Annotated in this window: 49 protein-coding genes, 1 other RNA gene and 1 riboswitch (1 of these 51 running past the window's edge); of the genes, 8 read left to right on the top strand and 42 right to left on the bottom strand. The window is 71.2% G+C overall.

Annotated elements, in window-relative coordinates; translation table 11 throughout:
* From ftsA to ACQYVW_RS16600, 13 genes are all read right to left on the bottom strand, one after another.
* Positions 1–1,230, bottom strand: partial view of a cell division protein FtsA gene (gene ftsA, locus ACQYVW_RS16660; protein ID WP_434947761.1) — the 5' portion only. 6 nt of this gene lie to the left of the window's left edge; the window shows 1,230 of its 1,236 coding nt (coding positions 1–1,230); its start codon is at positions 1,228–1,230; its stop codon lies off the left edge, out of view.
* Complete coding sequence (locus tag ACQYVW_RS16655; protein WP_434947760.1) at positions 1,227–1,979, bottom strand: cell division protein FtsQ/DivIB; 753 nt, start codon at positions 1,977–1,979, stop codon at positions 1,227–1,229. The genes ftsA and ACQYVW_RS16655 overlap by 4 nt, the downstream gene beginning before the upstream one ends.
* A 157-nt stretch (positions 1,980–2,136) precedes the next feature.
* Positions 2,137–3,084, bottom strand: a complete 948-nt coding sequence (locus ACQYVW_RS16650; protein ID WP_434947759.1) for a D-alanine--D-alanine ligase — start codon at positions 3,082–3,084, stop codon at positions 2,137–2,139.
* Positions 3,081–4,529: a UDP-N-acetylmuramate--L-alanine ligase gene (gene murC / locus ACQYVW_RS16645; protein WP_434947758.1), complete on the bottom strand. Its 1,449-nt coding sequence runs from the start codon at positions 4,527–4,529 to the stop codon at positions 3,081–3,083. The genes ACQYVW_RS16650 and murC overlap by 4 nt, the downstream gene beginning before the upstream one ends.
* Positions 4,526–5,863 carry a putative lipid II flippase FtsW gene (gene ftsW, locus ACQYVW_RS16640; protein WP_434947757.1) on the bottom strand — a complete coding sequence of 446 codons (1,338 nt, stop codon included), beginning with the start codon at positions 5,861–5,863 and terminating at the stop codon, positions 4,526–4,528. Before ftsW ends, murC begins: the two co-directional genes overlap by 4 nt.
* Positions 5,863–6,948 carry a phospho-N-acetylmuramoyl-pentapeptide-transferase gene (gene mraY / locus ACQYVW_RS16635; protein ID WP_434932927.1) on the bottom strand — a complete coding sequence of 362 codons (1,086 nt, stop codon included), beginning with the start codon at positions 6,946–6,948 and terminating at the stop codon, positions 5,863–5,865. Before mraY ends, ftsW begins: the two co-directional genes overlap by 1 nt.
* Positions 6,938–8,317: a UDP-N-acetylmuramoyl-tripeptide--D-alanyl-D-alanine ligase gene (locus tag ACQYVW_RS16630; RefSeq protein WP_434947756.1), complete on the bottom strand. Its 1,380-nt coding sequence runs from the start codon at positions 8,315–8,317 to the stop codon at positions 6,938–6,940. The genes mraY and ACQYVW_RS16630 overlap by 11 nt, the downstream gene beginning before the upstream one ends.
* Entirely contained in the window at positions 8,314–9,786 is a 1,473-nt protein-coding gene (locus ACQYVW_RS16625) for a UDP-N-acetylmuramoyl-L-alanyl-D-glutamate--2,6-diaminopimelate ligase (protein WP_434947755.1), read from the bottom strand. The genes ACQYVW_RS16630 and ACQYVW_RS16625 overlap by 4 nt, the downstream gene beginning before the upstream one ends.
* On the bottom strand, positions 9,783–11,606 hold the full coding sequence (locus tag ACQYVW_RS16620) for a peptidoglycan D,D-transpeptidase FtsI family protein (RefSeq protein ID WP_434947754.1): 1,824 nt from the start codon (positions 11,604–11,606) through the stop codon (positions 9,783–9,785). Before ACQYVW_RS16620 ends, ACQYVW_RS16625 begins: the two co-directional genes overlap by 4 nt.
* Positions 11,603–11,866, bottom strand: coding sequence for a cell division protein FtsL (ftsL, locus tag ACQYVW_RS16615; protein WP_434935563.1), 264 nt, complete (start codon positions 11,864–11,866; stop codon positions 11,603–11,605). Before ftsL ends, ACQYVW_RS16620 begins: the two co-directional genes overlap by 4 nt.
* Positions 11,863–12,819 carry a 16S rRNA (cytosine(1402)-N(4))-methyltransferase RsmH gene (rsmH, locus tag ACQYVW_RS16610; protein WP_434947753.1) on the bottom strand — a complete coding sequence of 319 codons (957 nt, stop codon included), beginning with the start codon at positions 12,817–12,819 and terminating at the stop codon, positions 11,863–11,865. Before rsmH ends, ftsL begins: the two co-directional genes overlap by 4 nt.
* Positions 12,816–13,262, bottom strand: a complete 447-nt coding sequence (gene mraZ / locus ACQYVW_RS16605; RefSeq protein WP_434935565.1) for a division/cell wall cluster transcriptional repressor MraZ — start codon at positions 13,260–13,262, stop codon at positions 12,816–12,818. The genes rsmH and mraZ overlap by 4 nt, the downstream gene beginning before the upstream one ends.
* A gap of 960 nt (positions 13,263–14,222) precedes the next feature.
* Positions 14,223–17,114: a TonB-dependent receptor domain-containing protein gene (locus ACQYVW_RS16600; protein ID WP_434947752.1), complete on the bottom strand. Its 2,892-nt coding sequence runs from the start codon at positions 17,112–17,114 to the stop codon at positions 14,223–14,225.
* 383 nt (positions 17,115–17,497) lie between these two features.
* Between ACQYVW_RS16600 and ACQYVW_RS16595 the strand changes: the two genes are divergently transcribed.
* Both ACQYVW_RS16595 and ACQYVW_RS16590 read left to right on the top strand, forming a co-directional pair.
* A complete protein-coding gene (locus ACQYVW_RS16595) occupies positions 17,498–18,361 on the top strand; it encodes a helix-turn-helix transcriptional regulator (RefSeq protein WP_434947751.1) in 864 nt (287 codons plus the stop codon).
* A 128-nt stretch (positions 18,362–18,489) separates the two neighbouring features.
* Positions 18,490–20,802: a winged helix-turn-helix domain-containing protein gene (locus ACQYVW_RS16590; protein ID WP_434947750.1), complete on the top strand. Its 2,313-nt coding sequence runs from the start codon at positions 18,490–18,492 to the stop codon at positions 20,800–20,802.
* A gap of 169 nt (positions 20,803–20,971) precedes the next feature.
* Here the strand turns inward: ACQYVW_RS16590 and rnpB are convergent.
* An RNA gene (gene rnpB, locus ACQYVW_RS16585) (RNase P RNA component class A) lies at positions 20,972–21,412 on the bottom strand.
* Between the two features lie 44 nt (positions 21,413–21,456).
* Positions 21,457–22,299: a 16S rRNA (cytidine(1402)-2'-O)-methyltransferase gene (rsmI, locus tag ACQYVW_RS16580; protein ID WP_434947749.1), complete on the bottom strand. Its 843-nt coding sequence runs from the start codon at positions 22,297–22,299 to the stop codon at positions 21,457–21,459.
* 68 nt (positions 22,300–22,367) lie between these two features.
* Between rsmI and ACQYVW_RS16575 the strand changes: the two genes are divergently transcribed.
* Genes ACQYVW_RS16575 through ACQYVW_RS16565 form a run of 3 tightly spaced genes read left to right on the top strand, consistent with a single transcriptional unit; the run spans position 22,368 to position 25,111 of the window.
* The gene (locus ACQYVW_RS16575) at positions 22,368–23,534 is read left to right on the top strand and encodes a penicillin-binding protein activator (protein ID WP_434947748.1); all 1,167 of its coding nucleotides are present in this window, start codon (positions 22,368–22,370) and stop codon (positions 23,532–23,534) included.
* Between the two features lie 13 nt (positions 23,535–23,547).
* Positions 23,548–23,943, top strand: coding sequence for a YraN family protein (locus tag ACQYVW_RS16570; RefSeq protein ID WP_434936741.1), 396 nt, complete (start codon positions 23,548–23,550; stop codon positions 23,941–23,943).
* Positions 23,936–25,111 (top strand): MalY/PatB family protein, encoded by a 1,176-nt coding sequence (locus tag ACQYVW_RS16565; protein ID WP_434936743.1) that lies wholly within the window; start codon positions 23,936–23,938, stop codon positions 25,109–25,111. Before ACQYVW_RS16570 ends, ACQYVW_RS16565 begins: the two co-directional genes overlap by 8 nt.
* A 12-nt stretch (positions 25,112–25,123) precedes the next feature.
* On the opposite strand, the gene thiL is transcribed toward ACQYVW_RS16565, so the two are convergent.
* The 12 genes from thiL to ACQYVW_RS16505 all read right to left on the bottom strand — a co-directional run bounded on the left by thiL (position 25,124) and on the right by ACQYVW_RS16505 (position 35,441).
* Complete coding sequence (gene thiL / locus ACQYVW_RS16560; RefSeq protein WP_434947747.1) at positions 25,124–26,065, bottom strand: thiamine-phosphate kinase; 942 nt, start codon at positions 26,063–26,065, stop codon at positions 25,124–25,126.
* 136 nt (positions 26,066–26,201) lie between these two features.
* The gene (gene nusB / locus ACQYVW_RS16555; RefSeq protein WP_434935419.1) at positions 26,202–26,666 is read right to left on the bottom strand and encodes a transcription antitermination factor NusB; all 465 of its coding nucleotides are present in this window, start codon (positions 26,664–26,666) and stop codon (positions 26,202–26,204) included.
* A complete protein-coding gene (gene ribH / locus ACQYVW_RS16550) occupies positions 26,663–27,130 on the bottom strand; it encodes a 6,7-dimethyl-8-ribityllumazine synthase (RefSeq protein ID WP_434935418.1) in 468 nt (155 codons plus the stop codon). Before ribH ends, nusB begins: the two co-directional genes overlap by 4 nt.
* A gap of 59 nt (positions 27,131–27,189) precedes the next feature.
* Positions 27,190–28,293 carry a 3,4-dihydroxy-2-butanone-4-phosphate synthase gene (ribB, locus tag ACQYVW_RS16545; protein WP_434935417.1) on the bottom strand — a complete coding sequence of 368 codons (1,104 nt, stop codon included), beginning with the start codon at positions 28,291–28,293 and terminating at the stop codon, positions 27,190–27,192.
* Positions 28,290–28,901 carry a riboflavin synthase gene (locus ACQYVW_RS16540; protein WP_434947746.1) on the bottom strand — a complete coding sequence of 204 codons (612 nt, stop codon included), beginning with the start codon at positions 28,899–28,901 and terminating at the stop codon, positions 28,290–28,292. The genes ribB and ACQYVW_RS16540 overlap by 4 nt, the downstream gene beginning before the upstream one ends.
* 63 nt (positions 28,902–28,964) lie before the next feature.
* A riboswitch (FMN riboswitch) is annotated at positions 28,965–29,132 on the bottom strand.
* 39 nt (positions 29,133–29,171) lie between these two features.
* Entirely contained in the window at positions 29,172–30,170 is a 999-nt protein-coding gene (locus tag ACQYVW_RS16535) for a Gfo/Idh/MocA family protein (protein ID WP_434947745.1), read from the bottom strand.
* Positions 30,167–30,919: a class I SAM-dependent methyltransferase gene (locus ACQYVW_RS16530; RefSeq protein ID WP_434947744.1), complete on the bottom strand. Its 753-nt coding sequence runs from the start codon at positions 30,917–30,919 to the stop codon at positions 30,167–30,169. Before ACQYVW_RS16530 ends, ACQYVW_RS16535 begins: the two co-directional genes overlap by 4 nt.
* Before the next feature lie 66 nt (positions 30,920–30,985).
* Entirely contained in the window at positions 30,986–32,050 is a 1,065-nt protein-coding gene (gene ribD / locus ACQYVW_RS16525) for a bifunctional diaminohydroxyphosphoribosylaminopyrimidine deaminase/5-amino-6-(5-phosphoribosylamino)uracil reductase RibD (protein WP_434947807.1), read from the bottom strand.
* Between the two features lie 23 nt (positions 32,051–32,073).
* Positions 32,074–32,274: a hypothetical protein gene (locus ACQYVW_RS16520; RefSeq protein ID WP_434947743.1), complete on the bottom strand. Its 201-nt coding sequence runs from the start codon at positions 32,272–32,274 to the stop codon at positions 32,074–32,076.
* A gap of 319 nt (positions 32,275–32,593) precedes the next feature.
* Positions 32,594–33,127, bottom strand: a complete 534-nt coding sequence (gene nrdR, locus ACQYVW_RS16515) for a transcriptional regulator NrdR (protein ID WP_434935408.1) — start codon at positions 33,125–33,127, stop codon at positions 32,594–32,596.
* 123 nt (positions 33,128–33,250) lie between these two features.
* On the bottom strand, positions 33,251–34,519 hold the full coding sequence (gene glyA, locus ACQYVW_RS16510) for a serine hydroxymethyltransferase (protein ID WP_434947742.1): 1,269 nt from the start codon (positions 34,517–34,519) through the stop codon (positions 33,251–33,253).
* A 403-nt stretch (positions 34,520–34,922) separates the two neighbouring features.
* The gene (locus tag ACQYVW_RS16505) at positions 34,923–35,441 is read right to left on the bottom strand and encodes an RcnB family protein (RefSeq protein WP_434947741.1); all 519 of its coding nucleotides are present in this window, start codon (positions 35,439–35,441) and stop codon (positions 34,923–34,925) included.
* A gap of 237 nt (positions 35,442–35,678) precedes the next feature.
* On the opposite strand from ACQYVW_RS16505, the gene ettA reads away from it, so the two are divergent.
* The 3 genes from ettA to pyrF all read left to right on the top strand — a co-directional run bounded on the left by ettA (position 35,679) and on the right by pyrF (position 39,055).
* Complete coding sequence (ettA, locus tag ACQYVW_RS16500) at positions 35,679–37,343, top strand: energy-dependent translational throttle protein EttA (protein ID WP_434935402.1); 1,665 nt, start codon at positions 35,679–35,681, stop codon at positions 37,341–37,343.
* A 145-nt stretch (positions 37,344–37,488) separates the two neighbouring features.
* Positions 37,489–38,226 (top strand): type I methionyl aminopeptidase, encoded by a 738-nt coding sequence (gene map, locus ACQYVW_RS16495; RefSeq protein WP_434947740.1) that lies wholly within the window; start codon positions 37,489–37,491, stop codon positions 38,224–38,226.
* A gap of 13 nt (positions 38,227–38,239) precedes the next feature.
* Positions 38,240–39,055, top strand: coding sequence for an orotidine-5'-phosphate decarboxylase (gene pyrF, locus ACQYVW_RS16490; protein ID WP_434947739.1), 816 nt, complete (start codon positions 38,240–38,242; stop codon positions 39,053–39,055).
* Between the two features lie 33 nt (positions 39,056–39,088).
* On the opposite strand, the gene ACQYVW_RS16485 is transcribed toward pyrF, so the two are convergent.
* The 15 genes from ACQYVW_RS16485 to ACQYVW_RS16415 form a co-directional block, all read right to left on the bottom strand.
* Positions 39,089–39,931, bottom strand: a complete 843-nt coding sequence (locus tag ACQYVW_RS16485; protein ID WP_434947738.1) for a glycosyltransferase family 2 protein — start codon at positions 39,929–39,931, stop codon at positions 39,089–39,091.
* On the bottom strand, positions 39,931–40,824 hold the full coding sequence (locus ACQYVW_RS16480; RefSeq protein WP_434947737.1) for a glycosyltransferase family 2 protein: 894 nt from the start codon (positions 40,822–40,824) through the stop codon (positions 39,931–39,933). The genes ACQYVW_RS16485 and ACQYVW_RS16480 overlap by 1 nt, the downstream gene beginning before the upstream one ends.
* Positions 40,825–40,852: 28 nt before the next feature.
* Positions 40,853–43,081 (bottom strand): type II secretion system secretin GspD, encoded by a 2,229-nt coding sequence (gene gspD, locus ACQYVW_RS16475; protein ID WP_434947736.1) that lies wholly within the window; start codon positions 43,079–43,081, stop codon positions 40,853–40,855.
* A gap of 9 nt (positions 43,082–43,090) precedes the next feature.
* Positions 43,091–43,903: a type II secretion system protein, XpsN-like gene (locus tag ACQYVW_RS16470; RefSeq protein WP_434947735.1), complete on the bottom strand. Its 813-nt coding sequence runs from the start codon at positions 43,901–43,903 to the stop codon at positions 43,091–43,093.
* Positions 43,893–44,507, bottom strand: a complete 615-nt coding sequence (gene gspM, locus ACQYVW_RS16465) for a type II secretion system protein GspM (RefSeq protein WP_434947734.1) — start codon at positions 44,505–44,507, stop codon at positions 43,893–43,895. The genes ACQYVW_RS16470 and gspM overlap by 11 nt, the downstream gene beginning before the upstream one ends.
* Positions 44,488–45,669 carry a PilN domain-containing protein gene (locus ACQYVW_RS16460; RefSeq protein ID WP_434947733.1) on the bottom strand — a complete coding sequence of 394 codons (1,182 nt, stop codon included), beginning with the start codon at positions 45,667–45,669 and terminating at the stop codon, positions 44,488–44,490. The genes gspM and ACQYVW_RS16460 overlap by 20 nt, the downstream gene beginning before the upstream one ends.
* 5 nt (positions 45,670–45,674) lie before the next feature.
* Positions 45,675–46,541, bottom strand: coding sequence for a type II secretion system minor pseudopilin (locus ACQYVW_RS16455; RefSeq protein WP_434947732.1), 867 nt, complete (start codon positions 46,539–46,541; stop codon positions 45,675–45,677).
* Positions 46,538–47,176, bottom strand: coding sequence for a prepilin-type N-terminal cleavage/methylation domain-containing protein (locus ACQYVW_RS16450; protein WP_434947731.1), 639 nt, complete (start codon positions 47,174–47,176; stop codon positions 46,538–46,540). The genes ACQYVW_RS16455 and ACQYVW_RS16450 overlap by 4 nt, the downstream gene beginning before the upstream one ends.
* An 89-nt stretch (positions 47,177–47,265) precedes the next feature.
* Positions 47,266–47,709: a type II secretion system protein XpsI gene (gene xpsI, locus ACQYVW_RS16445; RefSeq protein ID WP_434947730.1), complete on the bottom strand. Its 444-nt coding sequence runs from the start codon at positions 47,707–47,709 to the stop codon at positions 47,266–47,268.
* Between the two features lie 53 nt (positions 47,710–47,762).
* The gene (gene xpsH / locus ACQYVW_RS16440; RefSeq protein WP_434947729.1) at positions 47,763–48,197 is read right to left on the bottom strand and encodes a type II secretion system protein XpsH; all 435 of its coding nucleotides are present in this window, start codon (positions 48,195–48,197) and stop codon (positions 47,763–47,765) included.
* Between the two features lie 59 nt (positions 48,198–48,256).
* Positions 48,257–48,676, bottom strand: a complete 420-nt coding sequence (gene gspG, locus ACQYVW_RS16435) for a type II secretion system major pseudopilin GspG (RefSeq protein ID WP_434947806.1) — start codon at positions 48,674–48,676, stop codon at positions 48,257–48,259.
* A gap of 230 nt (positions 48,677–48,906) precedes the next feature.
* Positions 48,907–50,121: a type II secretion system protein XpsF gene (xpsF, locus tag ACQYVW_RS16430; protein ID WP_434947728.1), complete on the bottom strand. Its 1,215-nt coding sequence runs from the start codon at positions 50,119–50,121 to the stop codon at positions 48,907–48,909.
* 229 nt (positions 50,122–50,350) lie between these two features.
* Positions 50,351–52,096, bottom strand: coding sequence for a type II secretion system ATPase GspE (gene gspE / locus ACQYVW_RS16425; protein WP_434947727.1), 1,746 nt, complete (start codon positions 52,094–52,096; stop codon positions 50,351–50,353).
* Between the two features lie 173 nt (positions 52,097–52,269).
* The gene (locus ACQYVW_RS16420) at positions 52,270–54,198 is read right to left on the bottom strand and encodes a S8 family serine peptidase (protein ID WP_434947726.1); all 1,929 of its coding nucleotides are present in this window, start codon (positions 54,196–54,198) and stop codon (positions 52,270–52,272) included.
* 181 nt (positions 54,199–54,379) lie between these two features.
* The coding region (locus ACQYVW_RS16415) for a YadA family autotransporter adhesin (protein ID WP_434947725.1) at positions 54,380–56,678 on the bottom strand (2,299 nt) is incomplete at its 5' end.

Below are 56,678 nucleotides of genomic sequence, written 5' to 3'. Positions count from 1 at the left end.
CTCCCCCCGGAACCAGGTGCTGACCTTCTTCAGCAGGCTGCCGGCCTTGCCGGTCGGCAGCGAAGGACGCCTCGGGTTCTCGATCTGGCTGCCCATCAGCAGCAGGCCCACGCCGGTGGCGTGCACCGGGTTGTTCACCACTTCGCCGAGTCCGGTGACGTGCTGCGGGATGCCCACACGTACCGGCATCTGCAGCATTTCCTCGGCCAGCTCGACCACGCCTTCCATCTTCGCGGCGCCGCCGGTGAGCACCATGCCGGCGCGCACGTGCTGCTCGAATCCCGAGCGACGCAGCTCGGCCTGCACCATCTCGAAGATCTCCTCGTAGCGGGCCTGCACCGCCTGCGCCAGCGACTGGCGCGGCAGGCGCCGCGGCGGGCGGTCGCCCACGCTCGGCACCTGGATCGATTCCTCGCTGGTGGCCAGCTGCGCCAGCGCGCAGGCGTAACGCACCTTGATCTGCTCGGCCTCGGGCGTGGGCGTGCGCAGCATGTGCGCGATGTCCTCGGTGACCTTGTCGCCGGCGATCGGCAGCGAGGCGGTGTGGCAGATCGCGCCCTGCACGAACACGGCGAGGTCCGTCGTGCCCGCGCCCATGTCGACCAGCACCACCCCGAGTTCGCGCTCGTCGCCGGTGAGCACCGCGGTGCTCGAGGCCAGCGAGGACAGCACCAGGTCGTCGATCGACAGGCCGCAGCGCTGCACGCACTTGCTGATGTTGGCCGCGGCCGACTGCGCGCACACCACCAGGTGCGCATGCACCTCCAGGCGCACGCCGGTCATGCCGACCGGGTTGCGGATGCCTTCCTGCGAATCGTCGAGCACGTACTCGCGCGGGATCGCGTGCAGGATCTTCTGGTCGGCGGGGATCGCCACGGCCTTGGCGGCGTCGAGGACGCGGTCGAGATCCGCCCAGGTCACCTCGCCGTCGCGGATCGGCACGATGCCGTTGGAATTGCGGCACTGCACGTGGTTGCCGCTGATCGAGGCATAGACGCTGCGGATCTCGCAGCCGGCCATCAGCTCGGCTTCCTCCACCGCGCGCTGGATCGACTGCACGGTCGATTCGATGTCGACCACCACGCCGCGCTTGAGCCCGCGCGACTCGTGGGAGCCGATGCCGATCACCTCGATCGGGTTGCCCGGCGAATATTCGCCGACCAGGGCCACCACCTTGGAGGTGCCGATGTCGAGGCCGACGATCAGGGCCTTGTCGCCTTTGCGGTTCATGTCGAGGAGCCGGAATTCGTGGGGGATACGGAGGGTTCGACGGCTTCGCCCCAGGTCAGGGCGAAACCGTTGGTGTAGCGCAGGTCCGCGCGCTCGAGCGCCTGCGGACTGCGGGCGAGCAGCTGCGGCAGCACCCGGGCGAAGCGCTTCAGGCGAAGCCGCGCCTCCTGGCTGCCGACCACCACTTCGACGCCGTTGTCGAGGGTCAGGGACCAACTGTCGCGGCTGTCCAGGGCGAGGCGCGCGACGGCATGGCCGCCGGGCGCGAACATCTCGCGCGATTCGTTGTAGAGCGCGACCACGTCGGGCACCCGCGCGTCGGCGGCCGAGAGTTGCGGCAGTCCTTCCGGCACGTCGATGCCGGCGACCGGGAACAACCTGCCCTGTTCCGACAGCAGCCTGTCCTCGCCCCATCGCGCAAACGGACGGTGCTCGACGATCCGGACCTCCAGCACGTCGGGCCAGCGCTTCCGCACTTCGGCATGCTCCACCCACGGCAGCTGCGCGATGGCCGCGCGCGCATGGTCGAGCTTGACCGCGAAGAAGCCGGAGGTCGCATACGGCAGCAGCGTCTCGCGCAGGCGTGCGGCGTCCACGCGCTCCAGGCCGTCGTTCACCCGCAGCGTGCGCAGCGGCCAGCGCTCCGCGCCGATCCAGCCGTTGAGCACTGCGACCACGGGGAGCGCCACCAGGGCGATGGCGATCGCCCAGGTGCCGACCTGCAGGCCGCGGCGCAGTGCGGCGTTCATGGTTCGCCTCCTGCGGAGGCGACGGGATTGGGGATGACCAGACGTGCGTCTGTTGGAAGCCGGGATTCGGGATTCGGGAAAGCGTGGACACGAGCGCCCGCGCGCGCAGGCACGTTCGCGCTTCCGAATCCCGACTCCCGAATCCCGAATTCCGGCCTCACAGCGTCTGCTCCAGCACGCGCCAGCACAGTTCGGCGTAGTCGATGCCGAGCTGCGCGGCGGCCTTGGGCACCAGCGAATGACTGGTCATGCCCGGGGCGGTATTGATCTCCAGCAGCAGCAGGCGTCCGCTCGCGCGCTCTCGCATCAGGTCGACGCGGCCCCAGCCGCTGCAGCCGGCGGCATCGAACGCGGCGCGCGAGAGTTCGCCGATGGCGCGCTCGCCCGCCTCGTCCAGGCCCGGGCACAGGTACTGGGTGTCGTCGGCGAGGTACTTGGCGTTGTAGTCGTACCACTCGCCCGCCGGCACGATCCGGATCGAGGGCAGCGCCATGTCGCCGAGGATGGCGACGGTCAGTTCGTCGCCCACCACCATCTCCTCGACCAGCATCTCGCCGCCGTACGCACGTGCGACCTCGATCGCGCGGGCGATGTCGGATTCGGCCACCACGCGCGCGGCGCCCACGCTCGAGCCCTCGCACGAGGGCTTCACGAACGCGGGCAGGCCCACCTTCGCGATCGCGGCCGCCAGGTCGCCGCCAGCCGGCACGCGGGCGAAGCGCGGGGTCGGCAGGCCTTCGGCGATCCACACCTGCTTGGTGCGGATCTTGTCCATGGTCAGCGCGCTGCCGAGCACGCCCGGACCGGTGCAAGGCACGCCCAGGGCCTGCAGCAGGCCCTGGACCACGCCATCCTCGCCGCCGCCGCGGTTGCCGTGCAGGATATTGAACACGCGATCCACGCTGCCGGCGCGGATGGCCTCGACCAGGGCCGGAATGCCGTCCACGGCCGCGGCGTCCACGCCGCGCGAGCGCAGCGCCGCGAGCACGCCGTTGCCCGAATCCAGCGACACCTCGCGCTCGGCGCTGGTGCCGCCCATCAACACGGCCACGCGACCGAACGCGGCCGGATCGGTGATGCGCAGCGCGGGCACGGCCGGACTCATCGCGACACCTCCGGGAAACCTTCGCGCGCCAGCAGCTGCGCTGCGTGGCCGATGTCGCCGGCGCCCATCATCAGCAGCAGGTCGCCGTCCTGCAGGACGTCGGGCAGCACGCTGGCGAGCTCCTGCGCACCGTTGACCACGACCGGATCGATGCGGCCGCGTGCGCGGATTGCGCGCGCCAGCGCCTTGGCGTCGGCCCCGGCGATCGCCGCTTCGCCGGCCGGATACACTTCGGTCAGCACCAGCGCATCCACGTCCGACAGCACCGAGGCGAAATCGTCGAACTGGTCGCGGGTGCGGGTGTAGCGATGGGGCTGGAACGCGACCACGAGGCGGCGGTCCGGCCAGCCGCCCCGCGCTGCCTCGAACACGGCGGCCAGTTCCCTGGGGTGGTGGCCGTAGTCGTCCACCAGCTGCACCCGCGCGCCCTGCGCGGTGCGCAGTTCAGCCAGCAGGTTGAAGCGGCGGCCGATGCCCTGGAACTTCTCCAGCGCCGCGGCGATCGCGGCAGGCTCCACGCCCAGCTGCCAGCCGATCGACGAGGCCGCCAGCGCGTTGAGCACGTTGTGGCGGCCGGGCAGCGCCAGGGTCACCGGGGTGCGCGAACCGTCCGGCAGGCACAGGGTGAAGCGCATCGCGGTGCCGTGCTGCTCGACTTCCTCCGCGCGCACGTCCGCGCCTTGGGAGAATCCGTAGGTCATCGCGTGGCGCGGCATGTCCTGGGCCAACCTGGCGACCTCCGGATCGTCCACGCACAGCACCGCCAGCCCGTAGAACGGCAGCCTGTGGAGGAACTCGGAGAACGCCGCCTGCACGCGTGCGAAATCGCCGCCGTAGTTCTCCAGATGGTCGGCGTCGATGTTGGTGACCACCGCGATCAGCGGATTCAGGCGCAGGAAGCTCCCGTCGCTTTCATCGGCCTCGGCCACCAGCCACTGGCCGCCGCCCAGGCGCGCATTCGCGCCCGCCGCGAGCAGCTGGCCGCCGATCACGAACGTCGGATCGAGGCCGCCCTCGCCCAGCACGCTGGCCGTGAGCGAGGTGGTGGTGGTCTTGCCATGGGTACCGGCGACGGCGATGCCGCGTCGGAAGCGCATCAGCTCGGCCAGCATCTCGGCGCGCGGCACGATCGGAATACGCTGCGAACGCGCCTCCATCAGCTCCGGATTGTCGGGACGGATCGCGCTCGACACCACCACGCAGTCGGTGCCCAGCACGTTGGCGGCCGAATGCCCGCGATGCACGGTCGCGCCCATGTGCGTGAGTCGCTGCGTGGTTGCGTTGTCGGCCGTGTCCGAACCCGAAACCTGGTAGCCGAGCGTGCACAGCACTTCCGCGATGCCGCTCATGCCGGCCCCGCCGATGCCGACGAAGTGCACGCGCGAGAACGCACGGGCGATGCTTTCCTTGGTGAGCTCGCTGGCGGCGAGCAGGCGGCGGATCATGCGTTGCTCCCGAGGCCGCCGAGGGTCGGCTCGATGCGTGGACGCAGGCGACTGGTGCCGCGTGCGGCGGCCACCGCGGACGGCGGCGGCTGGGTGGTGGGCGGCGGTGGCGACGCGGGTTCCCCGCCCGGGGGCGCGCCCGCGCCGCGCAGCCGCGCGACCTGTCGCTGGGCGCGATCGAGTTCGAAGGAGACGCGCAGCAGCAGCCCGATCGCCACACAGGTCATCATCACGCTGGAGCCGCCGGAAGAGATCAGCGGCAGGGTCAGGCCCTTGGTCGGCAGCAGGCCGAGGTTCACCCCCATCGACACCAGGGCCTGCAGGCCGATCATCAACGCCACGCCGAAGGCGATGTAGCCGGCGAAGTGGCGACGCATCTCCACGCAGCGGTAGCCGATCCACAGCGCGCGCCCGACCAGGGCGGCGAACAGCCCGATCACCAGCAGCAGGCCCATGAAGCCCAGCTCCTCGCCGATCACGCTGAAGATGAAGTCGGTATGCGCCTCGGGCAGGTAGGACAGTTTCTGGATCGAGCCGCCCAGCCCCACCCCGGCCAGCTCGCCGCGCCCGATCGCCATCAGCGCGTTGCTGAGCTGGTAGCCGGCGCCTAGCTGGTCTTCCCAGGGATTCCAGAACGAGGTGATGCGGCGCAGGCGGTAGGGCTCGATCACCGCGATCGCGACCAGCGCGGGCAGCAGGGCCGCGACCGGCAGCATCATGCGCTTGAGGTGACCACCGCCGAGCACGAGCATGCCGGCGGTGACCGCCAGCAGCATCGTGGCCGACCCGAAGTCCGGCTGCAGCAGCAGCAGCGCCACCAGCGCGATCGCCACGCCGATGGGCTTGAGCATCGCGCCCCAGCCGGCGTTGACCTCGTCGCGGAAGCGCACCAGATAGCTGGCCAGCCAGATCAGGTAGAGGATCTTCACCGCTTCGACCACCTGGAAGTTCGATACGCCCAGGTTGATCCAGCGGCGCGCGCCATTGACCGTATGGCCCAGGCCCGGCATGAACACCATCGCCAGCAGCAGCGCGGACAGCCCGAGCAGGGCGCGCGAGTACTTGTCCGCCAGCTTCAGGTCGGTGCGCATCACCAGCCCGCACAGGCCGATGCCCACGACGAGGAAGACGATGTGGCGGACCAGGTAGTAGAACGGGCCTTCGCCATGGTTCACGGCCACGGCGATCGAACTGGAGGCGACCATGACCACCCCGAACGCGGCGATGGCCGCGGCGATGGCCATCAGCCAGCCGTCGTAGCGGCCGTCGATGGCGTCCAGCCTGGTGGCCTGGCGGGCGTTGTCGAAGGCGCGGGAGTCGGCGGTCACGGCCATCAGCGCACCTTCAGCGTGGCGAGGCCGACCAGGACCAGGATCACCGAGATGATCCAGAAGCGCACGATCACGCGCGGCTCGGGCCAGCCCTTGAGCTCGAAGTGGTGGTGGATCGGCGCCATCCGGAACACGCGTTTTCCGGTGAGCTTGAAGCTGGCCACCTGGATCATCACCGACAGCGTCTCGATGACGAAGATGCCGCCCATGATCACCAGCACCAGTTCCTGGCGCACGATCACGGCCATGGTGCCCAGCACCGCGCCCAGCGCCAGCGCGCCGATGTCGCCCATGAACACCATCGCCGGATAGGTGTTGAACCACAAGAAGCCCAGGCCCGCCCCGGCGATGGCCGCGCAGATGATGATCAGCTCGCCCGCGCCCGGCACCGGCGGGATCTGCAGATAGCGCGAGAACTCGGCATGGCCCGAGGCATAGGCGAACACCGCGATGCCGCCGGCCACCAGCACGGTGGGCATGATCGCCAGCCCGTCCAGGCCGTCGGTGAGGTTGACCGCGTTGGAGAAGCCGACGATCCAGAAGTAGGCGATCGCCACGAAGCTGATCCCGGCCAGCGGCAGCGCCACCGACTTGAACAGCGGCACGTAGAAGGTGGTCGCCGCCGGCACGTCGGCGTACAGGTACAGGTACAGGCCGGCGGCGAGGCCGAAGATCGACTGCAGCAGGTACTTCCAGCGCGACTTCAGGCCGTTGGGATCGCGCTTGACGATCTTGATCCAGTCGTCGTACCAGCCGATCGCGCCGAAGCACAGCATCACCAGCAGCACCACCCACACATACTTGTTGCGCAGGTCGCCCCACAGCAGCACCGAGGCGGTGATGGTGAACAGGATCAGCGCGCCGCCCATGGTCGGCGTGCCGGCCTTGGAGAAGTGCGTCTGCGGGCCGTCCTGCCGGATCGGCTGGCCGCCCTTGTACTGGGCCAGGCGGCGGATCACAGCCGGGCCCCACCACAGCGACAGCAGCAGCGCGGTGAGCGCGGCGAGGATGCCGCGGAAGGTCAGGTAGCCGAACAGGCCGAACAGCCCCTCGACCTGCTGCAGCCAGCGGGTGAGTTCAAGCAGCATCGTGTTCCCCGGTTGCACGCGCCAGCAGCGCATCGACGATGCGGTCCATGGCACTGCCGCGCGAGCCCTTGACCAGCACCCGGACGCCCGGATGCAGGTCCGCCGCCAGTGCGGCGGCCAGCGCGTCGTGATTGTCGAAATGGCGGCCGCCCTCGCCGAAGGCCCCGGCGGCGGCGGCACTCAGCGCGCCCAGCGCGTACACGCGCGCGATGCCGGCGCGGCGCGCGCGTCGGCCGGCCTCGGCATGCAGATCGAGCGCGTCGTCGCCCAGTTCGCGCATGTCGCCAAGCACCAGCCAGCCCTCGCCACCGCCGGCGGCCAGCGTGTCGATCGCGGCGTTGAGCGAGCCGGGGTTGGCGTTGTAGCTGTCGTCGATCAGGGTCGCGCCGCCGCCCAGGTGGTGCTGCACCTGCCGCCCTCGCACCGGCTGCGCGGCGCCGAGCGCCGCACCGATCTCCTCGAGCCCGATGCCGAGCGCCAACGCGACCGAGGCGGCGGCCAGGGCGTTGGAGACGTTGTGCCGGCCGGGCAGCGGCAGGACCACGTCGACCTCGCCGGTGGGCGCGACGAGCACGAAGCGCGACCCGTCCGCATCGCTGGATACGGCGCGCGCGGTCACGTCGGCGCTGGCCTCGAGGCCGAAGCGGAGCAGCCGCCGGCCGTGCGCGCGCTCGGCGAAGTACGGTGCGAAGGCGTCGTCGGCATTGATCACCGCCACGCCATCGTGGGTCAGCGCATCGTAGATCGCGGCCTTGGTGTCGGCGATCCCGAGCAGGCTGCGCATCCGCTCCAGGTGGGCGGGCGCGATATTGTTGACCAACGCCACGTCCGGTCGCGCGATCGCGGTCAGGTAGGCGATGTCGCCGGGCTTGCCGGCGCCCATCTCGTAGATCGCCACCTCGGCGTCGTCGGGCGCGTCGATCACCGCCAGCGGCAGCCCGATCTCGTTGTTGCGGTTGCCGGGGTTGGCGTAGGCGCGCAGCGCGCGCGACGCGATGCCATGGACCAGCTGCTTGACGCTGGTCTTGCCGTTGCTGCCGGTGATGCCGACCACCTTGCCCGCGCGGGTGCGCTGCAGCGCCGTGGCCAGCGCCGCCAGCGCGCGCTCGGTGTCGGCCACCACCACCTGCGGCAGCGACGCGCCCACCGCGCGCGAGACCAGCGCCGCACGCGCACCGGACGCGGCGGCCGTGGCGACGTGGTCGTGCCCGTCGAAGGTGGCGCCCTTGAGCGCGACGAACAGGGTGGCGGCCCCGTCGCGGATGTCGAGCGTGCGGGTATCGGTGGCGACCGCGTCGACCGTCAGGTCATCGCCCTGGAGGCGGCCCTGGGTCCACTGTGCGATGCGTGCCAGCGGGATCGGGTTCATGCGCCGCCTCCCAGGGCTTCGCGCGCGACCACGCTGTCGTCGAACGGATGCTTGACGCCGGCCACTTCCTGGTAGGACTCGTGACCCTTGCCCGCGACCAGGACGATGTCGCCGGCGCGCGCGCGGGCGATTGCGCCCGCGATCGCGGCGCGACGGTCGCGCTGCACGATCACGCGCGCGGGCTCGGCAAAGCCGGCGAGGATACCGGCGACGATGGCGTCGCCGTCCTCGCCGCGCGGATTGTCGTCGGTGACCACGACCTCGTCCGCCAGGCGTTCGGCGATCGCCGCCATCTGCGGGCGCTTGCCGGTGTCGCGCTCGCCGCCGCAGCCGAACACGCAGACCAGGCGCCCGCGCAGGTGGCCACGCAACGACTCGAGCGCCTGTTCCAGCGGATCGGGCTTGTGCGAATAGTCGACCACCACCAGCGGCCTGTCGCCGCCGCCCAGACGATTCATGCGCCCCGGGATCGGCTGCAGCCGACCCAGCACGCCAGCAATGGCGTCGGTGTCGTGGCCCAGCGCGTGCAGCACGCCGGCCACGGCCAGCAGGTTGTCGATGTTGAAGCGGCCCAGCAGCGGCGACTGCACGCGTGCGCTGCGCCCACCCAGGTGCAGGTCGAACGCGATGCCGTCCGCATCCAGTGCGATGGCGGTGGCGCGCACGTCGGCGTCGTCCGCGCCGCGCGCGCTGGTGCCGATGGCCTGCAGGGAGTCGGGCAGGTCCAGGGCCAGGCGACGACCGTAGGCATCGTCGAGGTTCACGACGGCCGCCCGCAGGCCCGGCGTCCGGAACAGGCGGGCCTTGGCCGCGCCATAGGTCTCCATGTCGCCGTGGTAGTCGAGATGGTCGCGGCTGAGGTTGGTGAACACGCCCACGGCGAAGTGCACCGCATCCACGCGCCCCTGGTCGAGCGCGTGCGAGCTGACCTCCATCGCCACCGCTTGCGCGCCCTCGTCGTGCAGCTGCGCAAGCAGCGCGTGGGTCTGCAGCACCAGCGGGGTGGTGAAACCGGTCGCGCGCGCCTGGCCATAGAGGCCGGCGCCCAGCGTGCCGATGGTGCCGGCGCGGGTTCCGCACAGCTCCAGCGCCTGCGCCAGCAGTTGCACGGTGGACGTCTTGCCGCTGGTGCCGGTGACGCCGATCGTGGCCATGCGCGCGGACGGCTGGCCGTGGAAGGTGTCGGCCATCGCGCCCATGCGCGTGCGCAGGCCCGGCACGGCGATGGCGCCTGCCGGCGGCGCGGGGACGTCCGCTGGCGCCGGCGGCTCGAACAGGATCGCGGCCGCACCGGCCTCGGCGGCCTGTGCGGTGAAGTGCAGCCCGTGCGTGCCGAATCCGCCGATCGCGACGAAGGCGTCGCCGGGCCGCACGTCGCGGCTGTCGAGCACCAGGCCCGAGACCTCGAGCGTGGCGGGAACGCCAGCCACGTCGGGCAACAGTTGCGCCAACGGCAGGACGCGGCTCATGGCGCCGCACCCCGCTGCGCGGCGGGTGCTGTCCGCGCGGCCGCGGCCAGCGCGCGCGCACGCTTGGCCTCTTCCGCCGACTGCGCGGCCAGCCAGGTGTCGATGTCGTCCGGCGGCACGTCCATCAGCCGCAGCGCGCCCTCCATCACCCGCGCGAACAGCGGCGCGGAGATCCAGCCGCCGCCGTAGGTCGAGCCGCCGCCGGAGGTATCCGGATCGTTCACCACCACGGTCACCGAGAAGCGCGGACGGTCGACCGGCACCAGGCCGGCGAAGTAGGCGATGTAGCGCCGCGCGTAGCCGCCACCGGAGGACTTGCGCGCCGTGCCGGTCTTGCCGGCCACGTGGTAGCCCAGGATCGCCGCGCGCGTGGCGGTTCCGCCAGGCTCGGTCACGGTCTGCATCATCTGCATCACCTGCGCGGCTACCGCAGGGTCCAGCGCCTGCTGGGTCTCGCCGCTGTGTCCGCCCTTGACGAAGGTCGGCGTGACCAGACGCCCGCCGTTGCCGAGCGCAGCGTAGGCACGCGCGATCTGCAACGGCGTCACCGACAGCCCGTAGCCGTAGGACAGCGTCTGCTTGGTGGTGCCGCTCCAGCGTTCGGGCGTCGGGAAGGTGCCCGGCGCCTCGCCGGGGAAGCCGCTGCCGGTGCTGCTGCCGAACCCGAAGCGGCGCAGGAAGGCGTCGAAACTGCTGTCGGGGAGCAGCTTGACGATCTTCGACACGCCCACGTTGGAGCTCTTGGTGATCACGCCCGTGGTGTCGAGCACACCGTAGTTGCGGAAGTCGCTGGTGCGATAGCGGCCGTTTGCGATCCAGCCGGGGCTGGTATCGAACCGGGTGGCCGGCGTGATCACGCCGGCCTCGAGTCCGGCCGCCACGGTCAGCGGCTTCATGGTCGAGCCCGGCTCGAGCAGGTCGGTGACCGCGCGGTTGCGGTAGGCGTCGCGGTTCTCGCCGCTCACCCGGTTGTTGTTGTAGGACGGCAGGTTGGCCATCGCCAGCACTTCGCCGGTGGCCACGTCCAGGATCACCACCGAACCGCTGGCCGCGCCGGTCTCGAGCAGGGTGCGCTTGAGTTCGCGATACGCCAGGAACTGGATGCGGCGGTCGATGCTCAGCACCAGGTCCTTGCCCGGTTCGGCGGGACGGATCAGGTCGACGTGCTCGACGATACGGCCATGGCGATCGCGGATCACCTTCTGCGCGCCCGGCGTGCCGCGCAGCCACTCGTCGAACGCCAGCTCCACGCCCTCCTGGCCCTGGTCGTCGATGTTGGTGAAACCCAGCACGTGCGCGACCGCTTCGCCCTGCGGGTAGAAGCGGCGGAACTCGCGCTGCGAGAACACGCCGGGGATCTTCAGCGCCAGGATCTTCTGCGCGATCGCCGGGTTGATCCGGCGATGCCGCGGCACGTACATGAACTCCTTGTCCTTGCGCTGCGAAACATAGCGCGTCAGGTAGTCCAGTGGCAGGTCGGTGGCTTCGGCCAGGCGCGCGATCGCGGCCGGGTTGTTGGCCAGCTCCTGCGGATTGGCGTACAGCGACTCCACCGGCGAGGACACCGCCAGCGGCTCGCCGTTGCGGTCGGTGATCATGCCGCGCGAGGTCGGGATCGGCACCTCGCGCAGGAAGCGCGCGTCGGCCTTCTGCTGGTAGAAGGCGTTGTCCACCAGCTGCAGGTCCACCGCGCGCACCACCAGCGCGACCGCGCACAACGCCATCGCCCCACCCACGAGCATGAGCCGGCCGCGCAGGTTGAACTGCGCGCGCGGGCGCGGCTTCTTGCCCGAACCGCCGGTCGTGCGGACGAACCTCATGGCTGCACCACCACGATCTCGCCGGTGGCCGGGAACTTCATGCCCAGTCGCGTGCGCGCCACCTGGTCGATGCGGTTGCTTTCGGCCCAGGTGGCCTGCTCGAGCTGCAGCCGGCCGAACTCGATGTTGAGTTCGTCGCGCTCGCGCTCCAGCCGGGTCAGCTGCACGTACAGCTCGCGATGCTGGTGGCGCGCATAGACCACGCCGATCGACGAGATCACGCATCCGATCACCAGCAGGGCCACGGCCAGGCGGGTCATGCGCGCGCCTCCGCGGGGGCCAGCTTCTCGGCCACGCGCAGCACCGCGCTGCGCGCGCGGGGATTGGCGGCCAGCTCGGCCGGGCGCGCCTTGCCGGCGGCGCCGACCGCCAGCAGGCTGGGCACGAAGCCGCTGGCCTCGGGCAGGCGGCGGTTGCCGGGCGGCGCCTTGGCGCGCGCGGCGATGAAGCGTTTGACGATGCGGTCCTCGAGCGAATGGAAACTGATCACCGCGAGCCGCCCGCCGGGGCGGAGCGCATCGTGCGCGGCCGCCAGGCCACGCTCGAGATCCTCGAGTTCGCGGTTGACGTGGATGCGGATGGCCTGGAACGAGCGCGTCGCCGGATGGATGTCATGGCGCCCGCGCGGCATCACCGAGGCGATCAGCTCGGCCAGCTGCGTAGTCCGCGTGAGCGGCTGTTCCGCGCGGCGGGCGATGATGGCGCGCGCGATGCGCCGGCTCATCCGTTCCTCGCCGTAGGTCCACAGCACGTCGGCGATCTCGCGCTCGTCGGCGCGCGCCAGCCACTGCGCCGCGCTCTCGCCGCTGTCGGGATCCATGCGCATGTCCAGCGGACCATCCTTGCCGAAGCTGAAGCCGCGCCCGGCCACGTCGAGCTGCGGCGAGGACACGCCCAGGTCGAGCAACACGCCGTCCAGACCGGCGCCGGCAGCGTCCCAGCGACCGAGGTCGGCGAAGCTGCCGCGGCGGATCGCGACGCGCGCGTCGGCGCCGAACTCGCGTTCGGCCACCGCAATCGCTTCGGGATCCTTGTCCATCAGCAGCAGCCTGCCTCCGCCTGCCAACCGTTCCAGCACGCCGCGCGCATGCCCACCGCGCCCGAACGTGCCGTCGAGGTACGTCCCGTCCTCGGCCACGCGCAGCCCTTCCATGACCTGCTCGAACATCACCGGAAGGTGCGCGGCGCGGGCGTCCGCAGCACCCCCGCTCACAACTGCAGTCCGACCAGTTCGTCGCCGAAGTCGTCGTCGCCTAGCGGCGTCTCGATCTGCGCGCGGTGGGCCTGCTCGCTCCAGAGCTCGAACTTGTCGCCCATGCCCAGCAGCACGGCCTTCTTCTCGATGCCGATGGCCGCGCGCTGGCTGGCGGGGATGGAGATGCGGCCGCTGCCGTCGGGTTCGACGATGGCCGCCGCGCCCACCAGCTTCAGCTGCAGGCGGCGGTTGGCTTCCTTGACCCTCGGCAGGGCATTGACCCCGTCGCGCACCTTTTCCCAGGTGGCGTAGGGGTAGATGTAGAGCGAGCCCTTCTCGAACGGGTTGTAGGTGACCACCAGGCGGTTGCCGCACTCGGACGCCACAAGGTCCCGGTAGCTGGTCGGAATCGCCAGCCGGCCCTTGTCGTCGATCGTGATGGCGGTCTCGCCCTGGAACACCACTTCCTGCCCGGAGGTGCCCGTCTGCGGCGGGCTTCAGCATCGGAAAACCACGAAATTCCCGGTTTCCCCACGAAGCGCCACCTTATGGACGGGTCAAAGCGATGTCAACAGCTTTGATGTGGAAATTTCATTAATCCGGTCAATGACTTGCGCGATAGTTCACAGACTTGTTCAAGCCTTATCCACAAGCTGCTGATTAGTCTCAAATTTTGAGAATGGCCCGTTTTTTGGACTGGCCCCCGTCCAGCGAAGGGCTTCAGACCCCGACCGGCCCGCGCCGACCGGTCAGGCGCGCCAGAGCGCCAGCCATGGGCAGCGCGGACTGCCATTTCCTGCTGACGGACGCTGCGCCCTGTCGCACGGGGTCGTGGATAACGAGCGATCACCGGACCAGGACGGCCTCGATCCGCCAGCCTGGATCGGACCCCATTCAGAAGTACCCCGACCCAAGAGGGACAGATCAAGAAAGGTTCTTCTCCTATCTGAGGGGAACCTGTCGACCGGGATGGGTTGGATCGGGGCTTGCGGACCGAGGCCGCCCCGCTCCGGGGGCTGCTCCCCGGCCTGGGCGGCCATCCATGGCCGCACTCGCCGCCGCAGCACATCCATGTGCTGCTGTCCGCACCCCCGGAGCGGGACGGCCCTGGGCCTGTCTCTGTCGCGGCTTCGATCAGCAGGACACTTCCAGCTGCCGGAGCACCGAACGAACAGCAGCGGTGAGCCGCGCCCTGCCGGCCGGGGATCGCGGCAAGCAAAACAGGGATGTTCTGCGCGCGAGTCGGGGCAGGATGCCCCGTCCGAGCGGAGAGCGATCCCCGGCCGGCAGGGCGCGGCGTCCGTCGGGAGCCCCGATCGGAACGCTCCGACGACGCCCAACATCCCCACACTTGGGAGAAGAACCAGAAAAAAGCCGCGGCCCCCCCGAAGGGACCGCGGCCGGAACAGCAGGCGCCGGGATCAGAAGCGCTGCTGGTACTTCATGAACACGAAACGACCGATGTCGTAGCCGCCGTAGTAGGCGAAGCTCGAGTTGGCCTGGTCGTACGACGGCGCCGCGTAGTGGTTGAACACGTTGTTCGCACCCACCGCCACGGTCGCGTTCCACGGGGTCTTCACCGAGAACTGGACGTCGTGGAAGGTGTTCGACCCGGTGCGGTTCATCGGGACGTTCTGGCCCTGGGTATCAGGCGCCGCGTAGTCCGGGATGTTGCAGATCGAGTCGAAGTAGCACTCTTCCTTGGCCGCCGAGTAGTAGCGCATGCCCCAGTTCACCGCGTACGGACCGTTCTCCCAGTTCAGGTTCAGGTTCGAACGCAGGCGGAAGTTTCCGCCGAAACTGACGTACACCGACTCGGGCGTGGTCTCCTCGTTGGTCGTCTTCAGGTTGTTCTTGGAGACGTAGGTGTTCTGCAACGTCGCCGCGAAGTTGCCGTAGTCGGTACCGAAGCGGTAGGACACGTCGAAGTCGAAGCCCTCGGTCTCCTGGTAGCCGGCATTGCGCAGGCCGTAGGTGAGATCGTTGACGATGCCGGTCACCGGATCACGGCTGAAGCCGGCACAGCGCGACTCGACGAGCGCGACATAGCAGTCGCTCAGCATCTGGTTCGGGCTGTCGGACACCAGCGTGTTGTCGATGGTGATGTTCCACCAGTCCAGCGCCATGCTCAGGCCGTCGACGTAGGACGGGCTGTACACCAGGCCCACGGTCTTGGACTTGGAGGTCTCCGGCTCGAGCAGCGGGTTGGAGCCGCTGGTGAACGGCAGCGGGGTCTGCGCGCCCGGACCGTCGGTCGGGATGAAGCCCTGCTGCAGCTGGCGGTAGCTGGCCGAGACGTCCTGCAGGCAGCGCGCGGTGCCGGCGGCGGTGCCGTACACGCTGTCGCAGGGGTCGCGGAAGCCCTGGGTGAAAGTCTGCGAACCACCGCCGTACAGGTCGGAAATGGTCGGGGCACGGAAGCCCTCGGCCCAGGTCGCGCGCACCAGCAGGTCGTCGGTCGGACGCCACTTGAGGCCGGCCTTGCTGTTGGTGGTGTCGCCGAAGGTGTCGAAGTCCGAATAGCGGCTGGCGACGTTGAAGCTCAGTTCCCGCGCGAACGGCATGTCGGCCAGCACCGGGATGTTGAGCTCGGCGTAGAACTCGTCGACCGAGTATTCGCCATAGGTCGGGCCTGCGGCGAGGTTGGTCGACTCGCCCGACTGCGCGATCGCGTCCGGGGTGTAGCCGCCCTTCTCCTCGCGGTATTCGTAGCCGACCGCGAAGCCGAGGTCGCCGGCGGGCAGGGTCATGATCGAACCGGCCAGGTTGGCGAAGTAGCTGGTGGTCTCGGTCTCGCCCAGCGCGTGCTCCTGCCTGAACAGGTAGGCGCGCACGGCTTCGTCATCCAGCGAGTTGGCGACCGCGCCGGTGCCGAAGCCGGCAAAGGGATTCCACGGCGTGCAGCCGGCGATCACGTTGCCCGGCGTGCCGCAGACGATCTGGCCGGTGGTCGTGTCCAGGAACGAGGCGCCCAGCGCGTTGCGCAGGTTGGGCTTGTACAGGTCGCCCGTGCCGATCTTGCTCAGCTCGTTCTTGTTGTACAGGTAGCCCGCGTCCCAGTCGAAATAGCGCTCGCCGACCTGGAACATGCCTTCCAGGGCCGCGGTGAAGCGCCAGGTGGTCAGTTCCGAGCGGGTGACGCGCGGGTTTTCCCAGGCGCGGCGACGCCATTCCAGGTCGCGCCCGTCCTTCAGCGGATTGAAGTAGCTGTCGGCCGACAGCAGCACGTCGGTCGTCGCCGTCTGCGCCGGATAGCCGGCGAGCTGGGCCGTGGAGACGCGGTTGTTGTAGCCGAGGTCGGTCGAGAAGCGGACGTTCTCGCTGATGTCGTATTGGCCGTTCACATACAGCGAGCGGCGTTCGACCGGCGTCAGCACGTGCATCTGGTCGGCGCTGTTGCTGGTGTCGTCGTCGTTCTGCGGATGGAAGGCGCCGCCCAGGGCGTTGCCGCCGCGGTCCGGGGCATACCAGGCCGGATCGAGCGGCGTGGGGTTGCCGTCCTCGTCCAGCACGGGCGCGCCGCTGGCATCGCGTTCGATCAGCCCGGTATTGGCGTTGTAGTTGCCCCACTGGCCGACCGGCGACCGGCTGTACTCGGGGAAGCCCGGGTAGCTGTCGCGGCTGAACCAGCGGTCGCGCGCCCAGACGCCGTCTTCGTTGTGGTACTCGCCGGCGATGGTGATCGAACCGCGATCGCCCGCGAAGCCCATGATGAAGTCGTAGTTTTCCTTGGCGCCGTCGCCCTCGCCGTACTGGCCGTAGTACGCGTTGGTCTCGAGGCCTTCGAAGTTCTTGCGGGTGATGATGTTGACCACGCCGGCCATCGCGTCAGAACCATAGATCGACGAGGCGCCGTCCTTCAGGATCTCGATGCGCTCGACCATGACCGAGGGGATCGAGGCCACGTCCTGCAGGCCGTCGGTGGTGATGCCCAGGCGCTTGCCGTTGACCAGCACCAGGGTGCGGTTGGGGCCGAGGTTGCGCAGGTCGATGTACTGGCCGCCCACCGCCTCGCCCGAGGCCAGCGCGTCGGAACGGCTGATGGCCGGCGAGCCGGCGGCCGTCATGTTCTGCAGGATGTCGGAGACCGTGCTGAAGCCCTGCCCTTCGATGTCCTGCCGGCTGATGGTCAGGACCGGCTGGGCGGTTTCCATGTCCACCTGGCGGATGCGCGAGCCGGTGACCTCGATGCGGTCGAGGTTGGTGGCGGCGCCTTCGGCGGCGTCCTGCGCGAGCGCGGGCAGCGATACCGCCATGGCGGCGCCCGTGACCAGCGCCGTGCGGATGGCGTCCCGCAGCAAACTTGTCTTCATGAATACTCCAAGATCGTTGGTGGATGCGGACGGTTAACGCGTCGTTAAAAGTCCGGTCGGCGGACATTAGGGACGCCGACTCCACATCGGGTGCTCGCGGTATCGCTTCGGCGTGCCCGAAATCGCCATCCGGACACGTCGGCGCATCTGGCTGCCGACTGTCAGCCCCGCTTCTGTGGCCACAGGCGTCACCGCTCGATCGGGATTCGCCGGCGAGGCGCGCATCGGCAAACACGCCGAGAACCGCGGTGCCATGCGGTTCTTCATGGAAACCTCGTCGAAACCTCCTCGCCTCGGCGCGGAAACGTGCACGCGGTTTCGCGACTTCGGGCACGCCCCCTCCCCACCCTTCCCTCCCGTATTGGACGAGAGGAGACGAGGTCGTGGTGGACGTGGAATTCCGGCGCATCGGACAGGGCAGCGGCATCGACCTGTCGGAACTGGCGGGCGTGCACTGCATCCGGGGCGCGGGGCGCGGCAGCTATGCGGTAGTTCCCGCCGGAATGCCGTCCCTATGGTGCGTCCTGCGCGGCAGCCTGGAGGTCGCCGGGGCCGACGGCCCGTTCAGGGTCGGCCCGCGCCAGTTCCTGGCCCTGCCCGCGGGTGCCGTGGTGCGCGCCGTCGGCCGCGACGGCGCCGACTGGATGGCGCTGGCCTTGCCGGTGCCCGCAGTGGTCGCGATCCTGCGCAGCGTCAGCGTCCGGCGCGGCCGGGGGCCGCTGCTGTTCTCCACCGTGCTGCCGGTCGATCGCGACCTGCTGCGCGCCGTGACCGCCGTCGCGCGGCAAGCCGGGACCGGCACGCCCGTGATGGACATCCTGCTGGGCAACGTCCTGCTGGCCGCCCGGCACGCCCAGGCGCCGACCCTCGACTGGGTGGCGCGCGCCAGCGGCCGCACCGAAGGTCACCGGCGCCTGACCGTGCAGCGTCTGCTCAGCGCGCGCAACCGCATCCTGAACGCGCCGTTCGATGCCAATGACCTCACCACCCTCGCCGCGGCGGCTCGCTATTCGAAGTCCCACTTCCTGCGCAGCTTCCGCGACGTATTCGGGAGCACCCCCCACGAACTGCTCATCCAGGCGCGGATGGATCTTGCCAAGCACCTGATCGCGCACAGCGACCTGGCCATCTCCGAGGTCGCGGCCAGCGTCGGCTACGAGAGCCGGTTCGCATTCGCGCGGTCGTTCAAGAAGCGTGTCGGCCTCACCGCCACGCGATTCCGGCAGGAGCTGCCCGACGCCGCCTGAACGGGCCTACGGCTGGGCCGGCGGCGCAGCGGTAGAATGGCCACCCCAGGAAGTTCTGCCGCGATCCGGGCGGTCCGCTGGCGTTCTCGCCCCGCGGATGCGCACCGCGGTCCGGCCACAGGTGACCCTTGCCCCGAGCTACAGACGAACGCGGCCGCGACGGCAGCCACCGTCAGCAGCTGCGCGTCGGTGCGTTCCGCATCGACGCCGGCGCGCTGCAGGTGGAGGCCGACGGGCAGACCACGCGCCTGACGCCCAAGGCGATGGGCGTGCTTCTGGCCCTGGCGCGCGCACCTGGCGTGACCCTCTCGCGCGACGAACTTCTGGACGAAGTGTGGGGCAGCGCCCATGTCACGCCCGGGGTGGTCGGCCACGCCGTCACCGCACTGCGCCGCGCCTTCGGCGACGATCCCGGGCGGCCTGCGTATATCGAGACCATCCCCCGCATCGGATACCGGCTGGTGGCGCCGGTGCGGGCTCTGACAGGCGCTGAGACCGGGCCCGAAGACGAGGCAGTCACCGACGGCGTCGGCGAACCGGCGGGCCCGGACGTTCCGGCCACGGGCACGGAAAGCGTCTCGGTCGCGACGACGCGGGAGACTGGCGCACTTCCGGAGCCGCAGGCCAGCAGCCCATCGCTGGCGTTCCCCCTTCCTGGCGAGGCCAGGCCCGGCAGGTCGCGGCCCTGGTGGTCGTCGCCCATGGCGCTGGTGCTGGTGCTGTCAGCGCTGCTGGTCGCGCTCGCGGCCATCGCCTGGCGTTACGCGTCGCAGCCTCCGGCGCAGGCCAGCCTGGTCGCCGAACCCGCGCGACGGATCACCTTCGCGCCCGGCAGCGAAGCCTCCCCACGACTGAGTCCCGGCGGCGACTGGCTGGTGTACACGCGCCGTGATCGCCTGGGGGGTGCTCCGGGCCTGTTCCTGCAATCGTTGCACGGCACCGAGCCGATCGCGCTGGCCGACGGCGACCATGCGGAGCGGCCGGCGTGGTCGCCCAATGGTCGCGAGATCGCCTACGTGTGGCGGCCCGCCGACGAGACCCGCTGCGAGATCCGCACCACCAGCATCGATGGCGGCGGGCATCTGAAACTCGCCGACTGTCCGCCGCACAGCGTGGTCTACCTCGACTGGAACCCGGCCGACCCCGACCAGATCGCGTACTCGACCATCCTTCCGGGGAGCCCCGGCAGCACGCGCATCCAGCTGCTGCGCCGTGCCGGAGGCTGGGCAGCCGAGCCTTTCGAATACGGTCCGATGGAAACGCCGGTCGATCTGTACCCGCGCTTCTCGCCGGATGGCAGCCGCATCGCGTTCCGCCGTGGCTCCAACCCCACGTCCGACCTGTACTGGGTCTCCAGCGCCGGCGGCGAGGCCGTGCGCCTGACGACCCTGCGCTCGGAGATCAGCGGCTTCGACTGGCTGCCCGACGGCAGCGGTCTGGTGTTCTCCTCCAATCACCAGGGCGATCGCGCCCTGTATACGGTCGAATCGGCGGGGGGCAGGATCACCGCGCTGGGGATCCGCGGGGCCAGTTCGCCGGACATCGCCCAGCGCGACTGGACCCTCGCGTTCCAGCTGGAATCCTGGCGGTCGGCGCTGGCCGAAGTCGCGCTCGACGCGGGGGACGTCCGCTGGCTGGCGCCCTCCTCGGGACGCGATTTCTCGGCGGCGATGTCGGCCGACGATGCCCGCGTGGTATTCGCCAGCGACCGCGACGGCAGTTCGCAGCTCTGGCTGCTGGACCGTGGCGACGGCAAGACCATGCGCCTGACCCGGCACGAATCGGGGCGCGCGGAAGCGCCGGTCCTCTCTGCCGATGGCCGCCGGGTGCTGTACGTACTGCGGATCGAGGGTCGACACGAACTGCACGAATTCGACCTGGAACAGGGCGTATCGCATCGCGTCGCGGCGGCGGGCGCGTCGCTGCGCAATGCCACCTATGCCAGCGACGACCGCTCGATCTGGTACACCGGCTGGCATGTCGATGGCTGGCGGCTGCACGCCTGCCGCCGCGCGAGCGGCGAATCCGGCTGCCGTGGCCAGCCGACACCGCTGCCGGCTTTCCGGGTCGAGCGCGCCACGGTGCAGGGCAGGGCTGCGCTCCTGCTGACCGAAGGCAGCGACCGTGGCCGCATCGCGGCGGTGGCCGAAGACGACCTGCGCCCGCTGCCCATGGCGCCATTTTCGGTCGAGGAGCCGTGGCGCGTGGTCGACGATGCGGTCTGGGCGCTGGAGCCGGGCGATGCGGGGCAGCTGGTGCTGGTCGCGCACTCGTTGCGCGAGGACGGCGACTCGCAGCGCCTGGCGACCTTGCCCGGGCTGCAGCTGCTGCTGGGCGAAGGATTCCAGGTCGGTGCCGACCGCCGTCGCCTGGTGCTGCCGGTGGCCACGGAGGATCGCAGCGACATCGGCGTTTCACGGCTGACGCGCAAGTCCGGCTGAGCCACGCGAAACCGCAACTTCCGCCACCTCACTGCGCAGCGCCGGACACGCCTGCGCGGGCGTCGGGCGCGAGACTGTCGGCAAGGGCATCGAAGCCCATTAGACCGCTGGTCTTGCGCACGGCCCCCATCTCTCTCTCCCCTGGGGCCGTGCGCATTTTTTGTCCAGGTGGCGGAGCCGGCCTGTAAGCCGGGTTCTGTCGTGGACAGTCATTCCTCTAGGCGCCGCGTCACCGCGACGCTCAAGCAACCTACCCGGAGACACCGCGGGCCGCGGCATAGCCTCCCTATTTGGTCTTGCTCCCGGTGGGGTTTGCCGTGCCGGCCTGTTGCCAGGCTCGCGGTGCGCTCTTACCGCACCATTTCACCCTTGCCTGTGCCCTGCCACCCCTTTGCGGTCTCCGGGACCACTTGGCCGGCTACGCCGGCAAGTGCCGAAACGCCATCGCTTCGGCCAGCAACGGCAAAGGGGTGACAGGGCCATCGGCGGTATCTTTCTGTTGCACTTTCCGTCGGCTCGCGCCGCCCAGGGGTTACCTGGCACCGTGCCCTGTGGAGCCCGGACTTTCCTCGGCATCCACGAGGGATGACGTGACTGTCCGGCCGACTCCGCCGCGCGCATTGTCGCATGCGCGACGGCGGCCGGCTGAACACCTCAGCTGCCGTAGAGCGCCTTGCGCGGCGCGCCGGTGATCTCCGCCGCCAGCCGAGCCGCGGCCGAGGGCGGCAGCTGCGTGCTGAGCAGGGCATACACGCGCCGCCCTTCGGCCAGCTGCGCGTCGGCATCGTCTCTCGCACCTTCGACCACCAGCACGAACTCGCCCCTGCGCTGGTTCTCGTCGCCCTGCACCGCGACCAGCAGCTCGGCGAGCGTTCCATCGAGCGTGGTTTCGAACAGCTTGGTCAGCTCCCGCGCGAGCACCGCCGGACGCGCGCCGCCGAACACGGCGACCATGTCTTCCAGCGATTCGAGGATGCGGTGCGAGGACTCGTAGAACACCAGGGTGCGCGGCTCGGCCGCCAGCGGCTGCAGGCGTTCGCGACGCGCCGCGGCCTTCGCCGGCAGGAAGCCCTCGAACGCGAACCGGTCGCTGGCCAGCCCGGCCACGCTGAGCGCCGCGATCGCCGCGCACGCGCCCGGCACCGGACTGACCCGGACGCCGGCCGCACGGGCCGCGCGCACCAGCCGATAGCCCGGATCGCTGACCAGCGGCGTGCCGGCATCGCTGACCAGGGCCAGCGACTCGCCGCGCAGCAGGCGCGCCACCACGCGCTCGGCGATCGCCTCTTCGTTGTGCTCGTGCAGCGCCAGCAGCGGCGTGGCGATGCCGAAATGCGACAGCAGCTGCCCGCTGCGTCGGGTGTCCTCGGCGCAGATGGCGGCCACGCCGCGCAGCACCTCCTGCGCACGCGGCGACAGGTCGCCGAGGTTGCCGATCGGTGTGGCGACCACGTGCAGCACGCCCGCTGCGCGCGGCGCCGGTGAAGCGGATGACATCGTCTCTCCCGGGCTGGGACGCTAGAATCGGCGACTATTGTCCACCGCGGAGCCCGCCGATGCGGCAGATGTCGAAATGGATGTGCGGTCTGGCCATGGCGGCCACGCTGGCGGGCTGCGCCACGGTGCAGGTGACCGGCCCCGCGCCCGACAGCGAAGCCCCGGCCGCCCCGGCGATCAATCCGCACTGGAACTTCGATGCCACGCGCGGGGCCGCCGCGGGCGACGGCTACCAGCCGCCGCGCAAGCTGGCGGTGCTGCTGCCGATGAGCGGCGAGCTCGCGACCGCAGCCGGGTCGGTGCGCGACGGGCTGCTGGCGGCCTACTACGCCGAGCGTCGCGAGAAGCCGGAACTGGTGTTCTACGACACCGCCAGCACCCCCTCCGGCGCGGTCATGGCGCGCGTCCGGGCGATCGCCGAAGGCGCCGACCAGATCCTCGGCCCGCTCGGGCGCGACGCGGTCTCGACCCTGTTCAACGCGCCCCAGGCCGTGCCGCTGCTGGCGCTCAACCGGGGCAACGCCCCGCCCCCGGACAATGCCGCCAACTTCTCGCTGGCGCCGGAGGACGAAGGCGCTGCCGCGGCGGCCTACCTGCTCGCGCGCAACGCGCGCCAGGTCCTGGTGCTGAGCAACGGCGACGATCATGCGCGCCGCAGCGTGGAGACGTTCCGCACCCGGCTGGAGGCCGGCGGCGGCGCGATCGCGGGCACCCTGGCGATCACTGGCGAGCAGCCCGGCGACCAGACCCCGGCGCTGCGCGCGGCCGCGTCGCGCGAGGGCGGCATCGACGCGGTCCTGATCGCCCTGCGCGGCAGCGAAGCGCGGCTGCTGACGCCGCAGCTGTTCGCCGCGGGCCTCGGCCAGAAGCTGCTGGTCGCCACCTCGCAGCTGACCTCGGGCACCGGCAAGCCAGACGAGGACCGCGCGCTGGACGGGATCGCCTTCGCCAGCGAGACCTGGGCCACCGGCGGCCTGTCCACCCTGCCCTCGCCGCAGACCCTGGCGGCGGACCTGCCCACGGCGCGCGGCCCGGCGGCGCGCCTGTTCGCCTTCGGACACGACGCCTGGCTGCTCAGCGCCTACCTCCAGCACCTGGCGACCCGGCCCGATGCGAGCGTCGAGGGGGCGACGGGCCGGCTCAGCCTCGATCCTGCCGGCAACGTGGTGCGCGTCCCGGCTTGGGCCACCTTCCGCAACGGCATGGTGGTGCCGCTGGCCGGCAGCGGCGGCTGATCGCGCGAGCCGCATGACCCCGTCGCGGCAGCCTCCACCGACCAGCACGCGCGGCCGCGGCGCGGCCATCGAAGCCGCAGCCGCGCGCCATCTGGCGGCCGCCGGGCTGCGTCCGGTGGCCGCCAACGCCTCGGCCCGGGTCGGCGAACTCGACCTGGTGATGCTCGACGGCGAGACCCTCGTGTTCATCGAGGTGCGGTACCGCCGCTCGAACCGCTTCGGCGGCGGCGCCGCGTCGGTGGATGCAGGCAAGCGCCGGCGCCTGGTCCTGGCCGCACGCCAGTTCCTGGCCTCGCACCCGCGCCATCGCGAAGCAGCCTGCCGTTTCGACGTGGTCGAAGCCAGCGGCGATCCCGACGCCCCCGCCCTGACCTGGATCCGCGATGCCTTCCGCGCCGACGATGCCTGAGGCCCCCGACTACGACCGGATCGACGAAGCCCTGCTGCGTGCCGCCGGAGGGCTGAAGTGGAGCGCGTACCCCGACAGCATCGGCGCCTTCGTCGCGGAAATGGACTTCGGGACGCCGCCGCCGGTGGCGGCCGCACTGCGCGGCGCGATCGACCAGGGCCGCTGCGGCTATCCAACGCCCGCGCTGGCGCGCGCGCTCTCGCAGGCCTGCGCGCAGTGGCTGCACGACCGCTGCGACTGGGACGTGGACCCCGACCGCATCCATGCCGTCGGCGACGTGCTGGGCGGCCTGGAGGCGGTGCTGCGGCACTTCGTGCCGGCCGCCACTCCGGTCGTGCTGCCGACCCCGGCCTACATGCCGTTCCGCCCGCTGCTGGAGCTGCTTGGGCACCGCGTGATCGAAGTGCCGCACCTGCGCGCCGGCGACGGCTGGTCGATGGACCTCGATGGCATCGGCCGGGCGCTGGGCGAAGGCGCGGGACTGGTCCTGCTGTGCAATCCGCACAACCCGACCGGCCGCGTGTTCGATGCGGAAGAGCTGCGGGCGCTGGCCGCGCTGGTCGACGGGCACGGCGCGCGGGTGTTTTCCGACGAGATCCACGCCCCGCTGGTGTACCCGCAGCGGCGCCATCTGCCCTATGCCAGCGTCTGCGACGCCGCCGCGCGACATGCGATCACGGCCGTGTCCGCGTCCAAGGGCTGGAACCTGGCCGGCCTCAAGTGCGCCCAGCTGATCTTCTCCAACGACGCCGACCTCGCGCGCTGGCGCGGCATCGGCCTGCTCGCCGGCCATGGCGTTGCGGGGCTCGGCATGATCGGTTCGATCGCGGCCTATCGCGATGGCGGGTCCTGGCTGGATCACGTGCTGGCCTACCTGCAGCGCAATCGCGACCTGCTGAGCGGCTGGATCGCGACGCACTGGCCGCAGGCGGACTTCGCCGCCCCGCAGGGCACCTACCTGGCCTGGATCGACTGTCGCGCGCTGCCCGTGCCGGCCGCAACGCCGGCGGCCCGCTTCTTCCTGCGCGAAGCGCGGGTCGCGCTGACCGACGGCCGCGACTGCGGCGAGGCCGGAGCGGGTTTCGTGCGCATGAACTTCGCCCTGCCGCAGCCCCTGCTGCTGCAGGCGCTGGAGCGGATGCACGCCGCGCTCGACGGAACGGGCTGAGGGCGATCGGCCTCAGGCGAAGTGGGCGTAGCCCCGGCGCGGCCCCTGCCATGGCTGGCCGTCGGGATCGATCGCAACCACGTCGTGGCCGTCGGTGATCGTGCCGATGCGGCTGACCGGCGTGGCCGTCGATGCCAGCGCCTCCAGCACCCGCTCGCGCGCGGTCGGGGGCGCGGTGAAGCACAACTCGTAGTCGTCGCCACCGCCCGCCTGCCAGGGCCAGCGCACCGCGGTGGCGAACCGGGCCAGCGCCGGCGATGCGGGCAGCGACGCCAGTTCGACCCGCGCACCCACGCCACTGGCGCTGCACACATGTCCGAGATCGGCAAGCAGGCCGTCGGAGACATCGATGCAGGCGTGCGCGAGGCCGGCCAGCGCACGCCCGGCCGCGATCCGCGGCGTCGGCCGGTCGAGGCGCATGCGCATGGCGCGATCGCTCGCCGCGCCGGCGCGCATCGCGGCCAGTGCCGCGGCGGCATCGCCGAGGCTGCCGGTCACCCAGACATCGTCGCCGTGGCGCGCGCCATCGCGCCGCAAGGCCGCGCCCGCCGCCACCAGGCCATGCACCGTCACGCACACCGACAGCGGCCCGCGCGTGGTGTCGCCACCGACCAGCGCCACGCCATGTTCGGCCGCCAGCGCGAGGAATCCATCGAGAAACCCATCCACCAGGCCCGCGTCCGGCCCGGGCAGCGACAGCGACAGGGTGCACCAGGCCGGCTGCGCGCCCATCGCGGCGAGATCGGACAGGTTCACCGCCAGCGCCTTCCAGCCGATGTCGGCAGCGGCGGTCGCCGCGGGGAAATGCACGCCGCTGTTGAGCGTGTCCATCGAGACCGCCAGCTGCATCCCGGGCGGCGGTTGCAGCAGGGCCGCATCGTCGCCGATGCCGAGCACCACGTCGTCGCGCGAGGCGGCGCGCTGGCGGATGCGGGCGATCAGGTCGAATTCCATGGTCTGCCGGTCTGCCTGGCGTGGGGAAGCCTCCGGGCGCCTCGCCCTGCGGCGGAACTGCTACAGGGAGCGTCGCGCCCGGGGCGCACCCGGCGTGAACCGTCGCGCCTGGAGGCGCCCCCCAGCGGGGCTCGGCCTACGGCCGCTGCGACCGGACCTCGGTCGCGCGCCACTGCGCCGCGGCGTGGTCGAGCACGCCATTGACGTAGGTGTGCCCATGCTCGGAGCCGAAGCGCTTGACCGTCTTCAGCGCTTCGTCGATGACCACGCGATAGGGCACGTCGATCCGGTGCTGCAGTTCGTAGGCGGCGATGCGCAGCATCGCGCGTTCGATCGGGTCGACCTCGTCGATGACCCGGTCGAGGAACGGCTGCAGCGAAGCGTCGAGCGCCCTGCGGTGCTGGCCGACGCCGCGCACCAGATCCTCGAAGTACTCCAGGTCGGCGACCTCGTGGGCCTGCTCGTGCGCGAACTGCGCGATCGCGTTGCTCGCATCCACGCCGGACAGCTGCATGGCGTACACCGCCTGCAGCGCGCGCCGGCGCGAGCGCGTGCGGGCCACCGGGTCGATCCCGTCGCGACGCTGCGGAGTGCGGGTCATGGCAGCTTCTCCTGCAGGTTGGCCATCTCGATCGCCACCAGTGCGCATTCCTCGCCCTTGTTGCCGTGGCTGCCGCCGGCGCGGCGCTCCGCGTCCTCGTGCGCGTCCACGGCGAGCACGCCATTGGCCACCGGCACGCCGTGCTCGAGCGCCACGCGCATCAGCGCCTCGCTGCAGCCGTCCGCCACCTGCTCGAAGTGGCGCGTGTCGCCGCGCACCACGCATCCGAGAGCGACGATGGCGCGATGCGCGCCGCCGGCCGCGAGCTGGCGCGCAGCCAGCGGGATCTCCCAGGCGCCCGGCACCCGGACCACGTCCACCGCGCCCTCGCCCACGCCGTGTTCGGCGAAGGCCTTGCGCGCGCCCGCCACCAGCGTATCGGTGATGCGCGGGTTCCAGCGGCTGGCGATGATCGCGAAGCGCGCGCCTTCGGGGGCGCGCAGGTCGCCTTCGTAATGGCTCATGCCTGGGAAGGTTCCGGTAGGGGACGGCAATTCTAGCGCGGGCTGCGCAGTGGCCGGCGTCAGGGGGCCACGTACTCCACGATCTCCAGGCCGAAGCCGGCCAGGCCCACCTGCCGCCGCGGCGTGCCCAGCACCCGCAGGCGGCCGAAGCCGAGGTCGTGCAGGATCTGCGAACCGGCGCCATTGCGCCGCCACTCGCCGGCCGAGCCGGCCCGGCCCGTTGCAGCCGCCGCGGCGTCTTCGCCCCGGATGCGCGCCAGCAGCGCATCGGCATCGTGCGGTTCGTCGAGCAGCACCAGTGCGCCCGCGCCCTCGGCTTCCAGCATCGCCAGTACCTCGCCCGTGGCCGGGCCGAAATCGCCGCGCCGCCAGTGCAGCGCATCGGCCAGCAGGTTCTGCGACTGCACCCGCACCAGGCAGGCGCGCGCGGCGTCGGGTGTGCCCCGCACCAGTGCGAAGTGGAGGGCGTGACCCAGCCGGTCGCGATAGCAGACCAGGCGGAACACGCCGTGCGGCGTGTCGATGTCGCGCTCGTCCACGCGCTCGACCGTGTGTTCGGTCTCCAGGCGGTAACGGATCAGATCCTCGATCGAACCGATCTTCAGCCCGTGCTCGCGCGCGAACACCTCCAGCTCCGGGCGCCGCGCCATGCTGCCGTCGGGGTTGAGGATCTCGACCAGCACGCCGGCCGGCTCCAGTCCCGCCAGGCGCGACAGGTCGGCCGCCGCTTCGGTGTGGCCGCTGCGCGCGAGCACGCCGCCCGGTTCGGCCATCAGCGGGAAGATGTGGCCCGGCTGCGACAGGTCGTCGGGCCTGGCATCGGGCCGCACCGCGGTGCGGATGGTATGGGCGCGGTCGTAGGCGGAGATGCCGGTGCTCACGCCCTCGGCCGCCTCGATGCTGACCGTGAAGTTGGTGCGGTGGCGGGACGTGTTGGACTGCACCATCGGCGGCAGCCCGAGCTGGCGGCACCGTTCGCGCGTGAGCGACAGGCAGACCAGGCCGCGCGCATGGGTGACCATGAAATTGATGTCCGAAGGTCGCACCAACTCGGCGGCCATGATCAGGTCGCCCTCGTTCTCGCGGTCCTCGTCGTCGACGATCACCACCATGCGGCCGTTGCGGATCTCTTCCAGCAGTTCGGGAATCGGCGCGAAGCTCATGCCGGCTGCTCCGTGCGTGCGGCCAGCAGGCGCTCGACGTGGCGCGCCAGCAGGTCGACCTCGAGGTTGACCGCATCGCCGGCCGCGTTCCGGGCAAAGGCGGTGTGCGCGATCGTGTGCGGCACCAGGGTCACCTCGAATCCGTCGCCTTCGACGCCGTTGACCGTCAGGCTGACCCCGTCGACGCAGACCGAGCCCTTGCGCGCCAGGTACTTCATCAGTTCCTGCGGGGCACCGAAGCGCCAGCGCTGCGCGCCCTCGCCGGCATCGTCGATCGAGCGCACGCTGCCGATCCCGTCGACGTGGCCGCTGACCAGATGTCCGCCCAGCCGGTCGCCCAGGCGCAGCGCGCGCTCCAGGTTCAGCGCCCGGCCTTCGGCCAGCATGCCCAGCGTGGTCAGCGACAGGGTTTCGGCCGATACGTCGGCTTCGAAGTGCGCCTGGTCGAACGCCACCACGGTCAGGCAGGCGCCGTTGACCGCGATGCTCTCGCCCAGAACGATGTCGTCGTCGGCCAGCGTGCCGAACGCGATGCGCAGGCGCGCGTCGTCGCCGCGGAACTGGCGCGATGCGAGCGTGCCGACGCCCTGGATCAATCCGGTGAACATGGTTCGTTTCCCGCAATGGCGGCAAACGCCCAAAGGGCGGCCACGCACGGCACGGCCGCGCGCGGTGGTCTTCTTTCATCCGGACTATGACCGTCGGCCCCGGATTCGGACCGGGTCTGCTGACCCCGCATGCACGGCGGCATGCGGGCGCTCGCGGGCTCGCGGGCTCGCCGCAACCGCGACGTTCCGCCTACCGCCGGTGGGGACTTGCACCCCGCCCTGAAGACATCTGCATTGTTGTGGATACCGGCCTGCGCCGGCGCAGGCATTCTAGCCCAGCGGCGCCTGCGGCGCCCGCGCCCGGCGGTATCCGGCCAGGGCCGCGTCGATGACGCGCGTGGCGCGGGCGGCGGACTCGCCGGTGGATGGAGACAGGCCCTCCCCGCGCAACTGCGCCACCACCCGTTCCACCAGCGGCAGCTGGATGTGGCGGGGATTGGCGATCGTGAAACGCTGCGTGCCGTCGGCGCGCACCAGTTCCACCGGCGCTTCGTCGAAGGTGGCGAAGCGCAGCCGCCCCGCCTCGCCCTCGATCTCGACCAGGTCGCGCCGGGCGTCGCTGTGAAAGCACCAGTCGCCGCTGCCTTCCACACCGCCGGCAAACCCGAACGCCATGCGCACGGTGTCCTCGGCCGGGTACAGCCCGGCCGAAGTCGCCTCGCCCGACACGTTGCGGATCGGGCCGAGCAGGAAATCGAGCAGGTCGAGCGTGTGGCTGCCCAGGTCGACGAACAGCCCACCACCGGAAATTTCGGGCCGCACGCGCCAGGCCGGCGCGGACGGGTCGCCCATGCGCGGATCGACCGTCCTGTGCAGCTGCACGCGGACGCGCCGCGGCGCGCCGATGGCCCCTACCGCCAGCAATTCGCGCACCTTCGCGAAACGCGGCAGCGCGCGCCGGTAATAGGCCACGAACAGCGGCATGCCGGTCGCGCGGCTGACGGCCAGCATCGCGTCGCATTCGGCGCCATCCAGCGCCATCGGCTTCTCGACATAGACCGGCTTGCCGGCGCGCATGGCTGCGATCGCGTAGTGCGCGTGGGTCGAGGGTGGCGTGGCCACGTAGACCGCCTCCACCCCCGGGTCGTGGATCAGGGCATCGGCATCGTCGTACCAGCGCGGCACGCCATGGCGACGCGCGTAGTCGGCGGCCTTGGCGCCATCGCGGCGCATCACCGCCACCAGCGACGAGCCGCGCGCCTGCTGCAGCGCCGGACCGCTCTTGACCTCGGTGACATCGCCGCAGCCGATGATGCCCCAGGCCGTCATGGCTTCCGCCTGGCATGCACCGACAGCGGCCAGTGCAGCCGCTGGATCGCGCCGGGATCGCCCCAGGCGCGGGCTATGGCCGACGCGTGCACCGCCACCGGGTCGATTCCCGTCGCCTCGCGCATGCGACGTGTCGCCGAATAGCTGGACAGATAGCCCAGCAGGCGCGCCAGCGGCCACTGCGCCTCCAGCGGGAAGGCCGGTGCTTCCACCGCCTCGAACGGCCATTCGAAGTCCGCGTAGCCGGCGCATACCAGGCGGCGCTCTGCCGGCCACCAGGGCAGGATCTCGCGCGAGAAGGCGCCCATCGCCGCGGCCAGCGATGTGGGGACGCACAGATCGCCATAGCTCCAGGCCACCAGCAATCCGCGCGGCCGCAGCACGCGCGCGCACTCGGCGAAGAACGCCGGCCTGTCGAACCAGTGCAGGGCCTGGGCCACGCAGACCGCGTCGGCACTGGCGCTGGCCAGGCTGCAGCGTTCGCCGGGCTCCACCACGAAGCGCACATTGGTCGGTGCCAGCGCCTGCGCCACCTGCTCGGCGCTCGGATCGCTGGCGTGCACCGCCGCGAAGCGCCGGGCCAGCCCGCGCGTGGCCTGGCCGCTGCCGCAGCCGGGCTCCCAGGCCAGGTCCGTCGCGGGCGCCCGAGCGGCGATCCAGTCGAACAGCGCGTCCGGATAACCGGGCCTGGACTGCGCGTAGTCCTGCGCGACCGCGGAAAAATGATCCTTGAACGGCGCCGGCTTCATGCCGCCGCGCGACCCGGGCGCGCCCGCATCATGCCTTCCACACGCCGCTTCCCTGCGCGCACGGCTTCATGCGTCCGCCGGGCGCAGCAGCAGCCGCAGGTCCTCGCCGACGCGACGACCGTCGACCGTGCGCATGCGCAGGCTCTGCGCCATCTCGGTGAAGCCCAGCCCGCCGAACAGCGGCCGGGCCTTGTCGCCGAGCAGTACGGGCGCGACGTATAACAGCAGTTCGTCCACCAGCCCGGCCTTCAGCAGGGCGCCGGCCAGGGTCGCGCCGGTCTCCACGTGCGCCTCGTTGACGCCACGCTGCGCCAGCAGGGCCAGGACGGCCTGCAGGTCGAACATGCCGGAGGCCACCGGCACCGCGGCGCGGTCGGCCACCAGGTCGCGCGGCGGCTTGATGTCGGGCGCGTGCAGGTACAGGGTGGGCGCGTCGCCTTCGCGGACCTTGCCGCGCGCGATCGTGGCCAGGCCCGGATCCAGCACCACGCGCAGCGGCGGGACGAACTCGCGCACCTCGTCCAGGCGGACCGTCAGCGAGGGATCGTCGGCCAGCACGGTGCCGGCGCCGGTGAGGATCGCGCCGGCCCGCGCCCGCCAGCGCATCACGTCCGCGCGCGCGGCTTCGCCGGTGATCCACTTCGATTCGCCGTTGGCCATGGCGGTGCGGCCATCCAGGCTGCAGGCGAGCTTGACCCGCACCCAGGGCCGCCCGCGCTCGATGCGCGACAGGAAACCGACGTTGAGCTCGCGCGCCTGCGGCTCCATCAACCCGACCTCGACGGCGATGCCGGCTTCGCGCAGGCGGGCCAGTCCGGTCCCGTCCACCTGCGGGAACGGATCGCGCATTGCCGCCACCACCCGCGCCACGCCGGCCTCGATCAGCGCGGCCGTGCACGGACCGGTGCGACCGGTGTGGTTGCAGGGCTCCAGCGTCACGTAGGCCGTCGCCCCCCGCGCACGCGCACCCGCCGCCTGCAGCGCGAACACCTCCGCATGCGGCCCGCCCTGTCGCTGGTGCCAGCCCTCGCCCACCACCTCGTCGCCATGGGCGATCACGCAGCCGACCAGGGGATTGGGTTTGGTGGTCCAGGCCCCGCGTTCGGCCAGGCGCAGGGCGCGCGCCATCATCGCGTGGTCGGTGGCTGAGAACGTCACGCGGTCACCTCCTTGAGCCTCATCGGGAATCCCATGGTCATGCGCCGATAGCGCGCGGACGGCGCCTGCACGCGCAGGTCGGCGAGGAAAGCGCCCATGTCCTGCAGGCCGGCGAAGACGGTACGCGCGCCATCCCGGTCGTCCACCAGGATGCGCTCGACGCGACGACGCGACACGATCGCATCGATGGCGACCACGGACTCCAGGGCACGCGACTCGCGCAGGACGGCACCCTCATGCAGGAAGAGCGCGCCGCCCTCGAACCGCAGCCGGAGGCGCCCGACGGATGCCCAGCCATCGCGCTCGCGCCGCCACTCCTGCCAACCGCGCCAGAGCCCGATTTCCGCAGGCCAGGAGCAGCAGTCCCGTCAGCAACGGACTGTCGCCGCGATCCCATGCGGCCAGCGCCGCCAGGGGCGACAGGGAGGCCAGGCGCGCGCCCGGTCCGAGGTACCACTGCCGCCGCCACGCCTTGCGATCGTAGCGGTGGACCCGGTGCGTGCGGATCATCCCGCGTCAGCGCTTCTTGCCCTTGCCGGGCTTGCCGAACGGCACCACGTCGCCACCGCTCAGCAGCGGCAGCTGCCCTTCGCCCGGCAGCTCGCGCTCGAGCCGGTCGAGCTCTTCGCGGAAGTCGGTGATGTCCTCGAACGAGCGATACACCGAGGCGAAGCGCACGAAACCGACGTGGTCGAGCTTGCGCAGTTCCGCGATCACGAATTCGCCCACGCGCCGCGACGGCAGCTCGCGCTCGGTGGTCATCCGCAACTGGTGCACCACCGCGCGTACCGCCGCCTCCACCTGCTCCTCGGACACCGGCCGTTTGTGCAGCGCGCGGTCCATGCTGGTGCGCAGCTTGCGCGCATCGAAGGGCTCGCGCCGGCCATCGCCCTTGATGATCGCCGGCAGCTTGAGCTCGATCGTCTCCAGCGTGCTGAAGCGCTCGCCGCAGGCCTCGCATTCGCGCCGGCGGCGGATGGTCGCGCCGTCGTCGGACGCGCGCGAGTCGATGACCTTGGTGTCCTGGTGCTGGCAGAAGGGACAGTGCATCAGACGTCGGGATTCTGGATTCGGGATTCGGGATTCGGAAAAGCCGGGGTCCGGGATGCTGTTTCGAATCCCGAATCCCGGCCTTCAACGGACGAACGTCCGGTCATTCCGAATCCCCGCCTCTCAGCCATAGACCGGGAACCGCCCGCACTGGGCAGTGACCTGCTCGCGCACGCGCGCCAGCACCGTCTCGTCCTGCGGTGCGTCGAGCACATCGCAGATCCAGTTGGCCAGGTCGATGCAGTCCTGCTCGCCGTAGCCGCGCGTGGTCACGGCGGGGGTGCCGATGCGCAGGCCGGACGTGACGAAGGGCTTCTGCGGATCGTTCGGCACCGCGTTCTTGTTGACCGTGATATGGGCCTTGCCCAGGGCCTCTTCGGCCGCCTTGCCGGTGACCGGCTTGCCGATCATGTCCACCAGCATCAGGTGGTTCTCGGTGCCGCCGGATACGATCTTGTAGCCGCGCGCGATGATGGTCTTCGCCATCGCCTGCGCGTTCTTCACCACCTGCTGCTGGTAGCTCTTGAACTCCGGCTCCAGCGCTTCCTTGAACGCCACCGCCTTGGCCGCGATCACATGCATCAGCGGACCGCCCTGGATGCCGGGGAACACGACGCTCTGAAGCTTCTTGACGATCTCGTCGAACTGCTCGCCCGCACCCTCGCGCGAGGCGACGACGATGCCGCCTCGCGGACCGCGCAGGGTCTTGTGGGTGGTCGAGGTGACCACGTGCGCATGCGGCACCGGGTTGGGATAGACGCCCGCGGCGACCAGACCGGCCACGTGGGCCATGTCCACGAACAGCAGCGCGCCGATCTTGTCGGCGATGGCACGGAAGCGCGCCCAGTCGATCTTCTGCGAGTAGGCACTGAACCCGGCCACGACCATCTTCGGCCTGTGCTCCAGCGCCAGCCGCTCGACCTCGTCGTAGTCGATCAGCCCCTGGTCGTTCACGCCGTACTGCACGGCGTTGAACAGCTTGCCCGAGGCGTTGACCTTGGCGCCGTGGGTGAGGTGGCCGCCGTGCGCCAGCGACATGCCCAGGATGGTGTCGCCCGGCTGCAGCAGCGCGAAATAGACCGCCTGGTTGGCCTGCGAGCCCGAATGCGGCTGGACGTTGCCGTAATCGGCCCCGAACAGCTGCTTGAGGCGGTCGATGGCCAGCTGCTCGGCCACGTCCACGTACTCGCAGCCGCCGTAGTAGCGCTTGCCCGGGTAGCCCTCGGCGTATTTGTTGGTCAGCTGGCTGCCCTGGGCTTCCATCACCCGCGGGCTGCAGTAGTTCTCCGACGCGATCAGCTCGACGTGGTCCTCCTGGCGTTCGACCTCGGCGGCGATCGCCGCGGCGAGTTCGGGGTCGTAGCCTTCGATACGGGCAGCGCGGGAAAACATCGGGACTCCAGGGCGGTGGCGGACCTCGCGATTGTACCCCTCTGCCGCAGCCGGGGCCGCTCGCGGGGCAGAAGGAACGCTCCGTTCGAGGCGCCACCGGTTTCGGCCGCAAGCATTGGCCGATCGTCCGGCCCTGGCGATCGGGCCGCCGCCGGCAACACGGGCCGGCCCTGCCGACGCGGTTCGCGTGCCGGGCAGGCTACGGCCTGCCAGGGACACCCTGCTCGCTTCATGAAGGCTCGGGTACCAGTCGGAGCCTGCACGCGCCAGGGGCTCGGGGCGCCTGCCGGGCGCATGAACGCCCATCGTCGGCGACTCGGACGTTGAGCGCACGAATCACAATGCGCAACGAAAAAGGCGCGCCCCCTTCCGGAGACGCGCCTTCGGTGGGCATGGCCTGCGATCAGCGCAGGATCATGTCCACGATCAGGCCGGTGGCGATGGCGACCAGCAGCATGTCCCCGCGGTCGTCGCGCATCCAGCGGTGGCCACGCGGCGGGTGGCGCAGGCCATGGCCGTAGTAGTCGTTCACCACGTAGATCGGGCGCTGGTAGTGGTGGACATAGCCACCCCTCGCCCAGCGCGGCGGACCCACGTGCCGCGGCGCCGGGTGATAGTGGCGCACCACGGGCCGGTGGTGGACCACCACGGGCGCCCGCCAGCTGCGCGAGTAGCGGTCGTCGCGCCGGTGGTCCCGCCGCTCGTAGCGATGGTCGCGGCGGTCGTCGCGGCGCGCGTGGCGATGGTCGCGGCGGTGTTCCCGGCCTTCCCAGCGACGCTCATGCCGGTCATGCCCGCGACGGTCGTGGTCACGATGGCTGTAGCCGCCGCGGCGGTCGTTGTCGGCCATGGCAATGGCGGGCGCGGCGGCAGCGGCCAGCGCCAGCACCAGGGCGGTTCCCCACTTCAGTCTGCGGTTCATGCCTTCCTCCGATCAGAGCCGTCTGCATGCCAGCCGGCCTCGGAGGCAATATCGGCCGCGACTGCTGAACAGGTCCAGCCTGCAACCGAATTGCATCGGCAGGACACTCACGCGCGTTTAACGACTGCTCAGCCGGCCCGGGCCGCCGGGGGTGGCGCTATAATCCCCCGATCCCGTTCGAATCCGCCGGTCCGCGCCCCTGGTGCGGGTCTCGGCCGCTTGCAACCCGGAGCCCCCATGTCGTCGCAGTACATCTACACCATGAACCGCGTGTCCAAGGTGGTGCCGCCCAAGCGGCAGATCATCAAGGACATCTCGCTGTCGTTCTTCCCGGGCGCCAAGATCGGCCTGCTCGGCCTCAACGGCGCCGGCAAGTCCACGGTGCTGCGGATCATGGCCGGCGTGGACACCGACTTCGAGGGCGAGGCGCGTCCGCAGCCCGGCACCAAGGTCGGCTACCTGGAGCAGGAGCCGCAGCTGGACCCGGACAAGACCGTGCGCGAGGCGGTCGAGGAAGGCGTGGGCGAGGTCCTGCAGGCGCAGGCCGCGCTGGACGCGGTGTACGCCGCCTATGCCGAGGAAGGCGCCGATTTCGATGCGCTGGCCAAGGAGCAGGAGCGCCTCGAGGCCATCCTCGCCGCCGGCGACGCGCATACCCTCGAAAACCAGCTGGAAGTCGCCGCCGATGCGCTGCGCCTGCCGCCGTGGGACGCGAAGATCGGCAAGCTGTCGGGCGGCGAGAAGCGCCGCGTGGCGCTGTGCCGCCTGCTGCTGCAGAAGCCGGACATGCTGCTGCTCGACGAACCGACCAACCATCTCGACGCCGAGTCGGTGGAGTGGCTGGAGCAGTTCCTGGCGCGCTACACCGGCACCGTGGTGGCGGTCACGCATGATCGCTACTTCCTCGACAACGCCGCCGAGTGGATCCTCGAGCTCGACCGCGGCCGCGGCATCCCGTGGAAGGGCAACTACACCGAGTGGCTGCAGCAGAAGGAAGAGCGCCTCAAGCAGGAAGAGAACCAGGAAAAGGCCCGCCAGAAGGCGATCCAGAAGGAACTGGAATGGGCCCGGCAGAATGCCAAGGGCGGCCGTTCCAAGGGCAAGGCGCGCCTGGCACGACTGGATGAACTGCAGTCGGTCGACTACCAGAAGCGCAACGAGACCAACGAGATCTTCATTCCGCCGGGCGAGCGCCTGGGCACCAAGGTCATCGAGTTCAAGAACGTCAGCAAGAAGTTCGGCGACCGCCTGCTGATCGACGACCTGAGCTTCGTGGTTCCGGCCGGCGCGATCGTCGGGATCATCGGCCCCAACGGCGCGGGCAAGTCGACCCTGTTCAAGATGATCACCGGGCAGGAGAAGCCCGACTCGGGCACGATCGAGATGGGGCCGACCGTGCAGCTGGCCTATGTCGACCAGAGCCGCGACAAGCTCGAAGGCGACAAGACCGTGTTCGAGGAAGTGTCCGGCGGCCTGGACATCCTCAACATCAACGGCATCGAGATCCAGTCGCGCGCCTACATCGGCCGCTTCAACTTCAAGGGCCAGGACCAGCAGAAGCGCGTGGGTTCGCTCTCGGGCGGCGAGCGCGGCCGACTGCACATGGCCAAGACCCTGCTGCAGGGCGGCAACGTGCTGCTGCTCGACGAACCGTCCAACGACCTGGACATCGAAACCCTGCGCGCGCTCGAGGATGCCCTGCTGGAATTCCCCGGCAACACCTTCGTGATCTCGCACGACCGCTGGTTCCTGGACCGCATCGCCACGCACATCCTCGCCTTCGAAGGCGACTCGCACGTGGAGTTCTTCCAGGGCAACTATCGCGAGTACGAGGAAGACAAGAAGCGTCGCATGGGCGACGACGCGGGCCCGAAGCGGCTGCGCTTCAAGGCCCTCAAGTAAGGCAGGACCATGCTGCGGCGGGCCATCCGGACGGATGTCCCGCCCCCGCCGCAGCGACGCGGGAACCGGACGCGCGCTGCCTGGAAGGACGCGGACTCCCGGCCCGCTGTGCGCCGGTCCACACCAGGACCGGACGGAGGATGCGATGACCATCGAACACGCCAGCGATCTCGAAGGCCTGCGCCGCGCCGGCGCCCTGGTCGCATCGATCCTCGCCTCGATGCGCGAGGCAGCCGAACCGGGCGTGCGCTCGCGCGACCTGGATGCGTTCGGCGCCGGGCTGATGCGCCAGGCAGGCGCACGATCCGCGCCGCAGCTGACCTACGGCTTTCCCGGCGCCACCTGCATCAGCATCGACCGCGTGGTCGCGCACGGCATCCCCGACGGGACAGTGCTTCGCGAGGGCGACCTGGTGAACATCGATGTCTCGGCCGAACTGGACGGATACTTCGCCGACACCGGGGCCAGCTTCGTGGTGGGCCAGGCGTCGCCGGCGCAGCAGCGCCTGCTCGATGCCACCCGCGAGGCCCGCGACAGCGCGATCGCGCAGCTGCGTGCCGGCGACAGGCTCAACGGCATCGGCCGCACCATCGAGTCGGCCGCTTCGCGGCGCGGCTTCCGCGTGATCCGCAACCTGGGCAGCCACGGCGTCGGGCGCGCCCTGCACGAGGAGCCGGGGCACATCCCCGGCCACTATGTGGCCGGCGACGCGCGCAGGCTGCACGAAGGCCTGGTGATCACGGTCGAACCTTTTCTGTCCACGCACAGCCGCCAGGCGGAGGAAACCGGCGATGGCTGGTCGCTGGCCTGCCGCCGCGGCTACGCCGCCCAGTTCGAGCACACCGTGGTGGTGACCGCGGGTGCGCCCATCGTCGTGACCTGAAGCCGGAACGCGCATGCACTTCGCCGACAAACTCCGCGCCCGCTGGCGCGACGCCGACAGCCTGCTCTGCGTGGGCCTGGACCCGGATCCGGGCAGGTTCCCCGAGGCGCTGGTCGACGATCCCGACGCGCTGTTCACCTTCTGCCGCGACATCGTCGATGCGACCGCCGAGTTCGCCTGCGCGTTCAAGCCCCAGATCGCCTATTTCGCCGCACACAACGGCGGCGAGGCCGCGCTGCAGCGGCTGATCGCACACGCCAACGCCGTCCATCCGGACGTGCCGGTCATCCTCGACGCCAAGCGCGGCGACATCGGCAGTACCGCCGAGCAGTACGCGGCCGAAGCCTTCGATCGTTTCGGTGCCGACGCGGTTACGCTCAATCCCTACATGGGGCGCGATTCGGCCGAACCGTTCCTGCGCCGCGAGGACCGCGGCTGCATCTTCCTGTGCCACACCTCCAATCCCGGCGCGCGCGATTTCCAGGAGCTCGACGTCGGCGGGCAACCGCTTTACCAGCACATCGCACGCACCATCGCGCAGGACTGGAACGCGGCAGGCAACTGCGCCCTGGTGGTCGGCGCCACCTTTCCGGAAGAACTCGGCGTGATCCGGGGCATCGTAGGCGACATGCCGCTGCTGATTCCCGGCGTCGGCGCGCAGGGTGGCGACGTGGAGGCGGTGGTGCGCCACGGCGCGGGCGCCGACGGCACCGGGCTGATGATCAACTCCTCGCGCGGGATCCTGTACGCCTCCGCAGGCGCAGGCTATGCGGAGGCCGCCGCCGACGCCGCTCGCAGTCTGCGCGACGCCATCAACCGCGCCCGCTGAGCGTCGCGCGCGGGTCGGGGTTCCGGCGCTGCCTCAACGCGCCAGCCAATGCCGCGCCACCACCAGCGGGAAGCGCAGCCAGATCGCCGCCCAGACCGCGGCGCGGGTGGCACGTCCAACCTGTCCGGCCTCGAACTTGCGAAAGTAGCGCCACAGGCCGCGATGCTTGTGCCATTCCACGAACAGCGGCCGCGAGCGGCTCGACACGCCGCGCAGGTGCAGCACGCGCACTTGGTTGGCGACCGCGACCTGCGCGCCGGCCTGGCGCGCGCGCCGGCTCAGGTCGAGATCCTCGGCATGCAGGCGGTAGCCTTCGTCGAAGCCGCCGATGCGCTCGAACAGCGCGCGCGGCATCAGCATCAACGCCCCGGACACCGCTTCGACCGGCTGCAGGGCCAGCGTGTCGTCTGGCGCCACGCCAAGCTCGCGCGCGGACGGGTCCTGCAGCATCGCCGCGAAGACGGGATCGCGGCGGCGCGCGGCCAGGTCGCGCCGGCCGTGCTCGTCGACCAGGTCGGCCCCCAGCAGGCAGTCGCCCTCCAGGTCATCGGCCGTTTCGCGCAGGCGCGACAGTGCATCGGCTTCGAGCATGCAGTCGGGATTGACGAAGGCCAGCCACGGCGCGTCGCTGTCGTGCGCCCCTTGGTTGCAGGCCACCGAGAAGCCGGGATTGTCGGGATTTCCGATGAAGTGCAGGCGCGGATCGAGCGAGGCATGGCGCTGGACCAGGGCGAGGGTGGCGTCGGTCGAGCCGTTGTCCACGATGCGGATCTGGCGCACACCCTCGGCGGCACGCAACCGCGCCAGGCACTCGTCGATGGTGGTTTCGCTCTGGTAGGTGACCACGATGGCGGCGATGTCGGCGGCGCTGGACATCACGCCGCACCTTCCGGCGTCTCGGGGGCCGGCGCGCCGGTGTCGGCGGCATCGCCCTGCGCGGGAAACAACTCCTGCTGGCGCTGCGGCCCGCCGGCCTCGGCATGGCGCTGGCCGAGCTGCTCGCGCGTGGCGCGCAGCGGATCGTCCATCAGGAACAGCGCCAGCCGCGCGTGCCAGCCCGGCCAGCGCGCACCCAGCGCGTCCATGTCGCCGTCGGCCGGACCGCCCTCGCCGCCACGCGCGACGAAGGCGGTTTCGCACAGCACATTGCGCCAGCCCAGGCCGGACAGGCGCAGGCACAGGTCGATCAGCGCTGCATACCAGGAGCCATAGCTGGCCGTGTCCAGGCCACCCGCCTTTCGCCGCGCGCTGCCGCGCAGCAGCACCGCGTGCGCGACCGCGGCAGGCAGTTCCGGATGCAGCGGCGGCATCGCCGCGCAGGCGCGGGCGATCCGGCCGGCGTCGGCGGGCGCCGGCGAGATCTCGCCGATCCGCGGCCAGGCCGCCACCTCGCCGGCGTTGCACCAGGGCGTGGCGCTGGCGATCGAGGCATCGCGCGCGAAGCAGGCCGTCAGCTGCGTCGCCCAGCCGGGCGCCGGGATCGCGTCGGCGGCGAGCACGATGGCGTCGGCATCGCCGCAGGCGCTCAGCATCTGGTCGATGTGCGCGACCTCGCCCACGCGCCGCTCGCGCCGGGTGTAGTCGGCCTGCAGCGGCGTATGCGCCAGCCAGCGCTCGATGATCGCCAGCCCGCGCGGGCCGGCCTGCGCGTCGTCGGCGAGCCAGACGCGCGTGCCCGCCGGCGTGCCGGCGTCGAGCGCGGCCAGGCAGGCATCCAGCGCATCGTCGTCGGCGCCGACCGGCAGCAGCACCACAGGCACCTCAGCCATGCGCGTCCCCACACGCATCCACGCGCATTCAGTCCTGCGTGGCCCGGTTCAGGGGCTCCATCGCGCGGAAGCGGCGGCTGTACTCGTCGGTCAGGGTGCGCGCCTCGTTGACGTCGCGGATGATGGTCGGGGTCAGCAGGATGATGACTTCGGTGCGCGCGGTACTCGAGGTCTGGCGGCCGAACAGGCCGCCCAGGACCGGAATCCGGCTCAGCCCCGGAAACCCCGCCGAACCGCGACCAACCTGGTCGCGGATCAGACCGGCCAGCATCACCGTATCGCCGCTGCGCACGGCAGCTTCGGTCTTCATCTTGCGCGTGTCGATGCGGACGTTGCCGTTCTCGTCCGCGGTCGCCTGGTCTCCCGGTGTACTGACTTCCTGGACGATGTCGAGGAACACCATGCCGTCGCTGGTCACGCGCGGCCGCACGTTGAGGATAGTGCCCGTCTCCAGGTACTGGACCGAGGTGAAGCTGTTGTCGCTGCCCAGGATGGGGTTGACGCTGACGGTGGAGATCGGGATCCGGCTGCCGACGTTGAGCGTCGCTTCGGCGTTGTTGCGGGTCATGATCGAGGGCGACTGCAGTACGCGCAGGTCGGTCACCTCGTCCAGGGCGCTGATGATCGCGGCGGCGTTGCGGCCGAGGAAGGTCCACGACAGCCCGCTGCCGACGCCGCCGACGTTGGCACCGGTGACGTTCCCGGCGATCGCGCTCCAGGTGGTGCGCCGCTCCGCAGAGGGCAGGCCGGCATCGGTCACTGCGCGCTCGAAGAACCAGTTCACCCCGTAGCGCAGGTCGCCTTCGAGCACCACCTCGGCGATCTGCGCCTCGATATGAACCTGCAGGGGCATGACGTCGAGGCGCTCGACCACTTCCTTGATCGACTTCCACGCAGAGGGCGTGGTCCGCACAAGCAGCGCATTGGTCTCGTCCAGCGCGGACACGCCGACACGATCGCCTTCCACCTCCAGGGTAACGCCGCTGGCACCGCCACTGTCCCGGGTGAGCGAAAGCGAGCCGCCGCCCGTACCGCTCCCCATGCCATTGCCCGAGCCGCTGCCGCCCATGCCGGGGTCGGTGGACGACATCGCATCGCCGCCGTCGAACTTGGCGCCATCGCCGCCGGTGCCGCTGCCGATCGTCGCTGGCGTCAGCCCCGGCATCAGCGAAGGTGCGCCGTCGCCACCGCCCGAGCGGCCGGCGCTGCCGCCGAACACCTCGGCCAGGCGCTGCGCCAGGTCGCGCGCGCGGATGTACTTGAGCTCGTACGAATACAGGCGCGCACCGGCACCGGCGCTGTCGATGCGCTCGAGCCAGTCGCCGATATCGTCGAGGTAGTCGGGCTGCGGCGTGATCACCAGCACCGCGTTGGCGCCCTCCAGCGGCATGAAGCGGAACATGCCGGCCACCGGCGACTTGCTCTGCTCGCCGAACACCTTCTCCAGGTCCGCGACCACGCGCGTGGCCTTGCCGCTCTGCAGCGGGAACACGCCCACCGACATGCCCGACAGCCAGTCCACGTCGAAGATCTCGATCGTGCGCAGGTAGTTCTCCAGTTCCACCCGCGAGCCGGACACGGTGATCGTGTTGCGGCCGTTGTCGACCGAGACGATGGCATTGGGGCGCGCGTAGGGTTCGAGCACCTTCTCCATCTCGGTGGCCGAGATGTAGCGCAGCGGCACCACCCGCACCTCGAAGCCGCGCGCGGCCTCCGCGCCGCCGGTGCGCGGCGCCACCGTGCCCGAAGGCAGGGCCGCGTCGGCCGGCACGATCTGGTACATGCCGCCGCTGTAGACCATTCGCGCGTTGTTGTCGGCCAGCGCACGCTCGAGCAGCACGTAGGCCTGGGCCGGGCTGACCGTGCGGGGCGTGGCCAGCGTCACCGTGCCCTGCACGCCGGGCGCGATGGTGTAGTTCTGGCCCAGCATGTCGCCGAGGATCGCCTTGACCACCGCATGCAGCGGCTCGCCCTCGAAGTTGAACGAGGCCTCGCCCGTGCTGCCGCCGAGGTTTGGCGGCGAGGTGGCGGCCACGCCCTGGTTGATCACCTGGCCGCTGCCACGGCGGATCTGCGCACGCGGCCCCTCGTCCTCTTCCAGCGGCGCGACCGCGACATCGGGCTGCCCGGGCGTGGCCTCAGCTGGCGGCCGCGGCTGGCCGCGCGACAGCGTGGGCGGCGGCATCGAGGCGCAGGCGGCCAGCAGCACCGACAGGCAGGCCGCAGCGACGGATTGGCACAGGGATCTCGAAGTCATCGGCGCAGTCTATTGGTTCTCGTTGACGGGCTGGGCCGCACGCGCCCGGTCTTCCTGGCGCAGCCGGGCGCGGCGCTCCTCGATACGGCGGCGGATCATCTCCACCTGGTCCTGCGCCGCCTGCTGCTGGGCCGCGGCGGGCGCGGCCTCCGCCGGCGCCGCAGCGTCGGCAGCCGCATCGCCCTTGCGCGCGGGCTGCGCTCCGCCGGTGCCGCGCGCGGCGGCCGGCGTGACGGCTTCGGCCGTGGCGCCGGGGGCCGCAGCGCTGGCGGCGGACGCCGCTGGCTGCCCCGCCATCGGCGTCGGGGGCTGGCCACCGGTTCCGTCGAAGACCCGGAGATCCAGACTGCGCTCGCCCTCGGCCCCGGCGAACACCGCCCTGCGCGCCTCCACCGACTGCAGCACCCAGCCGGGCGCGGTGGCGGGCGCGTCGCCCAGCTTCACCCGCAGCGGCTCGCCGCCAGCAGCCGGCTGCAGGATCACCATCTGCAGGCCGGGCGTGCGCAGCACGCTGCTGAGCACGTAGTCGAAATCGTTGCTGGCGCCCTCGGCCTCCCCCATCGGATCGATCACGAAGGGCTGCGGACGGCGATTGTCGGTGAACAGCGGGCGCGCGCCGATGTCGCCGTACTGCGTCAGCGGCCCGAGCCGCTCCTGTCCCGGCGCCGTGGCCTCGGGCAAGGCCTGGCGCAGCGAGGGATCGTCGTCGAGGCGATCGATGCTGCCGCCCATGCCGAACATCGCCAGAAGCCACACGCACATGGCCCAGCCGGCCAGGCCGGCGAGCATCCAGGTGCGCGCGCCGATGTCTTCAGCGCGCATCGGCCGCACTCGCTGGAGTCGCCGGCTGCAGGTAGCCGTACAGGTCGAAGCTGGCGTCCACGCCGCCGCCGCTGCCTTGGTTGCCGCTGAACTGGTAGCGCTGCGCCAGGATGTTGAGGTTGTCGATGAACAGCCGCGGCGAGCCGCTCTCGAGCGAGTGCAGGACAGTGGCCAGTTCGGCGTTGCCGCAAGTCAGCCGCACCTGCACGGTGGCGCGGGGGAAGCGTTGTTCGCGGGTGTCGTTCATCGGCTGGCGGTTGCTGATCGCGCAGCTGCGGTTGCCGGGGCTGGCCTGGGCCACCGCCTGCTCCAGGCGCTGCACCAGGGCCGAGGTGGCCAGCTGCACGTTGCCCTCGGCCATGAAGCCCGGCGCGCTGCCGGCGGCCGCGCGTGCGGCCTCGAGCCGTTCGCGTACCTCCGGCGCCTGCTGCAGGCCGGTGCGCGCACGCAGGTCGCGCTCGCGCAGGCCTTCGATCCGGGCATTGGTCTCCAGCAGCGGCACCGTCCACCACGGGTGCACCAGCAGCAGGTAGGCGAGCGCCAGCAGGCCGGCAAGGATCGCCAGCGCCAGCCACCGGTCGCGGCTAGTGACCTCCGGCTGCATCCGTGGCCTCTGCGGCAGGCGCGGCGGGTGCCGGGCGCGGTTCGGCCACGGTCAGCGTGGCGGTCAGGGTGAAGCGGTCCATGCGGGTGCGCGGGTCGGGCTGCAGCGCGCCGGACAGGGTCGGCTCGGACCAGAGCGACGAACCCTGCAGCCGGCCGACCAGGGCCGAGGCCTCCCGACTGAGGCCGATCAGCAGGATGCGGTCGCCTTCGACCGACAGTTTTTCCAGGAAGGTGTCGTCCGGCAGGCGCCGGGCCAGCTCGTCCATCACCTCGACCATCGTCGGCCGCCCGGCGCGCGCCGCGCGCAGGAAGGCGCCCCCTTCGATCAGGTCGACCAGCTGGCGCCGCTCCAGCGAGGCGCTGCGCGCGCGCTCGACTTCGGCCTCCACCTGGGCGGCGAAGAACTCGGCCGCCGCCTCGCGATTGGCCAGCATCTGCCACATGCCCGCGGCCAGCGCCAGCACCGCCACCAGCAGCAGCACCAGGTTGCGCCCGCGCGCGGGATCCTCGCGACGCCGGCGCGCGGCGCCGCTGGCGAGGTTCACGCCGAGCGGCGTGCCGTCGGTCTCGGCCACATCGACGCCGGCCAGGGTGGGCGCCAGCGGCCCCAGCGCGGCCACCGCCGCCTCCAGCGTGGCGCGCGGCACCACCACCAGCTCGGCCTCGAGCTGGTCGCCGCGGCGCCCGAGCGCTCGCGCGTCGTAGCTGACATCGGCCGCGGAGAACGGGGTCTGCCGGTCGATCTCGAAGCCCAGCACCTCGCGCAGCCGTTCTCCAGCCGCGGCGGGCAGGGTCAGCCGCCGGCGCAGCACCGCGCTGCCGGGCAACAGCAGCCAGCGCGGAACCCGCGCCATGGCCGGCGACAGCAGTCCGGCCAGCGGGTCGCCCGGGTCGGCGCCGCCGGGAGGCACCGGGATATGCGCCAGCGTGCGCAGCTGGTCGCCGCGCCACAGCGCCAGCTGCAGCCCCTCCTCGGCCGGTTGCAGCAGCAGGCGCTGCGGCGACAGCCCGAACAGGTCGCGGATCCGGGCCGGCAGCCAAGCCGCCAGCGAGCGCGTCCACCACTGCCGGAAGCCGCGCAGGCGCGGCCGCAGCGAGCCGTCGACGCGGCCCAGCCCACCGCGCAGCCCCGAGGGCGTGTCCACGGATTGTTCGACCACGGCCATCATCGCGGTGACGCGCCCTCCTCCCATCTCATGACGGTGAATGCCGATCCGGGCACGCCGCTGGGCCCCAGCCGGATCACGGCGCGCAGGACGGATTCGCGCCCGTCCTGGAGCCGTGCAAGGCTGTCGATACTATACGTGCCGCTGCCAGCCCCCACGAACGAGGCATCGCCCTGCTGCGGGGGGCGTTCACGACCGGCCAGCACGGCGGCCGCATCCACCCCCATCGAGGTCAGCACCGCGGACGTGGCGAAGCGCGCATCGGCCACCGGCAGGCCGCTGTAGATGGTGAGGTGCGGGGCCAGGCGCGCGTACAGCGCCGGGGTCATGCCAAGCACCTGCTCCACTTCGGCCACCGTCTCGAACGGCGCATCCTTGGCGCCCCAGGCCAAGCCTGCGGCCGCGTACTGGGGATCTTCCGCACCCCCCTGGGCCTGGGTGAGGTCGTCGGCATCGCGCCAGTCGACGATGGCAGCCGCCAGCGCATCGGCCTGCTGCGGCTCGGCACCGACCACCCGCATCAGCGACGAGAGGCTGGCGGCATCGGCGGCGTTGAGATCGAGCTTGCCGGACTCGTCGACGATCCGTACCTCGACCTCCGCCCCCGCCAGCCGCGTGCGATAGGCGCGGCCATCGGGCAGCCACTGCAGGCGCGGATCGGGCACCGACACGCGCGTGGCGGCGTACTCCAGGCCGGCGCGCGCCGCCTGCGCGGCGACCAGCCCGCTGCCCAGGGTCCGGCCCTGCAGGTACTCGGTGCGCGCGGTCATCGCGAAGGCGCCGATCAGCGCGGCCAGCAGCGCGATCAGCCACAGCACCAGGATCAGCGCGGCACCGCGCGCGGCAGGAGGCGACCGGCGATTCACGGCACCATCCCGCCCATGCGCTGGGGCAGCATCACCACCAGCGGCGGCCAGGTTCCGCCATCGCGGCTGGCCAGTTCCACCGACACCTGCAGCGGCAGCATGTCCACCTGCTCCCAGGTGTCCGTCCACTCGCCGAGGAGGCCGTCCTCGCCCAGGCCGCGGTAGCGGAAGCGGGCATCCGACAGGTCAGGCACCAGGGTCTCGGGCGGACGCGCGTCGCGGTCCTCGATGGTGCCGCCGCCGATGGTCATCGCGAACGACACGGCCAGGCGCGAGCCGGCCTCCCCGTCGAGCACCGCGACATCGTGCAGGTGCGGCCCGCCGCGGCCGAGGTAGTCGGGCAGGTCGGCGACGAAGCGCATGCGGTCGGGTTCGCCGATGAAGCGGATCAGGCGGCCGGTGTCTTCGTCGATGGCGAAGGCGATCGGCGTGGCCGAGGCCAGTCGGCGGCGCAGGAAACCATCGACCGCGCGCATGCGTTCGCTGCGCGCGGCGATCACCTCGCCGCGCTCCACCGTGGCGGTGGCCGCGCGCAGGGTGGCGAAGGCCAGCGCCAGCCCCAGGGCCAGCAGGGTGGTCGCCAGCAGGATCTCGATCAGGGTGAATCCACGCTGCCGATGGCGTACGGCCACCATCGCACCAGCGAGGCCACACTCCCGGCGGGCGCCAGTGAACCGCCTATCGGCGAGGCGGCTTCGCTGCGTGACCTTGGGCTCCAGGACGATCATCCCGACAACCCCGACGGATCCGGCTGCACCAGCCGCAGCGTGTCCAGCCGCAGGCGCTCGCGCGGCCCCCCTTCGCCCCAGCTCACCTCCAGCCGCAGCTGCAGCAGTTGCGGCGCGTAGGGATCGGCGGGCTGCGCGGGCGGCCGCTCACGATCCACGTACGGCGCCACGTCCAGCACCCAGCGATAGCGACCCGCCTCGAACTCGCCGTCGCGGCGGCCCGGCACCAGCACCTCGCCCACGCCCACCTGGTCCAGCAGCGACTGGGCGTGCAGCACCGCCCGGCCGCTGTCGGCGGCCCAGCGCACCTGCCGCGTGCCGCCCGACAGCGTGCCCAGCAGCAGGCTCAGCGCCAGTCCCAGCACGGCGAAGGCGACGATGATCTCCAGCAGCGAGTACCCGCGCTGGGCGCGGGCCGGGCGGGCGCGCGGCTGCTGCACGGCGCGCAACCGTGCGCGGCGCGCGGCTCCCGCCGTGCATGCACCCGGGGCACTCATCGCGTTGCCTCCGAACGTCGCAGGCTGACCTCGCCGGTCAGCCAGGCCACGTCGATGTTCCAGGCCGCATCGCGCACGCGCAGCTGCACGCGGCCGCCGGTGGAGGCGCCGTCGGCAAAGAACACGATGGCCCCGACGCCCTCGTCGGGCTGCACTTCGCGCGCGCCGGTGAAGTGCACTTCGAGCGAGCGGGGAATCTCGCCGCCGTGACCTTCCGCGCCCTGCCAGACACGCGCGCGCGGATCGACCGTGAACTGCTGCGTGCTGCCCGTTGCGATCGCGCGGGTGCGCGCGAATCGCAGCTGCGCGGCCAGTTCACGTGCGCTGGAACGCAGCTCCATGCGATCGAATCCGCCGGTGAGGATACCGGCGGCCATCAGGCCGGTGGCGGCGATCAGCGCGAGCACCAGCAGGATCTCGAGCAGCGACATCCCGCGCTGCGGCGCAGCGCGGTGCCGGGCACTTGGCCGCCTCCTCACCCAGAGCGCCTTCAGTCGTTGCGGATGTCCGCGTCGACGCTGTCGCCGCCGGGCTTGCGGTCGGCGCCATAGCTGACGATGTCGTAGGGGCGGCCATCGCCCGGAGCGCGATACTCGAGCGGCGTATTCCACGGATCGCGGAGTTCGGCTTCCTTCGCGTACGGCCCCAGCCAGCCCACGCCGTCGCCGGGCTGGGTCACCAGCTGGTCGAGCGACGCCGGCAGCCTGCCGGTATCCATCTCGAACTGGCTCACCTTGTCGGCGAGGGTCTGCACCTGCGCGCGCGCCAGGTTGACGCGTGCGCGATCGCCGCCACCCAGGATCCGCGTGGCCGCGAACGCGACGATGCCGCCGATCAGCACCACCACCAGGATGATCTCGATCAGGCTGAATCCGCGCTGCGAGGCACCAAACGGCTTCACCCCAATGATGCCGTCGCCACGGCTGACACCAGTGAATCGCCCGCCAGCAAAGCGCTCACGCCACCGTCCACCAAACGACTTCTCCCCGATGATGCCGCTGCCACCGCCGACGTCGATGACAAGCGCCCGGTCGTGCTCGCCGCGCCCTCGGCCGCCCACGCCCCGCCTCACCTGGAACCGTCGATTACCCATGTTCATTCCTCCATTTCATTGCGAATCCATCCGGCTGCAGGCGGCACCTAGCCGATCACGCTGGTCAGGTCGTAGACCGGCACCAGCACCGCGAGGATCACCGCCATCACCACCAGCGCAAGCACCATCGTCACCGCAGGCACCAGCGCGGCCAGCATGCGGTCGAGCGCCTGACCGGTTTCCTGCTCGAAGGTGTCGGCGGTCTTGAGCAGCATCGCATCGAGCGCGCCGGACTCCTCGCCGACCTGCACCATCTGCAGCGCCAGCCGGGGAAAGCGCTTGCCCTTGCCCAGCGCCGCCGACAGGCCGATGCCGTTCTTCACGTCCTCGGCCGCGGCTTCGACATCGCCGGCGAGGACCCGGTTCCCGACCACGGTCCGCCCGATCCCCAGCGCCGACATCAGCGGCACGCCGTTGCGCAGCAGGGTACCGAGGGTCCGCGCGAGGCGCGCCGTTTCCAGCCGGGCCATCATCGGCCCGACCAGCCGCTGCCGCAGCAGCCACCCATCGAAACGCGTGCGGAACGCCGCGTCGCGCAGTCGCCGGTCCAGCCACCACAGCGCCAGTGCCGGCACGGCCAGCAGCACGATCCACCAGTCGCGCACGAACATGCCCAGCGCCAGCACGATCTTGGTGAACAGCGGCAGCGGCGCGTCCAGGCTCTCGTACATCGCCGCGAACTGCGGTACCACGTAGCCGAGCAGGAACATCATCGACAGGCCGACCATCGCCAGCAGGATCACCGGATAGATCAGGGCGTTGACCACGCGGCCGCGCAGCAGGCGGCTGCGCTCGAGGTAATCGGCCAGGCGCTGCAGCGTCTCCTCGAGGCTGCCGCCCGCCTCGCCGGCCCGCACCATGTTGATGTACAGGCGCGAGAACGTGCCGTGCTGGCGCTCCAGCGCGCCCGACAGCGTGCTGCCGCCGCGCACCGCGTCGCGGATCTCCGACACCGTGCGCTTGGCGGCCGGCTCTTCCGGCAGCTCCAGCAGGATGGTCAGGGCGCGGTCCAGCGGCTGCCCGGCGCCGAGCAGGGTCGCCAGCTGCTGCGTGAACTGCACCAGGCGCTGGCCGGCGAACGGCTTGGACCGCAGCAGCGAGCGCCACGAGGTGCCGCCCGCATCGCTGGCCAGCCGCGTCTCCACCGGCAGGTGGCCCTGCTCCTGCAGCCGCAGCGCCACCTCGGCGTCGTTCGCGGCCTCCATCTGCCCGTCCAGGGTCTCGCCGCGGCTGTTGAGCGCCTTGTAGCGATACAGAGGCATCAGCGGAAGCAATCGCGCATCGGGGAACCGGCACCGTGGACGGCCCGCCCCAGGCCGACCGTGATCGCGCCTGCGGCGCCAGGCCGCCAATCCTGCAATAGCCTATGCCGCGCGCGGGACGACAGACGCGATGCCGTGCACGCAGCGGCGCAGGCGCCGAGATGCGTCTGGCCCCACCGCGGCGACACGGGGTGCGCTGGCGGCATCGGGGCGGGCGTCGCGCGCGTGCTCATGCCTCCTCCGTCACCCGCAGCACTTCCTCGATCGTGGTCACGCCGGCCATCGCCTTGGCCAGCCCGTCCTCGTACATCGTGCGCATGCCGTGCTGGCGCGCGAGCTGTTCGAGTTCGCCCATGCCCGCATGGCGCATCACCGCGCGGCGCAGTTCGTCGTTCATGACCAGGAACTCGACGATCGTAGTGCGGCCGAGGTAGCCGGTGGGCGCGATCGCCGAGCCGCGCGGGCGGTACAGGAAGATCTCGCCCTCGGGCTGGAAGCGGCGCAGGCCGAACTTCTCGATCTCCTCGGGCGAGGCCGGGTACTTCTCCGCGTGCGTGGGCTCGAGCCGGCGCACCAGGCGCTGGGCCAGGATGCCGTTGACGGTCGAAGTCAGCAGGTAGTCCTCCACGCCCATGTCGAGCATGCGGGTGATGCCGCCCGCTGCGTTGTTGGTATGCAGCGTGCTGAGCACCAGGTGGCCGGTGAGCGCGGACTGGATGGCGATGCGCGCGGTCTCGAGGTCGCGCATCTCGCCGATCATGATGATGTCCGGATCCTGGCGCACGATGCTGCGCAGGGCGTTGGCGAAATCCAGCCCGATCTGCGGCCGCGCCTGGATCTGGTTGATGCCTTCGATCTGGTATTCGACCGGGTCCTCGACGGTGATGATCTTGACGTCCGGCGTGTTGAGCTTGGAGAGCGCGGTGTACAGGGTCGTCGTCTTGCCCGAGCCGGTGGGGCCGGTCACCAGCAGGATGCCGTGCGGCTGTTCGAGCACGCGCTGGAACTGCGGCAGGAAATCGCCGGTGAACCCAAGCCGACCGAAATCGAACACCACCGTCTCTCGGTCGAGCAGGCGCATCACCACGCTCTCGCCGTGCGCAGTCGGCACGGTGCTCACGCGCAGGTCCAGCTCCTTGCCCTGCACGCGCAGCATGATGCGGCCGTCCTGCGGCAGGCGGCGCTCGGCGATGTTGAGCTTGGCCATGATCTTGATGCGGCTGATCACCGCGGCGGTGAGATTGCTGGGCGGGCTCTCGCCCTCCTCGAGCACGCCGTCGATGCGGTAGCGCACCTTGAGCCGGTTCTCGAACGGCTCGATGTGGATGTCCGAGGCGCGCAGCTCCACTGCGCGCTGGATGACAAGGTTGACCAGGCGGATCACCGGCGCCTCGCTGGCGAGGTCGCGCAGGTGCTCGACATCGTCCATGTCGGCGCTGCCCTCGCCGTCCGCGGTTTCGACGATGGCGCCCATCGCGCTGCGGCCCTGGCCATGCCAGCGTTCGATCAGGTCGTCGATTTCCGATCGCAGCCCGACCGCAGGCTCGATCGCCCGCCCCGTCGCCAGCCGCACCGCCTCCAGCGCGTAGCCGTCCTGCGGATCGGCCATCCACAGCACCAGCCGTCCGCCCTGCTCGCCGATCGGGCACAGGTGGAACTGCCGCAGGAAGCGTGCGCTCAGCGTGGGGGCGTCGGCAAGTTCCGGCGGCTCCCCCGGCATGTCGCGGGCAGCGAGCAGGCGCAGGCCCAGCGCACTGGCGCAGGCCTCGGCATGGTCGCGTTCGGACACCAGGCCCAGGCGCGACAGCAGCGGCAGGATGCCGCCGCCGGTTTCTTCCTGCAGGCGGCGCGCACGCGCCAGGTCCACTTCCTTGAGCTGCTGGCGCTCCAGCAGCGCAGCGACGATGCGGTCCTCCGCGTCCTGCGCCACGGACTCGCTGACGGGAGGATCGGGGATCGCGTTCACGTTCGGCATCCGTCGGGGGCCACGACTTTAGCAGCTTGCGCCGGCCGCGCCGCAGGATCCGGCCGCCCGACAGAACGGGTTCACGATCGTGCGATCGGCTGGAAAGCCCCCGCTTCCGGCCGACCGCTGAAAAGCAGGAGCCCCGGCGCGGGCCGGGGCTCCTGTGCAGCGCAATGCCGCGGTCAGTTGTGGCGGGCCTGCAGGCGCACGTTGCTGTAGGCGCGGGTGCCCACCAGCTTGATGTAGTACGTGCCCGTCTGCGGCGCGTTGATCCGCACCGTTTCGTTGTTGCCGGGCCGCGCCGAACGGAAGTCGGCATCGGCATCGGTGGGCTCTTCATCGAAGCTGACCAGCAGGGTCACATCGCCGCTGCCGCCCGTGGTGGTGACGCTCAACGGACCCCGTGCACCGGCCGGCACGGTGATGCTGTAGAGCGTTTCGCTACCCGCCGTGCCGGCGAGTCCGCTGACGGCCACGCCATTGACGATCGGGGTCGCGTCCGGCGCGCAGTCCACCTCGCAAGGCGGCTCGATCGCCTTGGCCACGGCGGCAGCGGCATTGACGATGCCGGCGCCGATCGGCTGCGAGGCCGAGGGCGCCACGGCGAACGGCGTCGCGGTGTCCTGGAGGATCTCCAGCACTTCGGCCGGGCTGAGCAGCGGCAGTTCCGCATCCAGGCGCGCGCCCTGCATCAGCGCGACCACGCCGGCCACGTGCGGTGCCGCCTGCGAGGTGCCCGCCGAGCCGCCGTAGCCGCCATTCGAGCCGTCCGGCGCGATCTCGTCGGCCGGCATCGGCTCGGTGTCGCTGGGATTGACCGCCTGCCAGATGAAGCCGTCGTAGATCTGGGTGCCGCCGCTGCCGTCGTTGGCGTAGACGCCGCCGCCGGGCGCCGCGATCTCGATGCCGTCGCCGTAGTTGGAATAGTAGGCGCGGCGGCTGGTGACGCCGTTGGAAGCCACGGTGATCACGCCCGGGCAGTTGCCCGGCGAGTAGCCGGAGGTGTTGGCGTTCTGGTTGCCGGCAGCGACCACGACCACGGCGCCGAGCGCATTGGCCTGGGCGATGGCGTCGGCCTCGTAGGCGGTGCAGGCGCCGGAGCCGCCCAGGCTGAGATTGATGACGTGCGCCGGGTTCTCGTTGATCGGCATGCCCTCGACCTCGCCACCCGCGGCCCAGACGATCGCGTCGGAGATGTCGGTGTCGTAGCCGCCGCAGTGGCCGAGCACGCGGATCGGCAGGATGTTGGCGTTGTAGGCCACACCGGTCAGGCCGACGCCGTTGTCGGTCGCCTGCGCACCCGCGGTGCCGGCAACATGGGTGCCGTGCCAGGAGCTGTAGCGCTGCTGGCAGGTTTCCGCGCCCGGATAGCCGATGGTCCAGTCGCCGAGGTCCCAGCCGCCGGGCACGCGGTCGTCGGTCTCGCGGCCGGAGACGAAGGCGTCGGAGATGAAGTCGTAGCCGGCATCGGCGAGCGAGGTATCGACGTCCGGGTGCGCGGAGATGCCGGTGTCGAGCACGGCGATGGTGATGCCGCTGCCGTCGGCCAGGTCCCAGGCCGCCGGGACGTTGGCGCCGCCGCGGTTGGGGCCGCCGTCGAAGGTCGCGCCGCCGTCGGGCGCGCGCATGTGCCACTGGTATTCCTGGAACAGCGGGTCGTTCGGCACATAGGCCGGCTGCACGTCGGGCATCCGCGCGATCTGGCGCAGGCGGTCGGGGCGCACCGACACGACGTTCGGATCGGCCTGGAGCTGGCGCAGCAGCGCGTCGGCTTCCACGCGGTCGAGGCTGCGCGAGAGTTTGATCAGCTGCTGGCCGCCGCTCAGCGTGCGCAGGTGGCTGGCGCTCACCGCGCGGCTCTTGGCCAGCGCCGAGCGGTTCACCGCGCGGTTCATCGCGGCGACGCCTGCGTTGCGGTCGGACTTCTCGCGCGTACCGTCGCGATACTGCACCACGAAGCGATGGAACAGCTGCTGGTCGCCGAGGCTGGCAGACAGGTTGGCCGTGTCCGTCCCGAACTTCGGCTTCTTGGCGGCGGTGGCACCCGTCGCACCGATGGCGGCGATGACCGCGATGGCCAGGGTGCAGGGAAGGATGTTGCGCTTGCTCATGTGATGCCCTCTCTCGACGAAATGGATCGATTCGCATGGGACGACGCGGGCGGGTCCTCCGCGCGCGCCGCAGTCACCGTCTCAAGCTGGAGCCGCCCCCGCGGCTGACGGATGCGCACTGCGCACCGCGGGGACCGTGTTTCCTTGCGACGGGAGCGCCACCGGCGCTCCCGCCCGGTGATCACCAGCCGAAGCCGGCGCCCACGCCCACCGACTTCTCGTCGCCGCTGAACGCGCCGCCGATGGTCAGGGTCGCCCGATCGCTGATCGCACGCTGGTAGCCCAGCGACAGGGCGCTCTGCCCGCCTTGGAAGCCGACGCCGACGCCAACCCGGTTCGGGGTGCGGATGCCGGCCGCGCTGGTGGCCATGTTCAACATCGCCGCGCCCATCGCGCCCTGACGGTCGATACGACGGTCCTGGTCCGTGAAGCGCTGCTCGAGCTCGGTCTGGTAGGCCGAGAAGCTGTCCGACCAGGCGTCGAACTTGGCGTCGGTATAGGCGTTGGCGGTGCTCACCGCCTGGGTGGCCGTGGACTCCAGCTGGGCCACGTTCACCGCATCCGTCGCCTGGGTGCCGGCGGCCACGTTGGTGACCTGGCGTTCGGCCCCCGCGGCGCCCACCGACACGCTGTTCGCGCGGTCGGCGACCGATCCGTGGCCCAGGGCGACGGCGTTGGCGGCGGTGGCGGTGGCGCCGTCGCCGATCGCGGTCGCGGTCGGCTGCGTGGCCACAGCGCCCTGGCCTACGACCACGGCAGTCGCGGCACTCGCGGCCGGCGCCCCTGTCTCGGCGCCACTCGCAGCGGGCACAGGGGTGGGAGCGGCGACATCGGCCGCCGCATTGCCGAGCCGGCGGCTGGCCGAAGCAGCGGCGGACTGGCCCGCCGACGCCGTCGTCCCGCCCTCGAGCGCGGTCAGGCGGCTGTCGAGCACGCTGATCTGCGCATCCACTGCACCGAAGGCGTCGCCGACACTGAAGTAGGTGCTGCCCTGGATCATGAAGGCCGGCGCCGACACCGTGCCGAAGGCGGTGACCTCGGAACCGCCGCCCAGCGCCTGCGCCGTGCTGTCGAGCGCGCCATGCAGCTGGCCGCCGGTCACCGCATCGGTGCCGCCGGCGACCACGCGGCCGTCGGCCACGTTGGTGATGCGGCGCTCGTTGCCTTCGCTGCCGACCGACACCGCGTTCGCCTCGTCTGCGATCGAGCCCTGGCCCAGCGCGACGCTGTTCTCGGCAGTGGCCGACGCCCCCGAGCCGAACGAGGAGGAGAAGTTCGACAATGCGACTGCGTTGCGACCGACCGCCACCGTGGCGACGCCTGCCGCATTGGTGAAGGCACCCACGGCGGTGGAGAACACGCCATTGGCCGTGGCGCCCGAGCCGACGGCAACCGCCGCCGAGCCCCAGGCCACGCCGTTCGGTCCGAGCACGACCGCCCCATCGCCGACCGCGGTCGCCGACGTGCCGAGCGCCACCGCGTACTGGCCGCTGGCCGAGGCATTGAAGCCCACCGCGGTGGCCTGCGGCGCCAGCGCGAACGCGCCGCTGCCGTAGGCCGAAGCGCCCTCGCCCACCGCCGATGCCGATTCGCCAGCCGCCGTGGCGTACTCGCCTTCCACGTAGGCGGCGCTGTCGCTGCCCGCGCCACCGCTGGCGGCGAAGTAACGGGTGTGCTGCGTCGCGCCTTCCAACTGCCCGACCGTCGCGGCGTCGCTGGCGGCGACGCCGTCGGTGACGTTCACGATCCGGCGCGTGGCCGGATGCGTGCCGCCCGTCCCGTTGCCGACCGACACCACGTTGGCCTCGGTGGCGCGCGAACCCGCACCCAGGGCCACGCTGCTGGCGCCATTGGCCCATGCGCTCAGGCCCACCGCCGTGGCGTTCACGCCTGCGCCGTAGACATAGGCGTCGCGGCCGATCGCCGTGCCGCCAGCCGTCGTCGCCCACGCCAGCTGGCCCACCGAGGTGGCGTTGTCGGCCGTGGCCCAGGACGATCCGCCCAGCGCGGTCGCGTTGAGGCCGGTCGCATTGGAACCGGTGCCGAGCGCCGCCGAGGCGTTGCCGCTGGCGGTGGAGGAGTTGCCTACCGCCGTGGCGCTGGTGCCGCTGGCCTCGGCCGCAATGCCGACCGCCGTCGTGCGGGTGTTGCTCGCGATCGCGCCATAACCCAGGGCGGTCGCGAAGTCGGCGGTCGCCTCCGAGAAGCCGCCCAGGCTGGTCGTCGCCAATCCCGAGGCGGTGCTGCTGTAGCCGACCGCCGTGGCCTGCAGCCCGTCGGCCGTGGCCGCCGCACCGGTGGCGGTGCTGAACGCGCCGTTGGCCTGCGCACCCGCGCCGAACGCACTGGCGGCCTGCGCCGAGGCTGTCGTGGTCTGGTCGAGCAGCACCGCGCCCGTGTCCGGATCCTCCACGTACAGGCTGCCGCCCACCGCCGTCGCGCTGTCGGCCGTCGCCGTGGCGTTGTAGCCCGAGGCCGTC

The sequence above is a fragment of the Luteimonas campi genome, assembly GCF_051162505.1.
In the GTDB taxonomy this organism is placed as follows: Bacteria; Pseudomonadota; Gammaproteobacteria; order Xanthomonadales; family Xanthomonadaceae; genus Luteimonas.
Note: the sequence above shows the minus strand (reverse complement) of the source record. Positions and strands in the feature narration are given on the sequence as shown.

Bases quoted from the DNA above. Each gene is read 5' to 3' on its own strand.
- ftsW (WP_434947757.1), bottom strand. From the start codon at position 5,863: ATGGCCGTGACCGCCGACTCCCGCGCCTTCGACAACGCCCGCCAGGCC.
- ACQYVW_RS16650 (WP_434947759.1), bottom strand. From the start codon at position 3,084: ATGAGTCCGGCCGTGCCCGCGCTGCGCATCACCGATCCGGCCGCGTTC.
- ACQYVW_RS16505 (WP_434947741.1), bottom strand. From the start codon at position 35,441: ATGAACCGCAGACTGAAGTGGGGAACCGCCCTGGTGCTGGCGCTGGCC.
- ftsL (WP_434935563.1), bottom strand. From the start codon at position 11,866: ATGACCCGCCTGGCCGTGGCCCTGCTGGTGATCGGATGCGTGATCTCG.
- ACQYVW_RS16655 (WP_434947760.1), bottom strand. From the start codon at position 1,979: ATGAACGCCGCACTGCGCCGCGGCCTGCAGGTCGGCACCTGGGCGATC.
- ACQYVW_RS16565 (WP_434936743.1), top strand. From the start codon at position 23,936: ATGCCTGAGGCCCCCGACTACGACCGGATCGACGAAGCCCTGCTGCGT.
- ACQYVW_RS16535 (WP_434947745.1), bottom strand. From the start codon at position 30,170: ATGACGGCCTGGGGCATCATCGGCTGCGGCGATGTCACCGAGGTCAAG.
- gspD (WP_434947736.1), bottom strand. From the start codon at position 43,081: ATGACTTCGAGATCCCTGTGCCAATCCGTCGCTGCGGCCTGCCTGTCG.
- ACQYVW_RS16575 (WP_434947748.1), top strand. From the start codon at position 22,368: ATGTCGAAATGGATGTGCGGTCTGGCCATGGCGGCCACGCTGGCGGGC.
- map (WP_434947740.1), top strand. From the start codon at position 37,489: ATGACCATCGAACACGCCAGCGATCTCGAAGGCCTGCGCCGCGCCGGC.
- murC (WP_434947758.1), bottom strand. From the start codon at position 4,529: ATGATCCGCCGCCTGCTCGCCGCCAGCGAGCTCACCAAGGAAAGCATC.
- ACQYVW_RS16480 (WP_434947737.1), bottom strand. From the start codon at position 40,824: ATGGCTGAGGTGCCTGTGGTGCTGCTGCCGGTCGGCGCCGACGACGAT.
- ribH (WP_434935418.1), bottom strand. From the start codon at position 27,130: ATGAGCCATTACGAAGGCGACCTGCGCGCCCCCGAAGGCGCGCGCTTC.
- ribB (WP_434935417.1), bottom strand. From the start codon at position 28,293: ATGAGCTTCGCGCCGATTCCCGAACTGCTGGAAGAGATCCGCAACGGC.
- ACQYVW_RS16470 (WP_434947735.1), bottom strand. From the start codon at position 43,903: ATGCGCGCTGAAGACATCGGCGCGCGCACCTGGATGCTCGCCGGCCTG.
- ACQYVW_RS16485 (WP_434947738.1), bottom strand. From the start codon at position 39,931: ATGTCCAGCGCCGCCGACATCGCCGCCATCGTGGTCACCTACCAGAGC.
- xpsH (WP_434947729.1), bottom strand. From the start codon at position 48,197: ATGTCGCTGCTCGAGATCCTGCTGGTGCTCGCGCTGATCGCCGCCACC.
- xpsF (WP_434947728.1), bottom strand. From the start codon at position 50,121: ATGCCTCTGTATCGCTACAAGGCGCTCAACAGCCGCGGCGAGACCCTG.
- ettA (WP_434935402.1), top strand. From the start codon at position 35,679: ATGTCGTCGCAGTACATCTACACCATGAACCGCGTGTCCAAGGTGGTG.
- ACQYVW_RS16540 (WP_434947746.1), bottom strand. From the start codon at position 28,901: ATGTTCACCGGATTGATCCAGGGCGTCGGCACGCTCGCATCGCGCCAG.
- pyrF (WP_434947739.1), top strand. From the start codon at position 38,240: ATGCACTTCGCCGACAAACTCCGCGCCCGCTGGCGCGACGCCGACAGC.
- ACQYVW_RS16570 (WP_434936741.1), top strand. From the start codon at position 23,548: ATGACCCCGTCGCGGCAGCCTCCACCGACCAGCACGCGCGGCCGCGGC.
- rsmI (WP_434947749.1), bottom strand. From the start codon at position 22,299: ATGTCATCCGCTTCACCGGCGCCGCGCGCAGCGGGCGTGCTGCACGTG.
- nrdR (WP_434935408.1), bottom strand. From the start codon at position 33,127: ATGCACTGTCCCTTCTGCCAGCACCAGGACACCAAGGTCATCGACTCG.
- ACQYVW_RS16600 (WP_434947752.1), bottom strand. From the start codon at position 17,114: ATGAAGACAAGTTTGCTGCGGGACGCCATCCGCACGGCGCTGGTCACG.
- gspM (WP_434947734.1), bottom strand. From the start codon at position 44,507: ATGCAGCCGGAGGTCACTAGCCGCGACCGGTGGCTGGCGCTGGCGATC.
- thiL (WP_434947747.1), bottom strand. From the start codon at position 26,065: ATGGAATTCGACCTGATCGCCCGCATCCGCCAGCGCGCCGCCTCGCGC.
- ACQYVW_RS16530 (WP_434947744.1), bottom strand. From the start codon at position 30,919: ATGAAGCCGGCGCCGTTCAAGGATCATTTTTCCGCGGTCGCGCAGGAC.
- mraY (WP_434932927.1), bottom strand. From the start codon at position 6,948: ATGCTGCTTGAACTCACCCGCTGGCTGCAGCAGGTCGAGGGGCTGTTC.
- ACQYVW_RS16450 (WP_434947731.1), bottom strand. From the start codon at position 47,176: ATGGTGGCCGTACGCCATCGGCAGCGTGGATTCACCCTGATCGAGATC.
- glyA (WP_434947742.1), bottom strand. From the start codon at position 34,519: ATGTTTTCCCGCGCTGCCCGTATCGAAGGCTACGACCCCGAACTCGCC.
- ACQYVW_RS16625 (WP_434947755.1), bottom strand. From the start codon at position 9,786: ATGAGCCGCGTCCTGCCGTTGGCGCAACTGTTGCCCGACGTGGCTGGC.
- ACQYVW_RS16630 (WP_434947756.1), bottom strand. From the start codon at position 8,317: ATGAACCCGATCCCGCTGGCACGCATCGCACAGTGGACCCAGGGCCGC.
- ACQYVW_RS16620 (WP_434947754.1), bottom strand. From the start codon at position 11,606: ATGAGGTTCGTCCGCACGACCGGCGGTTCGGGCAAGAAGCCGCGCCCG.
- nusB (WP_434935419.1), bottom strand. From the start codon at position 26,666: ATGACCCGCACTCCGCAGCGTCGCGACGGGATCGACCCGGTGGCCCGC.
- gspE (WP_434947727.1), bottom strand. From the start codon at position 52,096: ATGCCGAACGTGAACGCGATCCCCGATCCTCCCGTCAGCGAGTCCGTG.
- ACQYVW_RS16420 (WP_434947726.1), bottom strand. From the start codon at position 54,198: ATGAGCAAGCGCAACATCCTTCCCTGCACCCTGGCCATCGCGGTCATC.
- ribD (WP_434947807.1), bottom strand. From the start codon at position 32,050: ATGATGGCGCGCGCCCTGCGCCTGGCCGAACGCGGGGCCTGGACCACC.